Annotated in this window: 46 protein-coding genes and 3 pseudogenes; 27 read left to right on the forward strand and 22 right to left on the reverse strand. The window is 70.9% G+C overall.

The window, feature by feature from the left end; translation table 11 throughout:
* Positions 1-196 (reverse strand): DUF6643 family protein (locus L0P92_RS04750; RefSeq protein WP_372497198.1); only part of this gene is annotated, 196 nt, incomplete at its 3' end.
* Between the two features lie 296 nt (positions 197-492).
* Here L0P92_RS04750 and L0P92_RS04755 point away from each other — a divergent pair.
* The gene (locus L0P92_RS04755) at positions 493-1,791 is read left to right on the forward strand and encodes a TerD family protein (protein ID WP_234761223.1); all 1,299 of its coding nucleotides are present in this window, start codon (positions 493-495) and stop codon (positions 1,789-1,791) included.
* Here the strand turns inward: L0P92_RS04755 and L0P92_RS04760 are convergent, their stop codons facing one another.
* Entirely contained in the window at positions 1,792-2,985 is a 1,194-nt protein-coding gene (locus L0P92_RS04760) for a glycosyltransferase (protein ID WP_234761224.1), read from the reverse strand.
* Between the two features lie 39 nt (positions 2,986-3,024).
* Here L0P92_RS04760 and L0P92_RS04765 point away from each other — a divergent pair, with 39 nt between their 5' ends.
* Positions 3,025-3,810, forward strand: a complete 786-nt coding sequence (locus L0P92_RS04765) for a glutamate racemase (protein ID WP_234761225.1) — start codon at positions 3,025-3,027, stop codon at positions 3,808-3,810.
* A 105-nt stretch (positions 3,811-3,915) separates the two neighbouring features.
* Entirely contained in the window at positions 3,916-4,458 is a 543-nt protein-coding gene (locus L0P92_RS04770; RefSeq protein WP_234761226.1) for a hypothetical protein, read from the forward strand.
* Between the two features lie 76 nt (positions 4,459-4,534).
* Here L0P92_RS04770 and L0P92_RS04775 read toward each other — a convergent pair.
* Positions 4,535-5,609, reverse strand: a pseudogene (locus L0P92_RS04775) (O-antigen ligase family protein).
* Between the two features lie 253 nt (positions 5,610-5,862).
* Between L0P92_RS04775 and lnt the strand changes: the two are divergent.
* The 4 genes from lnt (at position 5,863) to L0P92_RS04795 (ending at position 10,921) form a co-directional block, all read left to right on the forward strand.
* Positions 5,863-7,485 carry an apolipoprotein N-acyltransferase gene (gene lnt, locus L0P92_RS04780; protein ID WP_234761227.1) on the forward strand — a complete coding sequence of 541 codons (1,623 nt, stop codon included), beginning with the start codon at positions 5,863-5,865 and terminating at the stop codon, positions 7,483-7,485.
* A gap of 68 nt (positions 7,486-7,553) precedes the next feature.
* Positions 7,554-8,033, forward strand: coding sequence for an NUDIX hydrolase (locus tag L0P92_RS04785; protein ID WP_234761228.1), 480 nt, complete (start codon positions 7,554-7,556; stop codon positions 8,031-8,033).
* Positions 8,034-8,087: 54 nt separating this feature from the next.
* The gene (locus L0P92_RS04790; RefSeq protein ID WP_234761229.1) at positions 8,088-8,897 is read left to right on the forward strand and encodes a 3-hydroxybutyrate dehydrogenase; all 810 of its coding nucleotides are present in this window, start codon (positions 8,088-8,090) and stop codon (positions 8,895-8,897) included.
* 77 nt (positions 8,898-8,974) lie between these two features.
* Complete coding sequence (locus tag L0P92_RS04795; RefSeq protein WP_234761230.1) at positions 8,975-10,921, forward strand: helix-turn-helix domain-containing protein; 1,947 nt, start codon at positions 8,975-8,977, stop codon at positions 10,919-10,921.
* Between the two features lie 69 nt (positions 10,922-10,990).
* Here the strand turns inward: L0P92_RS04795 and L0P92_RS04800 are convergent, their stop codons facing one another.
* Complete coding sequence (locus tag L0P92_RS04800; protein WP_234761231.1) at positions 10,991-12,337, reverse strand: MFS transporter; 1,347 nt, start codon at positions 12,335-12,337, stop codon at positions 10,991-10,993.
* Between the two features lie 399 nt (positions 12,338-12,736).
* Between L0P92_RS04800 and L0P92_RS04805 the strand changes: the two genes are divergently transcribed.
* A complete protein-coding gene (locus L0P92_RS04805) occupies positions 12,737-13,018 on the forward strand; it encodes an ABC transporter permease subunit (protein WP_234761232.1) in 282 nt (93 codons plus the stop codon).
* Positions 13,019-13,209: 191 nt separating this feature from the next.
* On the opposite strand, the pseudogene L0P92_RS04810 reads toward L0P92_RS04805, so the two are convergent.
* The 5 genes and pseudogenes from L0P92_RS04810 to L0P92_RS04830 all read right to left on the reverse strand — a co-directional run bounded on the left by L0P92_RS04810 (position 13,210) and on the right by L0P92_RS04830 (position 18,579).
* Positions 13,210-13,826, reverse strand: a pseudogene (locus L0P92_RS04810) (3'-5' exonuclease).
* A gap of 58 nt (positions 13,827-13,884) precedes the next feature.
* Positions 13,885-14,919: a Fic family protein gene (locus tag L0P92_RS04815; protein ID WP_234761233.1), complete on the reverse strand. Its 1,035-nt coding sequence runs from the start codon at positions 14,917-14,919 to the stop codon at positions 13,885-13,887.
* A 64-nt stretch (positions 14,920-14,983) separates the two neighbouring features.
* Positions 14,984-15,784: a DUF6426 family protein gene (locus L0P92_RS04820; RefSeq protein ID WP_234761234.1), complete on the reverse strand. Its 801-nt coding sequence runs from the start codon at positions 15,782-15,784 to the stop codon at positions 14,984-14,986.
* A 343-nt stretch (positions 15,785-16,127) separates the two neighbouring features.
* A complete protein-coding gene (locus L0P92_RS04825) occupies positions 16,128-17,102 on the reverse strand; it encodes a hypothetical protein (protein WP_234761235.1) in 975 nt (324 codons plus the stop codon).
* Positions 17,103-17,115: 13 nt separating this feature from the next.
* The gene (locus tag L0P92_RS04830; RefSeq protein WP_234761236.1) at positions 17,116-18,579 is read right to left on the reverse strand and encodes an APC family permease; all 1,464 of its coding nucleotides are present in this window, start codon (positions 18,577-18,579) and stop codon (positions 17,116-17,118) included.
* A 422-nt stretch (positions 18,580-19,001) separates the two neighbouring features.
* Between L0P92_RS04830 and L0P92_RS04835 the strand changes: the two genes are divergently transcribed.
* Both L0P92_RS04835 and L0P92_RS45630 read left to right on the forward strand, forming a co-directional pair.
* Positions 19,002-19,571 (forward strand): hypothetical protein, encoded by a 570-nt coding sequence (locus L0P92_RS04835; RefSeq protein ID WP_234761237.1) that lies wholly within the window; start codon positions 19,002-19,004, stop codon positions 19,569-19,571.
* Between the two features lie 114 nt (positions 19,572-19,685).
* Positions 19,686-19,817 (forward strand): annotated as a pseudogene (locus L0P92_RS45630) (WD40 repeat domain-containing protein); the annotation flags it as partial.
* A gap of 253 nt (positions 19,818-20,070) precedes the next feature.
* Here the strand turns inward: L0P92_RS45630 and L0P92_RS04840 are convergent.
* The 6 genes from L0P92_RS04840 to L0P92_RS04865 form a co-directional block, all read right to left on the reverse strand.
* The gene (locus L0P92_RS04840) at positions 20,071-20,481 is read right to left on the reverse strand and encodes a hypothetical protein (RefSeq protein WP_234761238.1); all 411 of its coding nucleotides are present in this window, start codon (positions 20,479-20,481) and stop codon (positions 20,071-20,073) included.
* 142 nt (positions 20,482-20,623) lie between these two features.
* Positions 20,624-21,106, reverse strand: a complete 483-nt coding sequence (ybiA, locus tag L0P92_RS04845) for a riboflavin biosynthesis intermediates N-glycosidase (RefSeq protein WP_234761239.1) — start codon at positions 21,104-21,106, stop codon at positions 20,624-20,626.
* A 109-nt stretch (positions 21,107-21,215) separates the two neighbouring features.
* On the reverse strand, positions 21,216-21,527 hold the full coding sequence (locus L0P92_RS04850) for a hypothetical protein (RefSeq protein WP_234761240.1): 312 nt from the start codon (positions 21,525-21,527) through the stop codon (positions 21,216-21,218).
* A gap of 195 nt (positions 21,528-21,722) precedes the next feature.
* Positions 21,723-22,580 (reverse strand): DUF1963 domain-containing protein, encoded by an 858-nt coding sequence (locus tag L0P92_RS04855; RefSeq protein WP_234761241.1) that lies wholly within the window; start codon positions 22,578-22,580, stop codon positions 21,723-21,725.
* Positions 22,581-22,941: 361 nt separating this feature from the next.
* Positions 22,942-23,601: an SMI1/KNR4 family protein gene (locus L0P92_RS04860; RefSeq protein WP_234761242.1), complete on the reverse strand. Its 660-nt coding sequence runs from the start codon at positions 23,599-23,601 to the stop codon at positions 22,942-22,944.
* 765 nt (positions 23,602-24,366) lie between these two features.
* Positions 24,367-24,825 (reverse strand): hypothetical protein, encoded by a 459-nt coding sequence (locus tag L0P92_RS04865; RefSeq protein ID WP_234761243.1) that lies wholly within the window; start codon positions 24,823-24,825, stop codon positions 24,367-24,369.
* A 296-nt stretch (positions 24,826-25,121) separates the two neighbouring features.
* On the opposite strand from L0P92_RS04865, the gene L0P92_RS04870 reads away from it, so the two are divergent.
* Positions 25,122-25,877 carry a hypothetical protein gene (locus tag L0P92_RS04870; RefSeq protein WP_234761244.1) on the forward strand — a complete coding sequence of 252 codons (756 nt, stop codon included), beginning with the start codon at positions 25,122-25,124 and terminating at the stop codon, positions 25,875-25,877.
* A gap of 151 nt (positions 25,878-26,028) precedes the next feature.
* The gene (locus tag L0P92_RS04875) at positions 26,029-26,847 is read left to right on the forward strand and encodes a hypothetical protein (RefSeq protein ID WP_234761245.1); all 819 of its coding nucleotides are present in this window, start codon (positions 26,029-26,031) and stop codon (positions 26,845-26,847) included.
* Here L0P92_RS04875 and L0P92_RS04880 read toward each other — a convergent pair.
* Positions 26,825-27,346 (reverse strand): hypothetical protein, encoded by a 522-nt coding sequence (locus L0P92_RS04880; RefSeq protein WP_234761246.1) that lies wholly within the window; start codon positions 27,344-27,346, stop codon positions 26,825-26,827. The two genes, L0P92_RS04875 and L0P92_RS04880, sit on opposite strands and share 23 nt — an antisense overlap.
* Here L0P92_RS04880 and L0P92_RS45635 point away from each other — a divergent pair.
* Complete coding sequence (locus tag L0P92_RS45635; protein ID WP_372497200.1) at positions 27,269-27,460, forward strand: hypothetical protein; 192 nt, start codon at positions 27,269-27,271, stop codon at positions 27,458-27,460. The genes L0P92_RS04880 and L0P92_RS45635 overlap by 78 nt on opposite strands.
* Before the next feature lie 242 nt (positions 27,461-27,702).
* Here the strand turns inward: L0P92_RS45635 and L0P92_RS04885 are convergent, their stop codons facing one another.
* Positions 27,703-28,248 carry an IS1096 element passenger TnpR family protein gene (locus L0P92_RS04885; RefSeq protein ID WP_234761247.1) on the reverse strand — a complete coding sequence of 182 codons (546 nt, stop codon included), beginning with the start codon at positions 28,246-28,248 and terminating at the stop codon, positions 27,703-27,705.
* A gap of 865 nt (positions 28,249-29,113) precedes the next feature.
* Between L0P92_RS04885 and L0P92_RS04890 the strand changes: the two genes are divergently transcribed.
* The 8 genes from L0P92_RS04890 to L0P92_RS04925 all read left to right on the forward strand — a co-directional run bounded on the left by L0P92_RS04890 (position 29,114) and on the right by L0P92_RS04925 (position 36,796).
* Positions 29,114-29,317, forward strand: coding sequence for a hypothetical protein (locus tag L0P92_RS04890; RefSeq protein ID WP_234761248.1), 204 nt, complete (start codon positions 29,114-29,116; stop codon positions 29,315-29,317).
* A 75-nt stretch (positions 29,318-29,392) separates the two neighbouring features.
* Positions 29,393-29,599 carry a hypothetical protein gene (locus tag L0P92_RS04895; RefSeq protein ID WP_234761249.1) on the forward strand — a complete coding sequence of 69 codons (207 nt, stop codon included), beginning with the start codon at positions 29,393-29,395 and terminating at the stop codon, positions 29,597-29,599.
* An 86-nt stretch (positions 29,600-29,685) separates the two neighbouring features.
* Positions 29,686-29,907 carry a hypothetical protein gene (locus L0P92_RS04900; RefSeq protein ID WP_234761250.1) on the forward strand — a complete coding sequence of 74 codons (222 nt, stop codon included), beginning with the start codon at positions 29,686-29,688 and terminating at the stop codon, positions 29,905-29,907.
* A 120-nt stretch (positions 29,908-30,027) separates the two neighbouring features.
* Positions 30,028-30,792, forward strand: a complete 765-nt coding sequence (locus L0P92_RS04905; protein ID WP_234761251.1) for a class I SAM-dependent methyltransferase — start codon at positions 30,028-30,030, stop codon at positions 30,790-30,792.
* A gap of 10 nt (positions 30,793-30,802) precedes the next feature.
* Complete coding sequence (locus L0P92_RS04910) at positions 30,803-32,659, forward strand: ABC transporter ATP-binding protein (RefSeq protein ID WP_234761252.1); 1,857 nt, start codon at positions 30,803-30,805, stop codon at positions 32,657-32,659.
* 120 nt (positions 32,660-32,779) lie between these two features.
* Positions 32,780-34,690 (forward strand): alpha/beta fold hydrolase, encoded by a 1,911-nt coding sequence (locus L0P92_RS04915; RefSeq protein ID WP_234761253.1) that lies wholly within the window; start codon positions 32,780-32,782, stop codon positions 34,688-34,690.
* Positions 34,671-35,276, forward strand: coding sequence for a hypothetical protein (locus L0P92_RS04920; protein ID WP_234761254.1), 606 nt, complete (start codon positions 34,671-34,673; stop codon positions 35,274-35,276). Before L0P92_RS04915 ends, L0P92_RS04920 begins: the two co-directional genes overlap by 20 nt.
* Positions 35,273-36,796, forward strand: a complete 1,524-nt coding sequence (locus tag L0P92_RS04925; protein ID WP_234761255.1) for a phytoene desaturase family protein — start codon at positions 35,273-35,275, stop codon at positions 36,794-36,796. Before L0P92_RS04920 ends, L0P92_RS04925 begins: the two co-directional genes overlap by 4 nt.
* 76 nt (positions 36,797-36,872) lie before the next feature.
* Here the strand turns inward: L0P92_RS04925 and L0P92_RS04930 are convergent, their stop codons facing one another.
* From L0P92_RS04930 to L0P92_RS04945, 4 genes are all read right to left on the reverse strand, one after another.
* On the reverse strand, positions 36,873-37,088 hold the full coding sequence (locus L0P92_RS04930) for a hypothetical protein (protein WP_234761256.1): 216 nt from the start codon (positions 37,086-37,088) through the stop codon (positions 36,873-36,875).
* 187 nt (positions 37,089-37,275) lie between these two features.
* The gene (locus L0P92_RS04935) at positions 37,276-37,500 is read right to left on the reverse strand and encodes a DUF7691 family protein (RefSeq protein WP_234761257.1); all 225 of its coding nucleotides are present in this window, start codon (positions 37,498-37,500) and stop codon (positions 37,276-37,278) included.
* Between the two features lie 67 nt (positions 37,501-37,567).
* A complete protein-coding gene (locus L0P92_RS04940; RefSeq protein WP_234761258.1) occupies positions 37,568-40,411 on the reverse strand; it encodes a helix-turn-helix transcriptional regulator in 2,844 nt (947 codons plus the stop codon).
* 177 nt (positions 40,412-40,588) lie between these two features.
* On the reverse strand, positions 40,589-41,047 hold the full coding sequence (locus L0P92_RS04945) for an Lrp/AsnC family transcriptional regulator (RefSeq protein WP_234761259.1): 459 nt from the start codon (positions 41,045-41,047) through the stop codon (positions 40,589-40,591).
* Between the two features lie 189 nt (positions 41,048-41,236).
* On the opposite strand from L0P92_RS04945, the gene L0P92_RS04950 reads away from it, so the two are divergent.
* From L0P92_RS04950 to L0P92_RS04975, 6 genes are all read left to right on the forward strand, one after another.
* A complete protein-coding gene (locus tag L0P92_RS04950; RefSeq protein WP_234761260.1) occupies positions 41,237-44,215 on the forward strand; it encodes an ATP-binding protein in 2,979 nt (992 codons plus the stop codon).
* Between the two features lie 224 nt (positions 44,216-44,439).
* Positions 44,440-45,303 carry a DUF4132 domain-containing protein gene (locus L0P92_RS04955; RefSeq protein ID WP_234761261.1) on the forward strand — a complete coding sequence of 288 codons (864 nt, stop codon included), beginning with the start codon at positions 44,440-44,442 and terminating at the stop codon, positions 45,301-45,303.
* Positions 45,300-50,249 carry a DNA-binding protein gene (locus tag L0P92_RS04960; RefSeq protein WP_234761262.1) on the forward strand — a complete coding sequence of 1,650 codons (4,950 nt, stop codon included), beginning with the start codon at positions 45,300-45,302 and terminating at the stop codon, positions 50,247-50,249. The genes L0P92_RS04955 and L0P92_RS04960 overlap by 4 nt, the downstream gene beginning before the upstream one ends.
* Before the next feature lie 60 nt (positions 50,250-50,309).
* Entirely contained in the window at positions 50,310-51,449 is a 1,140-nt protein-coding gene (locus L0P92_RS04965) for an ATP-binding protein (RefSeq protein ID WP_234761263.1), read from the forward strand.
* Positions 51,446-55,009: a vWA domain-containing protein gene (locus L0P92_RS04970; protein ID WP_234761264.1), complete on the forward strand. Its 3,564-nt coding sequence runs from the start codon at positions 51,446-51,448 to the stop codon at positions 55,007-55,009. Before L0P92_RS04965 ends, L0P92_RS04970 begins: the two co-directional genes overlap by 4 nt.
* 5 nt (positions 55,010-55,014) lie before the next feature.
* Positions 55,015-56,811, forward strand: coding sequence for an SWIM zinc finger family protein (locus tag L0P92_RS04975; protein WP_234761278.1), 1,797 nt, complete (start codon positions 55,015-55,017; stop codon positions 56,809-56,811).
* A 160-nt stretch (positions 56,812-56,971) separates the two neighbouring features.
* Here L0P92_RS04975 and L0P92_RS04980 read toward each other — a convergent pair whose 3' ends face one another.
* The gene (locus L0P92_RS04980; RefSeq protein ID WP_234761265.1) at positions 56,972-57,538 is read right to left on the reverse strand and encodes a DUF4291 domain-containing protein; all 567 of its coding nucleotides are present in this window, start codon (positions 57,536-57,538) and stop codon (positions 56,972-56,974) included.
* Between the last annotated feature and the right edge of the window lie 133 nt (positions 57,539-57,671).

The following is a 57,671-nucleotide window of genomic DNA, read 5'->3' on the forward strand; positions in this document are numbered from 1 at the left end:
GCGCTGCCGCCGGGAGGGCGGGCAGTGCCGACGGCAGCGCGGGCAGATTGCCACCCGGCGTGTCGTACGCGGCGGGGACCCGGATCGGGGCGATCTGCGGGGTGCCCCGCTCGGCCACGAGCGAGTCGTAGATCGGAGTGTCCGGGAAGGAGGCGGAGTAGTAGCCGCCGCCATAGGTGGAGCGGGGGGAGGTCATGGCGCATACGTTAAGCCCACGATGTGCTGGTTGGGGAGACCGATAAGAGGGTTGTTTTATGTGTCCGCAGTGACGCCGGATCCCCAATGCGAGCGAACTTGGCAAAAAGGGACGCCAATCCGCGCTCGGATCGTGTAAAAGCCGGGTTCCGGGCGGGTTACCGGGGGTTGGCCGTGGGTGTTCCCGTGCCTCTCATGGGAGTTCTCCGGCGCGGGGAATAGGTTGACCCTGTAGAAACCCGATGAGCTGCCGGGACATCCCTGGCGCGGTGACCCGTGATGGGGGCGGACATGTCAATGCCGAAAGGATCGAACGTTCCGGTGCCGACGACGGCGCTGCGGGTCGAACTGGGCTGGCGCTCCGGGCCGGGCGTGCCCGACGCGGACGCCTCGGCGCTGCTGCTGGTCGGCGGAAAGGTCCGTTCCGACGGGGACTTCGTCTTCTACAACCAGCCCGAGCACTCCTCCGGCGCCGTCCGTCACGAAGGCAAGCGGGACGCCGGCGGCCGGGTGACCGACAGTCTGCTCGTCGACCTCGCGCGCGTGGAGCCCGCGATCGAGACCGTCATCGTCGCCGCCTCGTCCGACGGCGGCTCGTTCGGCCAGGTCCCGGACCTCTACATCGAGGTGAAGGACGGCGCTCAGGGCACCGTCGTCGCCCGCTTCGACAGCACGGGCGCCACCGTGGAAACCGCTTTCGTGCTCGGTGAGTTCTATCGTCGCCAGGGCGCCTGGAAGTTCCGCGCGGTCGGCCAGGGTTACGGCAGCGGTCTCGAAGGCCTCGCCACCGACTACGGCATCACGGTCGACGAACCCCAGCAGGCGGCGCCCGCCCCGGCGCCCGTGGCCCCGCCGGCCGCGAACCCGATGACCAGCCCGCCGCCCGCGGCTCCTCCGGCCCCCGTGCAGCCGCCCGCCATGCCGTCGGCCCCGCCGTCCGCACCCCAGGCACCGCCGGTCAGCCTCAGCAAGGTGACGCTCACCAAGGCGGCCCCCTCGGTCTCCCTCACCAAGCAGGGCGGCACCTCCGGCGCCATGCGCGTGAACCTCAACTGGCAGGTCCGCAAGCAGTTCTCGGGCTGGGCCAGCAAGCTGGGCCGCCCGGTCGCCATGCACAACGACCTCGACCTCGACCTGTGCGCCCTGTTCGAGCTCACCGACGGCCGCAAGGGAGTCATCCAGTCCCTCGGCAACGCCTACGGCGCTCTGCACCAGCCGCCGTACATCCATCTCGACGGCGACGACCGCACCGGCGCCGTGACGAGCGGCGAGAACCTCACCATCAACCTCGACCACCAGCGGGACTTCCGGCGCATCCTGATCTTCGTGACCATCTACGAAGGAGCGCGTTCCTTCGCCGACCTGCACGCCACGGTCACCCTCACACCGCAGCACGGCGCGCCGATCGACTTCTCGCTCGACGAGTGCACGGTCCCCTCGACGGTGTGCGCCCTCGCCCTGATCACCAACACCGGCAGCGATCTCGTCGTCCAGCGCGAGGCCCGCTACCTGGTGCCCGAGCGGGGAGTGAGCCCGCAACGCACGGTCGACTACGCCTACGCCTGGGGCATGAACTGGACTCCGGGCCGCAAGTAGTCAGCCCTCGTCGGGCACCGCGTCCGGACGGGTGTAGGTGCGGCCCTTCCAGGCCGCGCCGCGTCCCCGGTAGTGCTGTACCGCCGAATCGACCGTCATCAGGAGATACAGGAACGCGGTGAACGGCAGCAGCGGAGCGAGCCACAGCGGCTGACGGTAGTAGCGGAGCATCGGGACGTACGTCCCTGTCATCACCAGCCACGCGAGCCCGCCGACGACCGCCGTCGCCGTGTCCCCGACGGCCGGACCGGCGATCACGGCCACGGGCGGCACCAGATAGACCAGAGCCAGCCCGGCGACCGTTCCGGCCAGCAGCAGCGGGTTGTGCCGCAACTGTGCGTACGCGCTGCGCGACACCATCCGCCACAGGTCGCGCAGCCGTGGATAGGGACGCACGCTGTCCACCCGCTCGGCCAGCCCCAGCCAGATGTGGCCGCCGCCGCGCTTGACGGCCCGCGCGAGTGCCACGTCGTCGATGACGGCCTGGCGGATGGCGTCCGGAATCCGGGCCCGCTCGGCCGCCTCGGCGCGCAGCAGGACGCAGCCGCCCGCCGCGGCCGCCGTACGCGCCCCCTTCCGGCCGATCCGGCGGAACGGGTACAGCTGCGCGAAGAAGTAGACGAAAGCCGGCACCACCAGCCGTTCCCAGACGCTCTCCACCCGCAGCCGGGCCATCTGCGAGACCGCGTCGAAGCTCCCCGTCCGCGCCGCCGCGACCAGGTCTCGGAGACTGTCGGGCGCGTGCGCGATGTCGGCGTCCGTCAGCAGCAGGTACTCGGGGCCACGCGCGCGTGCCAGCCCGATGCCGTGGCGCACCGCCCACAGCTTGCCGGTCCAGCCGGCCGGCGGTTCGCCGGGGGAGGCCACGGTCAACGGCAGTCCGCCGTGCCGGCACGCGAGCTCGCGCGCCAGGTCTCCGGTGCCGTCCGAGCTGCCGTCGTCGATCAGGAAGATCTCCGCGTGCCCCGGATAGTCCTGGGCGAGCAGCGACGGCAGGCTCGCCGGCAGCACGGCGGCCTCGTCGCGTGCCGGGACCACGACGCAGACCGACGGCCACTCGTCCGGTTCCGTCCGCCGCGGGAGTCTGACGTCCGTACGCCAGAAGAAGCCCTGGCAGAGCAGTAGCCACAGCCAGGCGGCGAGTGATGCGGCGGTGGTCCACGCGATGGCGCTCACGCGCGCAGTCTGCCCCACACCAAGGGCTCGCAAGGGCCCATCGTCTATCGTGGCCGGGTGAAGATCGCGCTGATGGACTCCGGAATCGGCCTGCTCGCGGCGACCGCCGCGGTACGGCGACTGCGACCCGACGCAGATCTCGTGCTCTCCCTCGACCCCGACGGCATGCCCTGGGGCCCCCGGACTCCCGAAGACCTCACACGGCGCGCCGTGGCCGTGGCGGACGCCGCCGCCGCGCACCGGCCCGACGCGCTGATCGTCGGCTGCAACACCGCGACCGTGCACGCCCTGCCCGCCCTGCGCGCCCGCCTCGAACCCGGCATACCGGTCATCGGCACGGTGCCGGCGATCAAGCCGGCCGCGGCCGGCGGCGGCCCTGTCGCCATCTGGGCCACCCCCGCCACCACCGGCAGCCCCTACCAGCGCGGTCTCATCGAGGACTTCGCCGACGGGGTGAGCGTCACCGAAGTGCCCTGCTTCGGGCTGGCCGAGGCGGTGGAACACGCGGACGAGACGGCGATCACGGCGGCCGTCGCCGCGGCCGCCGCGCTGACCCCCGACGACGTGACGACCGTCGTCCTGGGCTGTACCCACTACGAACTCGTGGCCGAACGCATCCGCGCCGCCGTCCAGCGCCCCGGCTTCCCCCCGCTCGTCCTGCACGGCTCGGCCGGAGCGGTCGCCGCGCAGGCCCTGCGCCGACTGGGCGAGCAGCCCGCTCCCGCGGCCGCGGCGGACGGCACCTTGACCGTGCTCCTGAGCGGCCGCGAGGGCACGCTTCCCGAGCCCGCCCTCGCCTACGAAGAGGGCCGTCTCCTCCAGGCGATCAGCCCCGCACGCTGACCTGCCGGCACAAAGCGGACGCCCTTGGTCCGCCATGGCCCGGTCGGCGCAGTCACCCTGTGCAGCGCGGTACCAGCGCAGCGAAACCTGAGTAACCTCATAGGCATGAGGGACCACCCCCACGGCAGGAAGCCGCACCCCGATGTCTGGACCGGGCGGGCGACCAACCGGGTCCAGTGGCTGCTGGCGCTCGTCGGCGCCGCCTGTATGGCGCTCGGGATCGAGCTGGCCGTCGACTCCCCGTGGACCGGCGGTGTCGCCCCGCTCGTCATGGCCGTCGTCGGCTGCATCGCGGCCGGGCTGCTGGTCGTCTTCGGCACGCTGGCGTTCGTCCATGTCGCGCTCAGGGTCGACCACGAGTGTCTCGAGGTGCGCTGCGGACATATCGGTGTGCCGCGCCGCCGTATCCCGCTGTCCGAGGTCGTGGGGGCCGACTTCGTCCCGCTCGTCACTCCGCGCCACTGGGGTGGCTGGGGCTACCGGTGGCGGCCCGAGAAGGGCACCGCGGTCGTCGTACGACGTGGTGAGGGCCTGGTCCTGCGGCTGTGGGACGGCCACACGTTCACGATCACCGTGGACGACGCCGAGGCGGCCGTGACGGTCATCAGGGACCGCTTGCGCACCCGGGCAGCCGGCACGGCGCTCTAGGCGCCACGCGTCAGGGGCCGATGGAGCGCTGCCCCTCGGGACCGATCGAGGGCTGCCTCTCGGAGCCGATCGAGTGCTACGCGTCGGGGGTCGAGCGGTCGCCACGCGCGCGTACGTCCCTCTCGTGCCGCGCCGACTCGTCGGCGATCGGGCGTGCCGTGGCCAGCCCCGCCAGCAGGCCCGCGCCCACCGACACCATGGTGAAGCTGAGCGCGTTGCCGACCGCGGCGATGGCGGCCAGCGCCGTCAGGGCCGCGCCCGCGGTGAGCGCGACCGGTGTGGGGCGAGCCGTGCGCCACAGCGCGAACAGCATCCAGCAGAAGGCTGCCGCCAGCAGCAGCAAGCCGACGACCCCCTGTTCCGCCGCCTGCTGCAAGGGCGCCGAGTGGGGTCTTACCGTCGGACGGCAGCGTCGCCCCGGCCGTCGTACTGAGTTCGCCGAAGCGCCCCGGGCCCACGCCCAGGGCGGGCTCCCGGCCCGCCATGCCCAGGGCGTCGTGCCAGAGCTCGACCCGGTGGCGCGTGAGCTGGGCCTCCAGCCACGCGGCGAGTCCGTCGGGCACCGCGCTCGCGGCGACCGTCCAGGTCAGCCCGGTCACCGAGGCGGCGGCCAGGGCCAGCCCCGCGATGCCGACGCCACGGCGGCGGAGGTGGCCCACGGCGAGCGAGCACAGCAGAACGGCGGAACAGGCCACGAAGCCGGTGGTCGAGCCCAGCACCGCAGCGGTCACCGCGATCCCGGCGGCCAGCGAGCGCAGGCCCAGGCGCAGGGCCGGTGCCGGCGTGGCCCAGGCCGCACAGCACGCGGCGCCCGCGGAGAGGGTGAGTACGGCGGCGGTGGCTCCCGCGTGCCCCAGCGGCGCGACGATCTGCGGGCCGGGAGAGAGATGCGGAACACCCAGCGTCAGGCCCACTCCGGCCAGTGCTCCGGCGCAGGGCGCGGCGACCGGCAGCAGCGCTCCGCTGATCCGGCCCGCGGCATAGCCGGCGGCCACCGCGAGGATCGCGAGCAGGACACCCTCCGGCCGGCCGTCGTGCACGGCGGCCGAGATCAGCGACCAGGCGGCGCAGGCCCCCAGCACCACTACGCCGGCCGCATCAGAAACGTTTCGTCTGTCGCTGTCCTCATCCGGACCTGCCGCAGACGTCATCCCCGTGACATCCACCCCGCCCCCCGAACCCGGTCCCCCGACCTGTGACGGACCTCGCTCGCCCGGACCTGACCCGCCGGTACGACCAAGGCTCCGGCTTACCGTAACGGCTGATGGTCGATTTGTGGACGTGTCGTGCAGGAACGACAGTCGATGCGGCCCACGGCACAGGACCGGCCACCGCACCGGGCCGGCCCCGTGCCGCCATGGACCGCGCTGTCGGCGCCGAGGTCAGCCGCCGTACACTCCCGGAGTGACCGTCACCGCAACTTCCGTGGGCGAGTCGGACCAGCTGCCGTCGCAGACAGCGCCCGCCTCGCGCGCGGCACGGCTCGTGCGCCTCGTTCCGGCCCTCGCCGCCGCGCTCTCCGGAGTGCTGCTCTACGTCAGCTTCCCGCCGCGCACCCTGTGGTGGCTGGCCGTGCCCGCCTTCGCTGTCTTCGGCTGGGTGCTGCGCGGCCGCAGCTGGAAGGCGGGCCTGGGCCTCGGCTATCTCTTCGGCCTCGGCTTCCTGCTGCCGCTGCTGGTGTGGACCGGAGTGGAGGTCGGACCCGGCCCCTGGCTGGCGCTGGCCGCGATCGAAGCGGTCTTCGTCGCGCTGGTGGGCGCGGGAGTCGCCGCGGTGTCGAAGCTGCCCGGCTCGCCCCTGTGGGCGGCGGCGCTGTGGATCGCCGGAGAAGCGGCACGCGCGCGTGCGCCTTTCAACGGCTTCCCCTGGGGCAAGATCGCCTTCGGCCAGGCCGACGGCGTCTTCCTGCCGCTCGCCGCGGTAGGCGGCACACCCGTGCTCGGCTTCGCGGTCGTCCTGTGCGGCTTCGGCCTGTACGAGGTAGTCCGCCTGGCCGTGGAGCGGCGGCGCACCCGGGCCGTCCAGCGCTCGGCGGCGGCCGTCGCCCTGCTGAGCGTGGCCGTACCGGTGGTGGGCGCGGTGGCGGCACGGCCGCTGGTCAGCGACAAGGCGGAGAACGGCACCGCGACCGTCGCCGTCATCCAGGGCAACGTCCCGCGCGCCGGACTGGACTTCAACTCCCAGCGGCGGGCCGTACTGGACTACCACGCGCGGGAGACGGAGCGCCTGGCCGCGCAGGTCAAGGCGGGCAAGGTCGAACAGCCCGACTTCGTGCTGTGGCCCGAGAACTCCTCCGACATCGACCCGTTCGCCAACGCCGACGCCCGAGCGGTCATCGACAGCGCCGCCAAGGCGATCGGGGTGCCCATCTCCGTAGGTGGCGTCGTGGAGCGCGACGGCAAGCTGCTCAACGAGCAGATCCTGTGGGACCCGGCCAAGGGGCCCGTCGACACCTACGACAAGCGGCAGATCCAGCCGTTCGGCGAGTACCTGCCGCTGCGCTCGATCGTCGGGGCGATCAACGAGAACTGGACCTCGATGGTCCGCCAGGACTTCAGCCGGGGCACCGAACCGGGCGTGTTCACCATGGACGGCGCCAAGGTCGGCCTCGTCACCTGCTACGAGGCGGCCTTCGACTGGGCCGTGCGCTCCGAGGTCGTCGACGGCGCGCAGATGATCTCCGTGCCGAGCAACAACGCGACCTTCGACCGCAGCGAGATGACCTATCAGCAGCTCGCCATGTCCCGGGTCCGTGCCGTCGAGCACAGCCGGACCGTCACCGTTCCCGTGACCAGCGGCGTCAGCGCGATCATCATGCCGGACGGGAGGATCACGCAGAAGACGGGCATGTTCGTCGCCGACTCACTGGTCCAGAAGGTTCCGCTGCGCTCCTCGGAGACGCCCGCCACGCGGCTCGGCATCCTGCCGGAGGTCGCCCTGCTGCTGGTCGCCGCGGGCGGTCTCGGCTGGGCGATCGGCGCCGGACTGCGGGCACGGCGCGCCGGTACCGGTGCCGGTGACGCGTAGCCGTACGCCGGGCGCACGCCGCCGGAAGTCACCGGCAGTGCCGCCATCGGCCCGTTAGGGTCGGGATCATGGCTACTCCTGACTTCATTCGTACGATCCGGGCCGCCGCCGGCCACCAACTCCTGTGGCTCCCCGGCGTCAGCGCCGTCGTCTTCGACGACGAAGGCCGGGTCCTGCTGGGGCAGCGCGCGGACAACGGAAAGTGGACGGTCGTCAACGGCATCCCGGACCCGGGCGAGCAGCCCGCTGTCGCCGCTGTGCGGGAGGTGTACGAGGAGACGGGCGTCCGCTGTGTCGCCGAGCGGGTCGTCCTGGTCAGGTCGGGCGGCGAGGTCACCTATCCCAACGGCGACATGTGCCAGTTCATGGACATCACCTTCCGCTGCCGGGCCGTCGGCGGCGAGGCACGCGTGAACGACGACGAGTCCCTTCAGGTGGGCTGGTTCGAGGTGGACGCGCTGCCCGCGATGGCCGAGAGCCAGCTGTTCCGGATCAAGCAGGCCCAGTGCGATGAACCCACGTGGTTCGAGCCCATGAGCTCGGACTGAAGTATGGGCTGTGACCATATGTGGCCTGGCGGGGGTGCTGCCTAGGGTCGAACCATGACCCCGCCCAGCATTCTCCCGGCCCAAGGCTCGTCCTTGCCCGTCCCGCTCGACCTCGGGGGCCGCACCGCCCTCGTCACCGGTGCCGCCGGCGGTATCGGCCGTGCCTGTGCGCTACGGCTGGCGGGGGCAGGGGCCAAGGTGAGAGCGGTCGACCGGGACGCCGCCGGCCTGGAGGAACTCGCCGAGGCGGCCCGGGGCCTCGCGGGTGCCGTCGAACTCCACGTCCTCGACCTCACCGACCTGGACGCCGCCGAACTCGCCGCCGCCGGCACCGATGTCCTCGTGAACAACGCCGGGCTGCAACTGGTGCGTCCCCTCGAGGAGTTCCCGCCCGACGTCTTCCACACGGTGCTCACCGTGATGCTGGAGGCGCCCTTCCGGCTCATCCGTGGGGCCCTGCCCCATATGTACGGGCAGGGCTGGGGCCGGATCGTCAATGTGTCCTCCGTACATGGGTTGCGAGCCTCGGCCTTCAAGTCGGCCTATGTGGCCGCCAAACACGGTCTGGAAGGACTCTCCAAGACCGCCGCCCTGGAGGGCGCACCCCATGGCGTCACCTCGAACTGTGTGAACCCCGCCTATGTGCGCACACCACTGGTCGAGAAGCAGCTCACCGACCAGGCGCGGGCCCACGGCATTCCCGAGGAACGCGTGCTGTCCGAGGTGCTGCTCCAGGACAGTGCGGTCAAGCGGCTCATCGAACCGGAGGAGGTCGCCGAGGCCGTGGCCTATCTGTGCGGCCCGCAGGCGTCCTTCGTCACCGGTACCTCGCTCGTGCTCGACGGTGGCTGGACCGCGCACTGACCGGCCGACGCGCGGTGGAGGTTCTGAGTTATCCACAGGGCTGACGGAGCGGCGGTGCGATGAGCAATCCTGTCGGCATGTCTCGCGATCACGTGCACCCCGCCGAGCGCTCCACGGCCCCTGCCGGAGCGCCCCTGAGCAGCGCGGAGACGCCGTTCCTCGAGCTGCTGGCCCGGGGCGCGTCCGCCGATGCCTATGAGCAGCCCGTGCTGCTCGCCCGCGCCGAGGGCAGATCCACCGAGCGGATCGTCGCCCTCGAACAGGCCAAGCTGCTCGCGCTGCGCGTGCGCTCCGAGCTGGAGGGGAGGCGCAGGCGCGAGGCCGAACTGTCGGCCCTGTTCGAGACGGCCCACGACCTGGCCGGCCTGCGGGACCTCGATGCCGTGCTCCAGGCGATCGTGCAGCGCGCCCGGTCGCTGCTCGGCACGGACGTCGCCTATCTCAGCCTGAACGACCCGGCCAGGGGCGACACCTATATGCGGGTGACCGAGGGATCCGTCGCGGCCCGCTTCCAGCAGCTGCGGCTCGGCATGGGGGAGGGCCTCGGCGGCCTCGTCGCGCAGACCGCCCGCCCCTATGTCACCGACGACTACTTCAAGGACGACCGCTTCCAGCACACCCTCACCATCGACTCCGGCGTGCGCGACGAGGGGCTGGTCGCCATCCTCGGGGTGCCGTTGATGCTGGGACACCATGTCATCGGGGTCCTGTTCGCCGCGGACCGACGAGCCCGGGTCTTCGAGCGGGAGCAGATCGCGCTGCTCGGCTCCTTCGCCGCCCTCGCCGCGGCCGCCATCGACACCGCGAACCTGCTCACCGAGACCCGCTCGGCCCTGGCCGACCTGGAACGGGCCAACGAGATCATCCAGGACCGCAGCGGAGTCATCGAACGGGCCTCCGACGTTCACGACCGGCTCGCCGAACTCGTACTGCGTGGGGGAGGGGTGCACGACGTGGCCGCCGCGGTCTCCGAAGTCCTCGACGGAACGGTCGAGTTCGCGGAGGCTCGCGACGCACCGGCGGACGCCCTGGAGATCTCCCGCGTCGAAGGCCACGCGGTACGCCACGACGACGACTGGATCGCCGCCGTGGCCGCGGGCGGAGAACTGCTCGGCGCGCTGGTCCTGCGCGGCCACCCCGGCCTCGACCCCGTCGACCAGCGCACCCTGGAGCGGGCAGCGATGGTCACCTCCCTCCTGCTGCTCGCCCGGCGCTCCGCCGCCGAGGCCGAACAGCGCGTCAGGGGCGAGCTGCTGGACGACCTGCTCGACGCCCGCGACCGCGACCCGCGCCTGCTGCGCGAACGCGCGGCGCGACTGGGCGCCGACCTCGACGCCACCCACGTCGTCCTCGCCGCCCGCCTCGACGCCACATCGGCCGACGCCGACCAGGAGGCCGCCGCCCGCAGACGCCTGTGGTCCGCCGCGTCCCACCTCGCCGCGACCCGACACGGCCTGGCGGCCGCCCGCGACGGCGGCACGGTCCTGCTCCTGCCCCTCACCGCGGGAGACACCGCCACCACCCTGGCCCGCAGCACCGCCCGGCACCTCGGCACGGCCGTCCACGAGGCGGTCACCGTCGGAGCCTCCGCCGCCGTCGAGGCCCTGGCCGCCCACCCGGACGCTGTGGCCGCCGCCTACGAGGAAGGCCGGCGCTGCCTGGACGCCTTGCGACTGCTCGGCCGTACCGGCGACGGCGCCGCCGCCGAGGACTTCGGATTCGTGGGGCTGCTGCTGGCCGGCGACCGGGACATCGCGGGCTTCGTCGACCGTACGATCGGCCAGGTCGTCGCCTACGACGAACGCCGCGGCACCGACCTGCTGCGCACCGTCGACGCGTACTTCGCCAGCGGGATGAGCCCGGCCCGCACCAAGGACGAACTGCACGTCCATGTGAACACGGTCGCCCAGCGACTGGAGCGCGTCGGCCGCCTCCTCGGCGACGACTGGCAGAGCCCCGCCCGCGCCCTGGAGATCCAACTGGCCCTGCGGCTGCACCGGTTGTCGGCACCGGCACAACGCTGACCCCCGCACGCACGGGCGTACGGGGGCCGCTGCGAGGGAGGGCGGTGTGCGCGGTGGACGCCGGGCGGATCAGCCGACGTGTGCGTCCGTCGCCCGGGCAGCCGTCGGCTCCGCGTCGCTCGGAGAGTCGATGTCGGCCAGGTCCCGATGACGGGTCTCCTTGGCCGCGCCGACCGCGATCAACGTCAGGACGGCAGCGGCGATGACGTACAGGGCGATCGGAGTGGAGCTGTCGTAGTCGGCCAGCAGCGCGGTCGCGATCAGCGGTGCCGGCGCGCCCGCCGCGACCGAGGCGAACTGGGCACCGATCGAGGCACCGGAGTAGCGCATCCGGGTCGCGAACATCTCGGAGAAGAAGGCCGCCTGGGGCGCGTACATGGCGCCGTGCAGGACCAGGCCCACGGTCACGGCGAGGATCAGGTTGCCGAAGCCGCCGGTGTCGATGAGTGAGAAGAACGGGAACATCCACAGCCCGACGCCGGCGGCGCCCAGCAGGTAGACCGGACGGCGGCCGATCCGGTCCGACAGCGCGCCCCAGGCCGGAATGACCGCGAAGTGCACGGCGGAGGCGATGAGCACGGCATTGAGAGCGGTCTGCTTGGAGACACCGGCCGAGGTGGTGGCGTAGACGAGGATGAACGCGGTGATGACGTAGTAGCTGATGTTCTCCGCCATCCGCGCGCCCATCGCCACCAGCACATCACGCCAGTGGTGCCGCAGTACGGAGACCAGCGGCAGCTTCTCGGCGTCGGTCGTCCGCGTGGCCTTGCGTGCCTCCGCCTGCTCCAACGCCTGCTTGAAGACAGGCGATTCATCGACAGACAGACGAATCCACAAACCGACGATCACCAGTACGCCGGACAGCAGGAAGGGGATGCGCCAGCCCCAGGTGCCGAAGGCACTGTCCGACAGCAGGGCCGTCAGCAGGGACAACACCCCGGTCGCCAGCAACTGCCCCGCCGGCGCGCCGGTCTGCGGCCACGAGGCCCAGAAACCACGCCGTCGCGCGTCGCCGTGCTCGGACACCAGCAGTACCGCCCCGCCCCACTCACCACCGAGCGCGAAGCCCTGCACCAGGCGCAGCACGGTCAGCAGCACGGGCGCCGCGGACCCGATGGTCGCGTGCGTCGGCAGCAGCCCGATCGCGAAGGTCGCCCCGCCCATCAGCAGCAGACTCAACACCAACAGCTTCTTGCGACCGAGCCGGTCACCGTAGTGCCCGAAGACCAACGCCCCCAACGGACGGGCGGCGAACCCGACGGCGTACGTCAGAAACGACAGGAGCGTGCCGACGAGCGGGTCGGAGTCCGGGAAGAAGAGTTCGTTGAAGACGAGTGCGGCTGCGGAGCCGTAGAGGAAGAAGTCGTACCAGTCGATAGTTGTTCCGATGAAGCTCGCTGCCACGACTTTCCGCATCTCGCGGAGTGTTGGGGCGGGGGCTGTGGGTGCGGTCATATCGGTCACTTCCGGGCGGGGACGAGGGTGTTTTGGGTGCTGCACAGGCTAGGAACTGCTGCAGCGTCGCCCCATGTGGTGTGAACCCATACTTTGATGCCGTCTGGTGGTGCGAAACGCTGTGGAGTTCGCCCGTTGGAACACCTGTCAGCACGCGTTGTCATCTGTGGTGACCTGTACCGTGCTGGTTGGGTGGTTCGTGTGCTGCTGAACTGTTCCGGGCAGGGTGCTGCTGTTTGACGAGCGGGAGCGCGTTCGCCGAGGCTGTCGGCCGGAGGAACCTGCCCGTCCGGATGCTGTGGCGAAATTTCCACTGTGCCCGCCGTCCAGCTCGTAACGTGTTCTGCCATCCTGCGTCGAATGCAGAACAAACCCGGCGTTCAGTACGCCGGACTCGCCCTCAGCGGAGCGCTCGCCGGACTCGCCGGGGTCTTCCTCAGCATGGGCTATGTGTCCTTCTTCGTACGGGACATGACGGCCGGCCGCGGCTTCATCGCCCTGGCGGCGGTCTTCCTCGGCGGCCTGCCCCCTGGGGCGTCTTCCTCGCCGCCCTCGGCTTCGGCGCGGCGGAAGCCCTGGCCGTACAGCTCGGCACGCTCGACGTGCCGCCCCAGCTGGTTTCGACGATCCCGTACGCCATGACACTCGTCGCCCTCGCGCTGTACGCGTGGTGCCGCAAACGCCGGGGCGTGGGGCAGGCGGCTCCGGCCTCGCTCTGACGCGGCTTCCGGCACGCGTCGTAGGAAACCGGCGATCCTGTGTGGTGGTGGGGCGGGCGACTCGGCGGTCGTTGCGGCGCCGGGCGACGGGGGAGCCCGTTTGTGCCCGGCGCCCTACGGGTGCGCGCGGGAGGCCGGGACCGGCCATGCCCCCCGGGCCAGCAGGTCGAGGACGAGCGCCGCGATGCTCCAGGCGTCGTCCTCGCCGCGGTGATGGCGTCCTTCGAGCGGCAGCCCGGCGATCTGAAGAGCCTGGGACATACCTGGCTTCCTCCGCAGCCCGTAGGCCGCCGCGAACACGGCCTTGGCGTTGGTGTGGCTGCGTTCCGTCGGATAGCCGAACGGATAGGCCACCCCGTCGGCCTGACTCTGCCGCGCAACTTGCCGACGGTCGTACTCGCCCCAGCTCGCCCAGGGCCGCTCCCCGGCCCCGTACTCCTCGACGAGGATCGGGCAGCCTCGGCCAACGTGCCCCCCCGTGCCACCTCGGCCTGCGTCAGCCCGGTCAGTTCGGTGCAGAAGTCGCTCACCGCAGACCGGACAGGGCGCACCAGGACACGGTGCCGGGACACACGGCGCCGCGCCGATACGTCCACCACGGTGAGACCGATCTCGATGATCTCGCTCACGGAGCCGGGCGGAGGCTGTCCGTCCCAGCAAGTGGCTTCCACATCGATGACGTTGAGCAGGGAGGATTCGTGGCGCACGGGGTTGAGAGTAGGGATGGGCATCCGGCTCCGGCACCTCGATTTCTGAATGGCACGATCAGTGATGACGCCGGACGTCCGTTCACAGCGCCCCAGGGAGGGCTCCGTAGGGCGTGTCCAGGATCGTCAGCGACTCGGGGTGCACCAGGGCTCCCGGGAGGCGTGGGTGGGGGGTCAGAACACCCGCCGCCAGCAGGTGCGCGAGGGGCGGGCCCGGGTCGTGGGGGATGCGGTCGCGCAGCCAGGCATCGGACACCGCCGGGCTGGAGCGCAGGCAGGTCAGGACGGTTGTCATGGCCGGCTCGCGGTCGACGCGCTCGATCGCCTCGTCGATCAGGGCGCCGTAGGCCGTGATAGTCGCGGTCCGGTGATGGGCTGTGTCGGTGACGGTCCGTGCGAACAGCTCACCCCATACCTCCCACCGTCCCTCCGCCGCGGAGACCACCGCCTCGTTGTGTTCGTCACGGTGGCGTTCGATCCAGCCCTCGATGTCGAGCAGAAGTCCCGGCATGAGGCCGGCGCCCACCAGGTCGCACTCCGCGAGCAGGCGCGCGGTCCGGCCGTTGGCGTCGGGGAACGGATGGATCGTCAGCAGCCGCACCATGCTGAGCGCCGCCGCGTCCAGGGGCGGCGAGAAGGTCCGGGTGCCCCACTCGTACCAGCGTCGGACGTGGTCGCGCAGTTCCTTGCCCGGCCTCACGGCCATGACGAAACACCGTCCGTCCGACCAGGTCACCCTGGAGGTGGAACGCCGAAAGCCCTCGGTGCCGGGGATGTTGGGGTCCGCGGCAACGAGCAGCCTGTGCAGTTCGGCGAGCGCGTCAGGGGTGAAGCAGGGGCGGCGGTCAGGCCGTTCGGCGCGTTCCGCGCGGACCGAGTGCACAGCCAGCAGGCCCGCCGCGGCGCGGCCCTCGGCGGCCTCGGCGATCAGCGCGGTCACCTGCCCCTCCTCCACCTGGGCGAGGTGGCGGTGGTGCATCTTCATGCGGAAACGGGGACGGTGGAACAGGTCGGGGTCGCCGAGGTGCCGCCGCGCGGTCTCTGCGAGGGTGGCCAGGGCGGCCAGCGCCGTAGCGCGGGCCGCCGCGGGGACCACCTCGGCGTCGAGCGGTGGCACGACGGGGGTGATCCGTCGTGCCGCCGGTCCAGAGGGGTGCAAGGGCATCAGAGGGCAGTCGGTCTCAGCAGGAGCGCACGGTGACATTGCCCGTCGGGACCGTGACGTTCACGTACTCGGTCCGGTAAGAGAGGGTGAGCCAGTCGAACGACGTGACCTTGTAGAGATTGGTCTGGTACTCGACGTAGATCGTCCAGCTCTGACCCGGCTGGAGGGTGACATCGATGCCGGTGCTCCGGCTGATGGTCGTGTTGAGCTGGGCTCCGAGCTGGACGCTGAGGACCTCGCCCGCCTTCGCCGAGATGTTTCCGCTGACCTGGTACGAGACGTCGTACTTGACGGTCTGGTTGTACTTCACCTCCGACGTGAGTTGGTTGCGGTAGCAGTTCTCGGGCTTTTCCCAGGGCGTCCCCGGGCTGTAGAGGATCGCGCCTGCCGCGCTGCCGCCCCCGGACGCCTCGGTCCAGTCGTAGCTGGGCATCCCCGGATCCGCCGGTGCGGGGACCGGCGTGGAGACCCCGTCGACCACGACCGTGGGCAGGGTGGCGTCCGCCGGCGCTGGTTCCGGTGCCTCGCTGACGTTGGTTCCATCGGTCACGACCGTGGGCAGAGTGGCGTCCACCGGCCCCTGGTCACCGTTGTCGCCGGGGTCCCCGGGATCACTGGGAACACCAGGGTCACTGGGGTCACTGGGGTCGTCGGGGAGCTCGATGGGGTCCTCGCCGGGCGGTTGATCGTCGTTGCCGCACGAGGAGTTGTTCTCTACACAGGAGGCGTAGGCCGTGTACGGGGCGATGAACGTCGGCACCGTGGTGAGCACAGTGGCACCGAGTGCCGCGGCCACCGTCATGCGTCTGAGCTTCACGTTTGCTCCGGGTCGGGAGGGGGTGGGAGTGTCGGAACGATCCGGACGGTTTGAACTGCCTGAACCAGCGGGACCGTGGGAGATTCGGTTCCGCACACTCGTTCCTGCGAACGGCGTCAAGTATTTGCACTGGCGAGCAACGCAGCATTGGGGAAACCCCCACAACCGCCCAACCCTCCGCCAGAACGGGCTGGTTGTCCGCCGTACGACGAGTCGTGCTCGTGGTCAGCAGCCGGGTTCGTGGTGGGAGAGTTTGTGGTTGACCCGCTCGCCGCTCATGGTGCCGGTGGGGCTCCCTGGATTGCTCACAGCTGCCACTCCAGGCGGCCCTCCCGCCTGATCTTCAGGCCTGAGCCTCTCTCCCCGCGCGGGTTCGACGTAGGACGGTGCGGTGCCACTTGGTGATGACGGCCGCGGGGTCGCCGAAGTAGGACCAAGGCACCGGCGTGGCCCGGCCGTCGACCAGCTCGAAGAGGTGCGCCGCTTCGGAGTGGAGACCGCCTTCGCATGCCGCGTGCAGCAGGTGGTTGAGGTCGGCGACGTCCTGCGCCCGGTCGACGCCGTCCCAGTTGACGATCCATGAATTCCAGGTGCGACGGGTCTCGGCGACCGCCAAGTCGCTTTTCCAGTGCTGGCGCAGGAAGAGCGCCATGTCTCCCTCGTGATCGAGGCGGTAGCGGTATTCCTCGGCCCGTGCGACCTGCAGGAGTACGGCGAGTGGCGAGCCGTCCGGAGTGTTGCTCGCCACATCCCGGGCGAAGTCGTACATGGTTCCGTGTGAGCCGTGCCAGCGCGCGGAGAGGTGGCGCAGCATCTGGTTGTGGGCTTCCCGGTTGTCCTGGTGGCGGAATTGCAGCTCCTGCCACCAGCGGTTGACCAGAGGGTGGCCGCCTGGGTAGAGCCGGGCGATGGTGAGGAGCGACACCCAGGGCACAGGGTCGTGCGGGTACGCGTCGGCCGCCCGGAGGCAGGACCGTACGGCCGTGTCCCGTCGGTCCTGTCCGACGTCGCCGGCGTTCCCGGCGGCCACCGCGAGGTTGAAGCAGCGCATGACCTCTGTGGCCGCGCGCAGCACCAGCGCGTCCGGGGTGTGCGGTTGGGCGGTGTGCCATTCCTCGGCGACGGTGGTGCCGGCCGCGGCGTGGGCGAGCAGGCGGATCCGGTGGGTGCGGCGGTCCCAGTCGTACCCGGTGGCCTGCAGTAGCCCGGGAAGCCCCTGCCAGCGACCGATGGTGATGTCCTCGCGCGCTCTTGCGAGGCCCTGGTCGCCGAGCGTCACATCGAATTCGGGAGTGAACGTCTTGCTTCCCGGAGTCATGGCCTGCGCCCCCTCAGAAGTCCGTGGCTACGGTGTCGTCGGCGGACGAGGCAGGCACAGGCTCCAACCTTTCGTACTCTCGCGCGACTTGTTCGGTCTTCGCGGCGTCGAGCCTGTGCGGTCGGTAGTAGGTGCTGCGCCGGTACCAGACCATCGGAATCAGGCCCAGGGCGAGAGCGCCGAGGCCGATCCCGATGGCGGTGGAGTCGAGTGCGCCCAACGACTCGAAGAGGATCCAGAACATGAAGAGCGCCCCGGTCAGCGGCCACAACCCGCCGAACAAGAAGTTCGCCCAGCTCTTCATCAGCACCTTGCGGTAGGCGACCACGACCGCGAGCCCGGCCAGTCCGTAGTAGACGGCGATCTGGAGTCCGATGGCGGCGACTGCGCTGTCCAGGATGTCGCCGACCGAACCGAGCGAGTTGGAGGCCACGAAGAGACTGAGGGCGACCGCACCGACGGCCACGAGCGCGACCCAGGGCGTGTGATAGCGGCGGTGGGAGGTGCCGAGAGCGGTCGGCATGGTGCGGTCGCGGCCCATCGCGAAAAGGGAACGGGTCACCTGGATCAGGGTGGTCTCCAGGGTGGCGATGGTGGACAGCATGACGGCGACGATCAACAGCTTGCCGCCAAAGCCGGGCCAGACGCGCTCGCCGAGGACGGCCAGGACGTTGGCGCTGTTGACCTCGATCTCGTCGGCGGTGAGCAGCATGTTCACCGAGATCGTGAAAACCTCGAACAGGACGAAGACGACGGCGAGGCCGATGAGGCCTGCCAGCCCCGACGTCTTGCGGCTGTTGCGCGTCTCCTCGCTGAGGTTGCTGGTGACGTCCCAGCCCCAGTAGTAGAACGCCGCGATCAACGCGCCTGCCGCGAAGCCCTGTACGCCGTCGAAGTGGCTGAAGCCCAGCCAGGACCAGGAGAAGTGCTCAACCGCGTAGTCGTGAGACAAGGCCGCCATGGCGAAGCCGAGCAGGATGAGCAGTTCGATGCCGGACATGATCATCTGGGCGTGGACCGTCAGTCGCGCCCCCATGAGCACGACGACGAGCATCACCAGGAACCAGGCCGCGCCGACCGCGGTCGCCAGTGCGGTGTTCTCGGCCAGGTCCGGGGCGAACAGGGACAGCGTCATGCTGCCCGCCGGCAGTGAGCCCGCGACCATGAAGATCGTGGCCGAGACCACCAGCGCCCAGCCGCTGAGGAACCCCAGGGAGGGGTGGAGGGCGCGGGCCACCCAGGAGTAGCTGGCGCCGGCGTTGATGTCCAGTCGCCCCAGGTAGTTGAACGCCCAGGCGATGCCGAACATGGGTATCGCGCAGTAGAGCAGCGCGGCAGGGGCGGCGAAGCCGACCGTGCCGACGAGCACGGCAGTGGTCGCCGCGAGCGAGTACGCGGGTGCACTGCCCGCCACGGCCATGACGATGCTGTCGAAAGTGCCCAGGACGTTCGCCTGGAGCCCTTTGGGTCTACTCATGAGGTTCAGCGGTGCCTTCCGATACAGCTGCTGTTTGTTGGTGCCCCGACAGGAGCGGGGGCCGACCCCGCACAGTCACTGGGACGGCTGGCCAGAGGGCCCCGCGTCCTACTGGAAGATGGCGGCCGAGTCGAGGAGTTGAGGGTGTTACTCAGCCGACAACTCATCCACCACGGCGGGTTCGGCTTCGGTCCGTCGATCACCGATCGTCAGACATGACCGGCACAGTAGAGCGCCCCACCGGCAAAAATGCCCGCGGCACCCTCCCGCTGCGAATTTGCGTAGTGGATTACGTAGTTGATCGAAGACGCCCGTGAAATCACGCGGACGCATCCCGGGAAGACGTCAGTGAAACCACGCAATCGCATACCTGACTGGTGAGCTGGACGCCGTGCTCATTCTCTCTGAGCTAGCCTCACCGCATGCCTCTCACCGTTGATCAATTGGCCGGGTACGTGAATCGGGATCTGGACGCCGATCTGGCGCGCTGGTTCCCCGACGAGCCGCGGGTCGACATCCCGGCGTCGACCCGTCCGGTCGAGCCGTTCCTCACCAGGCTTCCGCGCGACGCCGCGGCGGCGTTGGCGGGCTTCGACCGCAGGGTCCGGTCGGGAACCATGCCAGCAGGGTTTCTTGACATATACGACTGGTCGTACGGCTTCGACTTCGCGGCCAACGACTGCCAGATCCTCGACTCCGACTATGAGACGGAGCTTTCCGATGACGATGGGTGGTCCCTCGGCGCCGACGGAGGAGGCAACTACTACGTCGTGCTGGCCAACGGCCGGGTCGCGGTGTGGTTCCACGAGGAAGAGGTCATAGAGGCCGAGACGCAGTTCGACAACCTCGACGTCTTCCTGTGGTCGGTCGTCCGGTACCGCGCCGTGCGTGCCGGCGCCCTCGACCTGGCAGCGGTCGAGGCCGACTTCCGCGCCTTCGGGCAGCCTGGAGTGCTGGCGGAAGTGACCGGACTCCTCGCCTCACTCTCGTGACGCCAGGCCCGGCACAACGGCAGCGTGGGTTGGGCACCTCGGACACGGGGCGGGTACCCAAGGGCACGTGCTGATATGACGTCCCGACTCCGATCCACCTAGACCGGCCACGAACACGGCATCTGGTCGCTGGCGACGGCCGTGGTGGACGGCCGGCCCGTCGTCGTCACCGGCAGCAATGACAAGACAGTGCGGGTATGGGACCAGACCGGGCTTTGGGCGCCCGTCCGTGGAGAGACAGGTTGAACCCCCGGCTGTCGCCGGACCGGCCACAGCGGGGCGAACTACGCCCAAGAAGCCTTGCGTTCATCCACTCGGCGATGCGGGCGACGTAGTAGGCCAGCGCGGTGACCACGGGCTGGACGTGGGCTTCCGCCAAGCCGCGGTAGCTGGAGAGGCCCAGGCCGTGGGAGCGGACGTTCCGCGAGAGGGGGGCTTCGATATCGGCCACACACAAACCACCCGAGGTGGGGAAGTGTGGATCGCGGCCACCTGTGTCTCACTCGTAGTAGTCGGCGTACTGGGCCGAGTACTCCTCTACGCGGAAGCCCTCGAAATCGCCCGCCTCTTCGGACTGCAGCAGCCGCTGACGGGCCGCCTCTGCTTCCGGTGTACGAAGGCGTGAGAGGTATGCCTTTGTCTCGGTGAGCCCCTGTCCGCACAGCAGCTGGACATCGATCGAGCACGCGGCGTCCATACTCGCGGTCTTCGCGCTCCAGATGAGGAGTACGTCATCGATGACGCCGGCATTGAACAACTGGACGCAGCAGAGCTTCATCAGTTCGGTGTCGCCCGCGCCCTGAGAGCGTCGCTCACGCTCCGTCTGACCTCTCAGCAGTTCGCGCACTTCGTCCAGGTCGGTGCCGACGGGGTGGAGACCGTAAAGGCGTAGGCTCTCGTCCTCGTCCACAAGTATTACTTCCTCTCTCGGTCTTCGCCTCACACGCTGGTTGTGGGGGACTTATGGCAACGCCAGCTGTTCGCGGTCAGCGGCCCCGCACGACTGCTGTCCCACCTGGAGCGCATTTGGCCCGCCGCACGGGTTTCCCGGTTCACGGTCTTGGGCCGCGGCCATCGGCGTCGAGGGCTTCGGCGAGTTCGGCGCGCAATTGGTGGCGGGTGCGCACCAGGATTCGTCCGAGCATGTTCTTTCCGTTCCCGGTCCTGCCCCGACCCCAGTAGTGATCGGTGGTGGTGTCTTCGACGATCTCTTCGTCACCGGTGGACAGCAGAATGTCACGGATATCGGCATGTACGCGGAACTTGGTTGCCACCGCACGGCGCATCACGTCGTCCTTGACCCGCTCCCAGTCCCTCCGCAGAGGTTTGGACGAGTCACGACCCAGCTCCGCCGCTCGCAGCGGCGTGCGCGCACGCCGGATGAGATCCGCGTGGCGGGTGCCCTTGAATTTCTGCGCCTGGAAGTAGTGCTCCGAGGTCGGCCACCAGACCCCGTCGAATTCGAAGCCGTGTGTGGAGAAGTTCGAGAAGCATCCATAAGGGACTTCGTCGGCACCATAGAAATAGATCGTCATGAGAACCTCACGGTTGTAACGGAAACCTGCACGGTTTTCAGGATCGGCCCAGCCCCCGCAAGCTGCTTTTTACGGCGAGCCAACCCGGCTGGGTACCCCCCGCCCTTCGTCAGCAGGACAGGGCAGGACGGAGCGATTCGATCCAGGACGCGAAATCCGCGGACACGACGTCGAAGTCCGCAGGCTCCAGATCGCCCAGACCGGAGGAGAACACGGCGGAGTCCGGGTCATCGGCACGCAGGAGGAATCCTCGGCCACCACCGTCATCGCCGACGAGGAGGAAACCTGGCGCGTACTGCGCGACTTCGTAAGTGGTGTTGCGTTCACCGATGTCCCTCGCCGAGTACACCGCGACACCGGACTCTGTGAGAAGGCCGTCCCGCACACTCCACAGTGCCACCAACGGAGCTGGAAGACTCATCGCCGTCTCAGCCCGCGCTCGCCTCACGTCGGCCGGAGTTGCCGCCGCCCTCGAAACCGACCCCGACACCCTGCACCCCTCTCAACACCACTCCGGTCTCCCTGACCAGCAGCGGCACAGCCCCCAGGGCCGCTCCCGAGCAAACCACTGAAACCGAGCAGGTGGCGGCCCCAACATGATCACGACTTACGGGTGCTAGCCCTGCACGATGAGCCTTGCCTCGTCGAATCGGTGGGCGGCGAGATCCTCGAAGCGGATGAGCCAGTAGAGGGCGCCCTCCTCGCCCCAGGTCATCTTCGCCTCGCTGTCGCTGCCGAACTGGGCAAGCAGAACCCAGCGTTTGGCTTCCTGCTCCAGCAGTCGGTCGCCCCAGGTGTGCATGCCGCCGAGTGCCGCGTTCGCGAGCTCGTACTCCACCGGGCCCTGGACGGGCACGGCGTGGCCGCCGATCTGGTGGTCGATCCGGGTGCGCAGCTGCCTGAACGCGCGGACGAACGGTTTGAGTTCGGCCGGGGTGTCGCGGGGGTGGGGCCAGCGCCGAGTGTCGCCGAGCAGAGCGCGCCTGGCCTGGGGCAGCCACAAGTCCGGGGCGCTTTGCCCGGTGTCCGCACTGAGTTCCACGCGCGGGAATGCGTCGAGGACAGGGGGCGTGTCTGTCGGCAGGACGGGGGTGTTCTCCGGGACGTACAGCACCTGGGCGCCGGCCCAGGTCTCGGGGTCGTCGACGGACATGAAGGCGTCTTCGTCCACTTGGCCGTCGAAGTAGAAGAAGAGCAGGGTTCCGTCCTGGGGGAACTCCTCGGCAAGGCCGTCTCGGGGCAGTGCGGCACACCGCACTGAAGCGACGAAGGACAAGGGGCCGTGTCCGGGCCATTCGGGCCAGGTGGCACCGGCCGGAAGCTCCGGGGCCCCGCCGAGGACAGCCACGATCTGCTCGCCGGCTTCGGCCTGGCGCAGGCGTGCGCAGGCGTGCGCAGGGGCGCAGGAGCGCTGTCCAGCGCTGAACAAGGTCGCCTGAAAGACGCTCGGCAGCAAGTCGGGAGTATGGCTCATCAGTCATGGCATCCATCATTTCCGACCCCACCGACACACCCCCCGAACCCGGGACCCTCACCACAGGATTACGTAGCCAGATACGTGGTTCCACCGAGCCCTCAGTGGGCATGGCGACCCACGGTCCGCCCTCTACCACCCCCGACCAATCCACGCGGCTTCCCATTTCGGCGAGTGCGTCGCCGGGCGGAGCCAGATCAATACGTTGAAGGCCAGGACGTATATCTCAGGCTTCAGTTGCTCGGGGACGCGCTCCAGGATGCCGGTGGCGGCCTGCCGTAGATGCGTCTGGAAAGTCTTCCGTTGCGTCGTAGCAGCAGCGTCTCACTCACGTGGAGCCACCGCGTCGGCTGCGTCGGCTTCACACCGGTTTGAGTGGAAGTCCTGAACGCTCGCGCAGCGATTCGAGTGCGCTGGGGGAAACTGCCCCGATGCGCAGTGTCGAGGTGTTGTAGGAATAGTGGGCCACTATGCGGCTCGATCGGTCGACAAAGCTCAACCAGTGACCGCCCCGGTGCAGTTCGCGAGAGCCGACGTAGTCCAGCAGTGGCTCGACAGCCTGCAATTGACCCTCACGTAGCTGGCACGTGGCCTGGCACGGGAGCGCCCCGACCGCCTGCCTGCCGGCGACATTGATCAGGAAGGCCGACAGCCTCCGGGCTTCGCTGTACCACTTCTTGCCCGGCGCGGCCCGCCCGTGGACCCTGGGATCGGGCCAGCCGACATCGTCCGGGCGCACGCTCCACTGCGCGGGCCACTGGTTCTCCACGCAGAAGACCAGGTGTCCGTCCTCAAGGCTCAGGTCCCTGAGAGCGCTCAGCCGGAAAGTGTGCTCGTGACCGCCCGTACCCATCAGCTCCGGGTGCCTGCCCGCCGCTGCGTAGTAGTCACGCAAGGCGTCCGGCAGGCTGATCCCCAAGCGGTCCTCGGCAGCCGTGATCTCGTCGCCAGCGCATCCGTCCTGTGGAGTCCAGGCACCGAACGCGGTCGCCATGAGGTCCTGGAGCAACTCCTTGATCACTGCAAGCCTCCATCCGCATGCAGTCTCTCTCATCGTCGATTCCCAGGGCGGGCGGTGGGGTGTGGTGGGTGTCGAGCGACCGTTGCGTGTCCTCGCGGGAGGCGTGCCCATCGGCCCCTCGTCCGCCAGGCACCGCGGTCAGCGAGTCGAAGACTTCGCCGACCTGGCCGATCGCGGCAACCGGGGCGCGTACTCGGTCGACCAGTTCCGAGGTCGAGTTACCGTCGGCGGCGATCGCGTACCGGGGCCACACCGGGGTGCCTCTGGCCGCGTCGCACTCCAGGCTGGACATGTCGGTGTTGGGCAGCCCGCCAAGTACCTCCGTCGTGACGGTCAGCGCAGCAGTCCCCCGCACTGGAAACGTTCCGACAGGCCAATCGGTGACTTCGCCCGCCATTACCATTTCCCCCTTCCGGCCAGCCATGACCGTCCAATTGGACATGATCGAAATGCTAGATGCTCCACGAACCTCAGCCCGCCTTTCGCAGGCATGCTGCCGCAGATGTCCGTGGAGAGTTGCGTAGTTCTACCGACGCTGTGCCGGCTTGCAGCGTCTGCACCCCAACCGGAGTGGGATGGTGTACGTCGTCTGTGTCGGGCTGGACCAACATCGTTGCCGCAGCCGGTCGCTACCGGTCATGCCCCCAACACGCGACAGTCGTGCTCAGTCCCGGTCGGGTGATCGCTGCCGATACCCGTGCCGGAGATCCTCCCGCCTCACCGCACCGACCCTGCGGTATCAGACCCGCTGCCGATTTGGAGGTGCTACTCCCTGTCGTCGTCGAAGAGCGCCGCCGTTGCCCCTGGCAAGTCGATGATGTCAGTCAAGCTCCACAGGCCGCCGCCTGCCTGGGGATCGCCTCCGTGCGGCCTTGGAGTGCTGCGAGACCAGTGCCACCACCTGCTGGGCAGGGGGTCGGACAGGTAGGTCAGGACCGCAACCCCGAAGCGGGCGCGAGCGCCTGCTCGGGCCGTCGGTCGGCCTGCCAGCTGTGCCATGGTGGGGGGCTGGGTGAAGGAGCCGGCGTAGAACTCGATGACCGGGAATTCGTTCGCGCCGTGCAGCTCGTGGACGAAGGCGGCATGGCAGCTGTCGGCGAGTTGGATGGAGACGACGTCGCCGGGGCGTAGGAATGTGACCGTTCTGGGCCTGCTTGAAGATGCCGACAGGGCATGAGTGTTCTTGCGGGGCCGAGCCGCCCACGGGTGTTCGTGCAGCAGCATCTCGAGATGCTCGGTGGTCCCCTGCGGACATCGAGGATGGCGGTGCACGTGATAACGGACGGCACGTGACGCCCTCTCTGCCGGGACAGGACCTGCGCGTACCTCGTTCCCACCAGGGCCTCCATGCATGTCTGTCGTCGGGGGCAGCAGCCCGGCCACCCGCACACGGGCACGCACCGCGACCATCACGCCGCCGAGAAAGACCTCAGTGGAATTACGTAACGGGTCACGTAATTCCACTGTGAAGGTTTTCCGGAGTGAGTGGGATGTCAGTGCAGGCGCCTACTGTTTCGACCATGCAGACGATCTACCAGACTTGGGCAGAGACGGTCGCCCTGTTCGAGCGACGCGGCTTCCCGCAGGAGACCTACGGCAACCTGGACGAGGAGGAGTACATCCTGCACCCGGGGCCCTCGGCGTTGCCGGGCTCGCTCTGGCTCGACGACCACCAGTACCGGCATCAGAATCCCTGGATCAAGGCGGGCGGCCGACCCGAGTACGAGGGAATCGACGGTGCGGTCACCGGATACGTCATCGACGGCGACCTCCACGTCGACGGCAATGTTCTCAACCTGGACTACGGCAGCCCTTCACTGATCGTGCTCGGCGATCTGAAGGTCGCCAACCTCGTCCTCACCGGCAGCTCCTCCCTCCTGGTCCAGGGCGACATCGAGGTCGAGACCTTTCTCGGCAACTCCACCGACCAACACGTAGAGGTACTCGGTGACTTGAGTGCCACGCTGGCGATCATGTGGGACGAGTTCCTTCCCGAGGTCGGCGGACGTCTGCGCGGGCGGGCCCTGGTACCCGACTATGTCGACCTCGACGGCTACGGGCTGGCCGTCGAGGATCCGGCGCCGCACGCCGACCTGTCCGACCTGCTGGTGCCGGAAGTCCTCCTCGCCCACGGCGACGGCCCCGGTGAGGACCTCTACCTCGCCGACGCGGGCCTGCGCTGCGAGCACATGATCGACCGGCTGGTGCGGGGACTGCCCGTCATACGCCGCGGGCGCACCGTCACCCCGCTGGAAGAGCTGCCGCAGAAGCGGTAAGAGTCGTTCGGACCCTGCGGCGCGTAGACAGAAGAGAGTCCATGTCTGACGAGAATGACGTGCGGGAAGAAATCCTGTACGTCCACGAGGAAACGAGGCCCCTGCCGCCGGCTACGTGTTCCGGCGCCCGGCGGGCAGCGACGACCTCGCCGTGAACATCCTGGCCACGAACGACGCACTGCGCGAGCTGTGGTGTTCGCCGCAGGGGAATCCCTGGCTGACGAGCACCACCGGTCTGGTCTGGACCACGGCGCCGGTGGCCTGGCCGGACGAGGAGGAGATTGCCGACCTCGAGTTCGAAGTGCCTGAGGGTGATCTCACCTGGCGTCATATGGAGCTGCCGGCGCAGAAATCCAACGGCTTGCGTCCCCGCCCGTGGGCGATCTGGGGGACTTCGGATCAGGACTTACATGTCGGCACCTTCGGCGGAGTGCTCTACCACTGGGACGGTGAGGTCTGGGCCCAGCACGATCCCGGCCCAGCGACCCATCGGCTGTATCCGCGGACGGGCCGCCGACGACGTGTAGCGGTGGGGCACGGCAGCACCATCCTGCATTTCGACGGAGAGCGGTGGCACGCGATCGAGGACCCGCACGGAGCGGCCACCGACGACACCCTCACCGGTAGCGCCTTCACCCTGGACTGCGACGTGCTGATCAGCAGCAATAGGGACGGCCGGCTGCTGCGTGGATCGGCGAAGCAGGGCTCCACCGTCATGGGCCGATATGGACTGTCTCTGATCGACGTGGCGCTGGTGGACGGCCGGCTGTTTCTCGCCGCAGCCAAGAGCGGCGTGGCGGAGTTGATCGCGGAGGGCCTGCGGATCCTGCGCGACGACCTGCTGCCCTGGTCGGTCGCCGAGGGCCACGAGCGGGTTTACTTCACCATCACTCCCGGCGACACCGCCTATGCCGAATGCGACCTCGCCACCGGCCAGTGGCGGCAACTCAGCTACTGCCGACTCGGCTGACTTCCTCGGCTCGAAATGGCACGGCAGGGAACTCATCGGCGGTGACCTCGTCCAGCATGATCTGCATGAGGGGTTCCTGGCGGTCGTATCTGATGCGGAGCGGTGGAGGCCATGCGCGTCCGATACTTCGATCGGGAATCTTGACATGAACGACTCGACAAAATGGGGCGCCGTACACGTCATGGAGGAAAGAACCGCACAGCGTCAGAAGCTCCACCAGCGTGTCGACGAGCCGGCCCGGCCCATCATCTGCCTGGAGCGACAGCGCATCGCCCCAACAGGCCCTGCCCGCCTTGCTGACATCGAACTGGACGCGTTGCGCGAGCAAGTCGTGGCCCTCCTGGCCGAGGTCGAGGGCTCCGGCGTCACCATCAGGCTCAGGGCTCTCGGGCATCCGGTCCGGCTCCGCGTCCTTGGTGCGCTGACGGACAGACCGCACAGCACGCGGAAACTGTTGCAGCTCTGCGGCGCCGCCACCAGTGGGCAGCTGTACCACCATCTGCGCCTGCTCATAGACGCTGGATGGGTCACCCCCTCCAGCCGCGGGCAATATGCCCTCGCTGATCCCGAGCGCACCGCCATGGCCTTGGCTGCTGTGCAGGCCTGTCGCTGACGGCCCGCCGTCCGACCTGTTGGCGGCCCACTCGGCTCGCCGGGGATCACCAGTCCGGTGGCCCTCCCTGCCGCGGGAGCGTTGGAGCAGTCACGAGCAGACGATCATGACGGCACGGCCGTACGGTCCCCATGATCCTCTGTCAGCGGCCAGTTAGATTTCCCCACTCGCGGCCACTTCGGCTCCCCACCACGGCCACTTCAATTCCCCACTGGTGGCCACTTCGTGTACGCAGCGTGAGGTCATCCTCGGCGGTGCTCGCCCCACCACGGCAGGATCGGAGGCAGATCGCCGAGGCCGCGGGCCGGCCGCTTGGGCATCGGCGTCTCCCCGTCGTCCCCGTCCCAGCGGCGCGCGTACTGGTCCGGGAGGCTGCCCCAGCCCCAGTAGGGCACCGGACGGCCGGGCATCTCGCCGAGTTCCTCGAGGGGATCAATACGCTTCTCCGCCACCGTGCAGAGGTGCGCCCAGTCGTCGCCGATGTCGAAGACGTAGGCGAACTGCTCACCGGCCTGCAGTCTGCTCAGCTTGGTCGCATGCCCGTCCACGGTGCCGTCCGGGGCCTCGCCGTCCCACCAGTCCAGCGGGCTGACGTGGGTGGCGTCGGACAACGTGAACAGGTGCAGGTGAGCCAAGTCCCAGCGCGCGAAGGCGAGATCGATGGCCGAGGCGAGCTCCGCGAAGGAGTGCGACCGAGCAGCGGCGAACACCCGGCCGGGACGCGGCCACAGGTCCGCACCGTGACCGGAGACCAACTCCACCCGGATCGACAGCCAAGTACGAGCCACGTCAACAACCCCCTATGCGCCGGATCCGCGAACCAGCACCGAGGCTACTGAGTGTGACTGCCGACTGGGGAATCGAGCTGGCCGTACGTGGGGAATTTCTACTGGCCGCCGTCAATCCTCCCGGGATGAGAGCCGTTCCGGTTCGATGATCTTGGCCACGTGAGGCCGGCTACCCGGCAGGCCGGCAATCCGTTCTTCGACAGCGCCGGAATCGGCGTCGGTGGGTCGGCGAACCGAACCGGAAGCCGTTCGCTGCGCGTCTTCGCGGCGTAATGCCTCGCCGCCTTCCGCCGGATCTCGGATCCTCCTCCAACGCATCGACTTCCTTGCGCAGGGCTGTGTTCTCCGCCTCCAGCGGCGTCAGTGGCTGCACCGGCATCTCCGCCTGGCGTGCCCTGGGCCGACTCGCGCGGACCGTCCTCCCCCAGTTCCGCTGCCCTGGGATGCCCTTTTCGGACCCTGAAAGATCAGTGTCTGGTGTGTCCAAGATGAAGGACCAGGGGCCCGGGATTCCTGGCAGATCAGAGTTCCACTAGGCCTCTTCGCCACTGCCGGGGGAGAGCCGACTGTCAACGGCCATCTCGTTCTTCCCGTCCACATGGGCCGGGCCGCGGGGCGTCTCTTTCTCGGCACGTATGTGGGGATCTCCCCAATGCTGTGAGGTCGCGCCGGTTCGCAGACTGGTCTCGTTCGCAGGGGCGATCCCGCACTCCGCCTCGCGCCACAACTCGCCACGGCGGCCAACGTCTTGGCGTTCCGGTGCGCGAGCGTTCCCACGCCCTCGGCGGACCCGTTCCCACGTCAGCGACCCACCTGTCACGCGCACGGGCCCGCCTTCCTACCGCACACAGAAATGGAAACCTCGATGACCAGCATCTCCGAACACGTCAACGGCGCAGCGCCCGAGTTCTTCGGCGAGTTGACGACGGCGCGCCGAGCCCGGCACCTGTCGGATCTGACCCCCGTCCTGGCCACGCCCGCGGCCTTCGCCGCCGGAGTGGCGGTCAGCCTCGGCGCCTACGCGGTCGGCTACGCCATGGGCGCCGGCGGCAACAACAAGGAGCGGTGACGCCGGGCTGAGGCCGTGCCTGCCGGTGGCGCGTTTTGGTCCCTGACGTCAACACGACACAGCTCGGAGGCCTTCATGTCCGTTTCCGTGCTGACCGAGCACGCGAATCGCAGCAGTGCGCCGACCGGTCTGCCGCTGCGGGCCGACCGGGCCCGGCAGATGAGCGAACTCGCGCCGGTGCTGGCCACGCCCGCGATCACTGCCGCCCCCAGCGCTGATCTGGGGATCACCCTCGCCGCCGGCGTCATCGGCACCCGCGGCGGCAACACCAAGGAGCGATGACGCGGGGATGGGCCGAGCGATCCCGCGCTCGGCCTGATCCCTCACGTCGGCGCGACATCACTTCACGACACGACTTGGGAGTTTTCATGTCCGTTTCCGTACTGACCGAGCACGCGAACCGCAGCCGTACGCTGGCCGGTCTGCCGCTGCGGGCCGACCGGGCCCAGCAGATGAGTCAGCTCGCGCCGGTCCTCGCGACCCCCGCCACGGCCGTGGCCTTCGCCGCCGGAGTGGGCGTCGGACTCGCGCTCGGCCAGGCCCACGCCGCCGGAATGGCCGCATGCGGCACCGGCAACAAGGAGCGCTAGGCAGGACCCGAGGGAGGGCGCACCACCGGTGTGCCCTCCCTGTTCCCCCCCGTTCCCCAGCAAGAGGAGTTCGCCTCAAGAAGGCGGTCTCCGAGAACCCTCGTCCATCGGGCAGGCGGTATGAGCGACATTCAAGACCTCGGATACGGACGCCAGTTCGCCGACTTCTACCACCGGATCTTCCCGCCGGGTGACGACACGGCGAAGTGGCTCGCCGGTCTCCATCCCGGCGACGGTATGCCGGCCCTCGAACTCGGCGTCGGCACCGGACGTGTCGCCCTTCCGCTGGCGGCGCACGTCGGTGACCTGGTCGGCGTCGACTCCTCCCCGGAGATGCTGGACGTCCTGCGCGGCGCCCTCGCGGCCGAGCCGCGGCCGGTCACCCCGGTGCACGGCGACATCCGGACCTACCGGAGTGAGCGCCGGTACGGGCTGGTCCTCTGTGTCTGCGGCACCCTCTCCATGCTGCTCGACCCCGCCGAACAGCAGCAGGTACTGGAGACGTGCGCGCTCGCACTCGGACCTGGCGGCGCGGTCGTCATCGAGACCCACAACCCGGCGTTCGTCGAGGCGATGCACGAGGGGCGCGCGAAGGACACGTTCTTCATCCCCTGTGGAGAGAACGCCGGCCTGCAGTCGTACTCCCTCGTCAACTACGAACGGCAGATCTGGCACCTCTCGCACATCTGGCACGAGGGCGGCGGCACCCGGCTCGCGTCGGAGACCAGCCGGCTGACCACACCGGACGAGATCGACACGTACGCCGAACGCGCCGGGCTGCTCCTGGAAGCGCGCTACGGCAGCTGGCAGGGATCCCCCTTCACGGGTACCGAGCCGATGACGATCTGCGTGTACCGGAGCGCCGACGACCTTCGAGAGCAGTGAGGACGAACCGATGGCCAGTACTTCATTGAGCGCCGGTGCACCGCCCACCGAGACCGAGGAGGGTACCGCGGCGGTGACGGTTCCGGACGCAGAGGGAGCCGTCGCCGACGGAGCCGCAGCCGATGGACTCTCGCTTCGCGAGACGTTCACGGCCTTCCGCGGCCATGTGCGCCCGCACTGGCGGGAGATAGCGGTGGCCGCTGTGCTGCTGGTGGGGTCGGGGGTGCTCGGGTTGCTCCAGCCGCTGGCCGTGGAGGACGTGCTCACCGCGTACGGCCAGGGCCGCGACGTGGCTCCAGACCTGCTGAGACTCGTCGCACTGGTGCTGGTGGCCGCCGGCGCCCTGGCCGTCGGTGACTTCCTGCTGCTGCGCGCAGCGGAGCGCGTGGTGCTGGCCGGGCGGCAGGGACTGGTTCGCCACATATTGCGGCTGCCCATGGGAGCGATGCGCCGGCAGGCGCCCGGTGACCTGCTCGCCCGGGCCGCGGGTGACACCTCGCTGCTGCGGCAGATCGTCACCCAGACCCTGGTGCAGGCGCTCACCGGCCTGGTGATGATCATCGGAACGCTGGTGATGATGGCGATCGTCGACGTGGAACTGCTGCTCGTCACCGTCGGCGTGGTCCTGCTTCTCGGATTCGTGGTCGGCGTCATCATGCCGCGCATCCGGCGCGCCGCGCTGAGCGCCCAGCAGTCGGTGGGCGAGATGGGCGCGACCCTGGAGCGGGCGCTCAGCGCCTTCACCACCGTCAAGGCCTCCGGCGCGGAGGACGTCGAGGCCCGGCGCGTCGACGCGGCGGCACGGGACGCGTACGACGAGGGCGTCGTCCTCGCCCGCTGGGGCTCGGTGGCGGGCACCACGGCCGGGCTCGCGATCCAGATCGCCTTCCTCGTGGTACTCGGCGTGGGCGGAGCCCGGGTCAGCAGCGGCGCCATCTCGGTCGCCACGCTCACCGCGTTCCTGCTGTACGTCCTCTACCTTGCTCAGCCGGTCATGTCGCTGACCAACGTCGGCACGTATTTCCAGGCGGCGCGGGCAGCCGTACAGCGCCTGTCCGAGGTCACCCGGCTGCCCACCGAGCCGGTGGACTCCACCGACTCCTTCACGTACGGCGGAAAGGCGAGTCCCCCCGGTGCGGCCTCACTGGCCTTCGAGAACATCACGTTCACCCACTCCGGCCGGACCACCCCCGCCCTGAACGGCTTCTCCCTCGACATTCCCGCCGGCGGGCTCACCGCCTTCGTGGGCCCCTCCGGCGCCGGCAAGACCACAGCCCTGAGCCTCATCGAACGCTTCTACGACCCGGACCTGGGCCGGATTCTGTTCGACGGAGGGGACCTGCGCGACTGGAACCTCAGGGAACTTCGGGCCGGTATCGGTTACGTCGAGCAGGACGCGCCAGTGATGGCGGGCAGCCTGCGTGACAACCTCGCCTACGCGGCCCCCGCCGCGACCGACGAGGATCTGTGCCACGTCCTGGCGGTGACCCGTCTCCTGCCGCTGCTCGAACGCCTCGGCGGTGACCTCGACGCCGCGATCGACCACCACGGCACCTCCCTGTCCGGCGGCGAACGCCAGCGCGTCGCCATCGCGCGGGCCCTGCTGCGCCGTCCGCGTCTGCTCCTCCTCGACGAGGCGACCTCACAGCTCGACGCCGTCAACGAAGCGGCGCTGCGCGAGGTCATCGAGGAACTGTCCAGGCGCACGACCGTGCTGGTGGTCGCCCACCGGCTGTCGACCGTGCGGTCGGCCGACCGTATCGCCGTCCTCCAGGACGGCGCTCTGCGGGCCGTCGGCACGCACACCGAGCTGCTGCGCGACGACATCCTGTACGCCGAACTCGCCTCGCACCAACTGCTCGGCTGAGCACCACCACACCACGCCCAAGGGAGAGGGAGGGGACTTCGCCCCATGCCACGACTGCCGCGACTGCCGCGACTGCCGGGATCGCCGGGATCGCCGGGGTCGCCGGGATTGCCGAAACTGATGCGTACCCTCGTGTCGCAGCCGTCCGTGAGCCGGGCCACGGCTCTGTCGCTCGGCGAGCGGCTCAGCGCGGCCACGCATCTCGCGTCCAGCCTGGAGTACCTGACGACGGAACGCGACCGTGAGCAGGGAGGGTTCAACAACTGGGAGGTCGTGCGGGAGTCGCACCTGACACGGCCGCCCCTGGTCCTCAAGGCGCTCGACATCGTCGCCCGCCCCCGCGTCACCCGCGCACTGCACATGGCCCGAGTGGGCGCGGCGGCCGCCTTGCTGGCGCCGTCTCCCCGCGGGGTACGCGTCGCCGCGAACGCCGTGCTGTCGGGCACCTCGCTGCTGATGTACCCGGTCAACCACTACGGCACCGACGGCTCCGACCAGGTGTCCTTCCTGGTCCAGTCCGTGACCACGGTCGCGCGGGCGGGCGAGCGGAACCGGCGGCTCGTAGACGCCTGCCTGTGGTTCATCGCGCTGCAGTCGACGCTGTCGTACGCGGTGTCCGGCTGGGTGAAGCTGTCCAGCCCGACCTGGCGCAGCGGGCGGGCGCTGCCCGGAGTGATGCGGACCCTGACCTACGGGGACCGCCCCACCTGGGAACTGGCGCGCCGTCACCCGCGTGCCGCGCACGCGTTGTGCGCCGGGGTGCTGGCCCTGGAGTGCGCCTTCCCTCTCGCCTTCGTCGCCAAGGGGCGGCCGGCCCTGCTGATGGTCGGCTCCGCCGCCGCGTTCCACCTTGCCAACGCCCGTCTGATGGGGCTCGGCCGGTTCCTGTCGTCGTTCGTCTCCATGCACCCCGCCGTGCTGTACGCCGCCGGTCCGCGCGAGCGCGTCGGGGCGGAGGGCGGGATGGAGCGGCGCGACGACGCGCTGCCCGCGCTGTCCCTGGTACTGCTTGCCGCCACGCTGGGCGCCCTGCAGGTGGACAAGGGCCGCCGACGCCGGAAGGTGTCGCGGGGCCGGGGTGACGAGCGGGAGTTCACCGCTTCCTCGGGGAACACGCTCTCGTACCGTCGTACCGGCCCCGAGGGTACGGCGGACGACGGTAATCAGCCGCTCGTCGTCCTGGAGAGCGGGCTGGTCGCGACCGCAGAACACTGGGAGTGGATCGCACGTGGGATCTCGGAGCAATTCCCCGTCGTGATCTACAACCGGGCGGGCTACGGGCCCAGTACGTATGCGGGGGACGGCGCCGAGGGATATCTGCTCGACGCGGCGGTGGATGATCTCGTCGACCTGATCGCGCACACGGCGGGGGACCGCCCCGTCGTCGTGGCCGGTCATTCCCTGGGAGGCTACCTGGCGTTGAAGGCGGCCGACAGGATCCCGGGCCGGATCGTCGGGGCGGTACTGCTCGACTCCAGCCATCCCGCCGAGCTCCAGCGCTCGTCGCGGCAGGCACAGGGCCAGAAGGCGCTGAGTGACTCGCTCGCGCTCCTCACGGCTTCACTGAAGCTGGGCCTGGGAGCGCTGCTCACTCACCCCACCTGGGTCGACCGGCTGCCCGAGGAGGTACGGGAACTGTCGGAGGCGCAGTACCGCGACCCGGGCCTGTGGGCGGCTGGACGCCGTGAGTGGCGTGCCGTGCAGGCGGAGTTCGACGCCTTCGACGGGAAGATCCCGGACGCGGATGTCCCGCTGCTCGTCATGACGGCCGGGCACACCGCGTCCCAGGACCCGATCCAGCAGGAGTTGCACACCGAGTTGGCCGAAGGGGCACCCGGCTCCGCGCATCACGTCATCGAGGGCGCCGACCATGACTCCATCCTGACGGACCGGGACGCGGCCGGGCACGTTGTGATGCTGGTGACGAACTTCGTCGCGGGCCTCGGCAGCGGCAACCCCAAGCCCCCGAACGAGCCCCTGAACAAGCCCTTGGACGAGAAGGAGGACACCCGTGGCGACCGCACGGCATGAAGTGGGCGCGGTACCGGCGGCGTCGCGCGGCGTACTCCCCCTGCTGCTCCTCGGCGGGCTCGCCGTCTGGTTCGGCGCGACTGCCGCGAGCCAGCACCCGAACCGCAGTTTCGACCGGGTCCGCGACCAGGACAAGGTCGGATTGTTGTTGCCGAACTGGAGGTTCTTCGCTCCGGAACCGGCCCAGCACGACTACCACATACTGCATCGCGTGCTGACCGCCGACGGGGGGCACACGGGCTGGGATGAGACCACGCGGATCACTCCCCGGAACTGGACACAGATGGTGTGGTTCCCGAACCGACGCCGGGAGAAGGGCCTCTTCGACGTGTGCTCCGAGTTGATCGCGCTCATGAACCGACCGGGCCTGGACGTGACTCTGTTCCCCGCCTACCGGGTGCTGCGGGACTCCGTGGACCTGACCGTGCGCGAGGCGTACGCCGACCAGGAGCCTCCGCAGGGATTCCAGTTCCTGGTCGCACGGCACACCGGACACGATCAGGGTCACGAGCCCGACTATGTCTTCCTGTCCCCGTTCGTGCCCTTGGGAGAAGCGGCACAGGATCCCGCGGCGGAGGCGGCGTGAGTTCTCCGCCCGACGAGTGGGCGGGGGACAGGTCCAACGGTGCGGTCGACGCCGTCGTCGTCGGCGCCGGACCGAACGGCCTGGCCGCGGCGATCGTCCTCGCCGGGGCCGGGCTGGAGGTCGAGGTGTACGAGGCCGCGCCCACGGTCGGCGGTGGAACCCGCACAACCGAAGCGACCCTCCCCGGTTTCCACCACGACGTGTGCTCCGCAGCCCACCCCATGGGCCTGGCCTCACCCTTCTTCCGTGCCTTCGACCTCGCGGCACACGGGGTGGAGATGCTGTCGCCCGCGGTGTCGTACGCCCATCCGCTCGACGAGGGCCGCGCCGGGCTCGCCTGGCGGGACCTGGACCGCACGGTCGACGGGCTCGGCCAGGACGGACCGGCCTGGCGTTCGCTGCTCGGCACCTTGGTGGAGCGGTGGCAGGGGCTGGTCGGGGCGGCCATGTCGGACCTGCGGAGTCTCCCGGCCGACCTCGTCACGGCGGCGCGCCTCGCACTGCGCGTCGCGGAGCAGGGCTCACCGCTGTGGGGAGCGCGCTTCCGCGGCCCCGTCGCACCGGCGTTGCTCACCGGTGTGAGCGCGCACGCCATCGCCCCACCGTGTGCCCCTGTCCCGGCCGGCGTGGGGCTGGTGCTGGCGGCTCTGGGCCACTCGGTGGGCTGGCCGATCCCGTCGGGCGGAAGCCAGCGCATCGCGGACACGATGGCCGCCGAAATACGCCGCCGCGGCGGGCGGATCCTCACTGGCCGACGCGTCGACAGTATTGCCGAACTGCCGCGCGCCCGTGCCGTTCTGCTGGACCTCACCCCCGCCGGACTGCTGCGTATCGCCGAGGACACGCTCCCCGGTCGCTACGCTCGCCGCCTGCGGTCGTACCGATACGGTGGCGGCGCCGCGTGCAAGGTCGACTTCGCCCTGTCCGGCCCGGTGCCGTGGAAGGCCTCCGGTTGCGAACTCGCCGGCACACTGCACCTGGTGGGTTCCCGGGAGGAGACGCTGGCCGTCGAACGCGAGGTCGCCGCCGGGCGGCACCCCGAACGGCCGTACGTGCTCGCCGTCCAGCCCGGCGTCGTGGACCCGACCCGCGCACCCGCCGGTCTGCACACTCTGTCCACCTACGCGCACGTGCCGCACGGCTCCCCGGTGGATCTGGGCGACACGGTGACCGCGCAGGTGGAGCGCTTCGCGCCGGGCTTCCGTGACCTGGTGCTCGCCCGTCACGTCGTCCCCGCCGCCAACCTGCACGAGCACAGCCTCAACCTGGTCGGCGGCGACATCGCCGGCGGTGCGCTGTCTCCGTGGCAGATGGTGATGCGTCCGGTCGCCGCCAGGGACCCGTACGCCACCCCGCTTCCCGGGGTGTACCTGTGCTCGGCATCGACTCCGCCCGGACCGGCCGTCCACGGGATGTGCGGGCTTTACGCCGCGCGGCAGGCTCTGCGGCAGTGCTTCGGAATCGCCGCCGATCCACTGGAATTGGTGCGGTCACCGTCCGGGCGCCCCGGGCAAGGCTGAGTGATCGCGTGATGGATCGCGTGGAGGTGCGGGCTGCCGGAATCCGACCGCCCTCCTCGCGGGCGGGCCGGAGGAATCACTTGCCTCCGTCGCGCATGAGAAGCATTTCGCCGCCCACGTCGAGGGCAGCGTCCACGAAGGTCGGCAGCTTCTCACCGATCAGCCACTCGACCTCCTCGGCGTCATCGTCGTCACCGCTCGGGAGCAGCTCGTAGTCGTCGTGGATCCGGTCGGTGTCGAAACCGGCGAGTTCGGCGCGGACGCGGTCGAGGTCGGTCTTCGAGGCGAGCATGGGAAAGGCCAGGGGTCCGCGTCGGGCGCCGCGTCACGCCGAGGAAACGCCCAGCGCCGCCCCCACAGGTCGGCGAGTGCCGTCAGGCCCCAGGCTCGGAACGCCTCGTCAAGCTGGTCCCAGCCGCGTCCCGGAAGGGTCAACGCGCCGAGCGGGTGCCGAGTGCGGTGCCGAGGAGTTCCAGCAGTCATGTGTACCCGCCGGGACGGCACGGGTCGAGTCGGCCGGCGACGATCTCCCGTAGCGCGGGCTCCACTTCAATCGCCTCGGTGGGCCGCAGCAGTTCGTGGGCGTTCGTGAGCTCCCGGATCCTGGCAAGGGCAGTCCGGACGAGTGTGTCGTCGCCGGAGCCGACCATTGCGAGGAAGGCATGCGCGTCGATGGCGTACGCCGACAGGTGCTGCTCTGCCATCTCGTCTTCTCTTCCTGAAGTTCTCGTCGAGGACCGGCCTGGACCGGACCGGCCCGGCATGTCGTGCTTACCCGTTCCGCCGCAGGAGATCGGAGAGCGCGATCCGTGACGAGACCCCGAGCTTCCGGTAGACGCGGGACAGGTGTGTCTCCACCGTGCGGGGGCTGAGGAAGAGCCGTCCGGCGATCTCTCGGGTGCGCAGACCAGTCGTCGCGAGTTCGGCGATCTCCCGTTCACGGTCGCTGAGTCGGCCGAGTGGGTGGGCGGTGCGGTTGTCCCCGGAGAGTTCGGCGCGCACCCGGGTCACCCGCTCCTGTACGAGCGCCGCACTGTAGGTGCGGGCGATCGCCTCGGCCGCGTCGAGATGGCCAAGGGCTGCTTCCCGGCCCTGGGCCTCTTCGAAGGAGCGGGTGCCGGTCGCCAGGGTCCAGGCGTGTTCGACGGGCATGTCGGCCATCCGGAAGGCGTCTGCCGCGAGGTCGAAGAGCTTGGCGGCCGCGTCGTGTTCACCGTCGGCCAGGTGGAGCTGGGCGCGGGCGCGGCGTGCGTACGCCTCCTGGACCGGCAGTCCGAGCCGCTCGGCTTCCGCCTCGGAGGCCCGGGCCAGGCGGTGTGCCTCCTCGTGGTCCCCGCACTCGAGTGTGGCCGTGGCGAGCAGAGCGAGCAGGAAGGGCCGGGAGAAGGGCCGGACCGGCGGCAGTCGATTGCCGCCCTCGCTGTCCAGCAAAGTCCGCCGACAGCCGGCGGCGTCACCGGAGAGCAGGCGGGCGTGCGCGAGCAGGCCCGTCGCCGAGGCGGTCCACCAGCTGTGACCGTTCGGGGTGGCGCGCGTCGCCTCCTCGACGAGTGCGACGGCCTCGTCGGCGTACTCACGGCCGCCGGTCCAGACGAGCGCTGTCGCGCGTATCGCCTGCGCCAGGTTGACGGCGGGTTGGACGCCGAGGGAGCGGGCCAGGGTTTCGACCTCCAGGGCATGCCGCTGGGAGGCTTCGAGGCGGCCGGTCCACTGCTCGGCCATGGCGAGTCCCAGCAGCCGGTGCAGCAGGATGGGTTGTCGGGAGCCCGTGCCGTCGGCCGCCAGCCCCCGGCCCAGGTGCCGGGCCGCATCCGGGAAGCGCTCCAGGTACAGCTCCGCGCTGCCGAGCAGGGCGAGGGTTTCCGGCGTACGGCCGGCGAGGGGGTCCGGCAAAGCGTCGACGAGCCGGGCGCAGCGGATGACCTCGTCCGTCGCCTCGTCGAGGTCACCCGCGTGGGTGGCGCACAGGGCGTTGAGGACCCGCAGCACGGTGCGGTCCGCTGTGTTCGTGCCACCCACTTCGACCGGTGTCCGCACGGCTTCCCGGAGCAGGGCACGCGCGTGGTCGTGCGTGCCGCCCAGGACATGGACCAGCCCGTACTCGATGATCAGTTCGGCAGCCTCGGCCGGCAACGGATCGGGCAGGGGCCTGGGCAGCAGCCGGAGAGCGGTACCGGCGAGGGCCGCCGCCTCCGCGTACCGCCCGAGCTGTCGCTCTACGGCGGCGCAGACGGCGTGGGCCTGAATCAACTGCCTCTCGCCGAGAGCCGCGTGCAGGTGCCCCAGCAGTTCGTGTGCGCGGGTACGGGCCTCGGCCAGCTGCCCGGAGGCGATCAGCGCGCGACAGCGGGCGAGTTCCATCTCGGTGCGGGCGGTGGAGTCCGTTCCCCCGTCGGGCAGGGATTCCAGTGCCAGCCGGAGCCAGCGCGCCGCGGTCGCCGGGTCTTGTGCGGCGATCTCCGTGGCGCCCTCGGTCAGGGTGCGCGCGGCGAGAGCGGCGTCCGTGCCCAGCAGGTGCTCGGCGTGACGGGCCCGTTCGCGGGCCCGGCCACCACGGGCGGTGATGAGGTCCAGGGCGCGGCGGTGGGCCCGCAGCCGGAAGGACACGCCGGCCCTCTCGTGCACGACATGGCCGACGACGGGATGACGGAAGGTCAGGTTGTCTTTCCAGTCGGCCGGGCGCACCAGGTCGGCCCGCTCCAGTTCGGCGAGTGCGTCGAGGGTGCGGTCCAGCCCCAGCCCGGAGACCCGGGCGAGATCCTCCGGTCGGAAGGGGCTGCCGACCACGGCCGCTGCCGAAGCGGTGATCGCCGCCTGCGCCGTCAGCGCGTCGAACTCGGCGATCAGCGGCTTCGCCTCGCGGAGCAACCCGGCGGTGTCGGTGCCCGGGCGGTCGGGCCAGTGCTCTGGGCGCCAGTCCGCCGCGACGAGAAGGCGCACGTATCGGGGATTGCCCTCAGCCGCGGCGCAGATCAGGCCCGCCGACTCCTCGGATGCGGCCGCAGCGCGGGACTCGGGTTCCCCCGAGGTGTGTCGGCCGGTGAGCATCGCGGCCACTGCTGCCGGGTCGAGGGGGCCCGGTTCGATACGCGTCACCGTGCTGGCCTGCACTCCGTCCTCCAGGGCTTCCAGCAGCTCGGGGGCCGTTTGCCTGGGGCGGTGGGCCAGGGCGAGCAGGAAGGGGCCGGGCGCCTGCGCACGGATCAGCCGTACGATGGCCGCCGTCGAGTCGCGGTCGCACCAGTGGACGTCGTCCAGGACCAGGACACAGCCCGCCGCCCATTCTTTGGGCCGGTCGCCGAACTCGTCGAAGTGCTTCGCACCCGAGGCCGCCCGTGGGTCGGTCTGCCGCGCCTCCCAGGCGTCCCGCAACACCTGCAACGAGGTGGTGTTTCCTCGTACGGCGCGGGCACGGACGACCGGCACTCCCCGCCGCGTGGCCAGTTCCATGAGTGCCGTGGCCAGGCGGGTCTTCCCGATGCCTGGTTCTCCGGTGATCTCCACGACAGAGCCCCGGCCGTCGCCCAGCGCGTTCAGGGACCGTGTGAGGAGGGTGAGTTCGGTCTCCCGCCCTACAGGGCGTTCTCCGGCAGCCGGTACGTCCACTGCGCTCATGAGCGCCGTTCTCCCTCGTAGGTGCGGTCGGGCGCGCATCAGGGGCGGCCTGGCCGCGGGGCGCCGTCGCAGTAACCATACAGAAGCAAACGATTTTGCTCGACTTCGTTTTTTGAAGTGAGATCTACTCCTCGGTGTCTTATCCAATGCCGCTGTGGCGCTCGACGGTCGTTTCGGTCAGGGAATGTCCCAGCTGAACCGATGCACGTGGATGCCGAAGTAGGGGAAGGACTCCACGGTGCGCACGCCTGGGACGGTGCGGATCCGGTCGTTGATGATCGTGGACAGCTCGTCCATGGTCCGGCAGACGACCTCCGCGAACAGGTCGTAGGCACCGGCCGTGGACACGAGGTAGATCACGCTGTCGATGCTCTCCAGCGCCTCGATGATCTCCTGGAGTTTGCCGTCGACATTGATGCCGAGCATGGCCATGACGGGCAGTCCCAGCTTCAACGGGTCCGTGACCGCGGCGAACTCCAGCACCCCGCGTTCCGTCAGCCGCTGCACCCGGGCCCGCACGGCCGGTGCGGACAGTCCCACCTCTTTGCCGAGGTCGGTGTACGACGCGCGGCCGTCCTGCTGGAGTCGCCGGATCAGGATCTTGTCGACTGCGTCCAGTTCGATACGAGCCGTCACGTGGTCCTCTTTCTTCCCCCGGTCGTCCGGACGCGACCGTAGCAACTCGGCAGGCGTCCGTCGCGGCCCGGGGGAAGGGCCCCGGTCGGCGGTTACGTACGGTGCTTACGTGTTTCCCCTGACGTAATCGCATCTGAGTTCGATAAGGCTTGGTCTCGCAGCTGACCACTGTTGTGAGGGGAGACATCGTTGGACACGCCCTTGGGCCAGGCGCGGTCGTCCGGCTCCGAAGAGCCCCTGATCGGCCGCGAGCAGGAGATCGGGCGGCTGCAGAGGGTCATCACCGGACGAACGCACGCGGGGCCCTGGTTGCTGGAGATCGCCGGGGAACCGGGAATCGGCAAGACACGTCTGCTGGCGGAATGGAGCGGGCTGGCCGAGCGGGCGGGGCTGACCGTGCTGTCGGGGAGAGTGCCCGGTGCGGATCGGCGGCGTCCCTTCGCGCTCTTCAGAAGGCCGGTCGTGCGGGCCCTCGAACTGCCCGGTGCGGCGGCATCACTCGCGCCGGAGGACCGGGCCTTTCTGCTCCGGCACTTCGCGGAAGAGGAAGCGGACGCGAGGCCGGAGGCCGACGGTGACGGAACGGCGGTGGGACCGCGGTCCACGGACGGGGAAAGGGCGCGATTGCGCCGATGCATCGCGGTTCTGCTGTGGACGGCGGCCGGCGACCGCCGACGCCTGACCCTCTGTCTCGACGACCTTCAGTGGGCCGACGACGCGTCCGTCGAACTGCTGGGCCACCTCCTGCGCCGTCCCCGTCCCCGGACCCCGCTGATCCTCGTGTGTTCCGTACGCCCCGGGCAGCGGCCGACGGCACTGACGGCGAGCCTCGCCGACCCGGACGACGCCTACCGAGTGGAGCGGTTCCGCCTCGGACCGCTGCCGCGCGGCGCGGCCGCCGAACTCCTCACCCGCGAACCGACGGTCGAACGGCAGCGGCTCCTCTACGAAGCCGGTGGCGGCAACCCCTTCTACCTGCAGGCGCTGGCACAGTCACCGGGGGCGTTCACGCCCCCCGACGGGACCAGCCCATGGGGTCTGTCGGACGAGGCGGTCATGGCGGCGGGCTCCGCACTGGCCCGTGAGCTCGATCCGCTGGACGCCGTGGAACTCGACGTCCTGAGGGCAGCCGCCGTACTGGGCGAGGATTTCGACCCCACACACCTCGCCGAACTCACCGGCCGGGACGCGCCGAGTATCACGCGTGCTCTCGACCGACTGATCGCCGCGGACCTGATCCGGACAGATCTCACCCAGGGGCGCAACTGCAGCCTGCGCCATCCGGTGCTGCGCGCGATCGTCTACCAGGCCGCCCCGCACGGCTGGCGCCGGGCCGCCCACGCGCGCGCCGACCGCGTCCTGCGGGAGTCGGGCGCCGGGCCCGCGCAACGGGCACCACATGTGGCCCGGAGCGCGGAGGCGGGCGACCGGGACGCGGTCCGACTGCTGACGGAGGCCGCCGAAGATATGCGGGAGGCGAACCCGGCGGCTGCCGCGTCCTGGCTGAGCACGGCACTGAGCCTGATCCGCGAGGACGGGGACGGGCTGCGGGCAAGGCTGATGCCACCCTTGGCTCGCTCGCTCGGGGCCATCGGGCACCTGCGTGAATCCCGGGAACTGCTCAGACGGATCCCCAGACCGGCCGACGCGCCCACCACCAGGTCGGACACCGAACTCGTGGCGTTCCATGCCATGCTCGAACGTCATCTCGGCAACTACGGCCGGGCCGAATCCATGCTGACGGCCGAACTCGCCCTGCTTTCGGAGGACTCCGTCGACTCCGTCGACGCCGACGAACTGAGCGCCCCGCTGCGGCTGGAGCTCGCCACGGTCAGTCTCCTGCGCCGGACGTTCCCCCGCTCACAGGAACTGGCGGCGGACGTGCTGCGCCATGCGACGGCCAGCGAGAGCAGGCACCTCCGCATGGCCGCCACCGTCCGTCTCGCGCACAGCAGCGCGTTCGCGGGAGATGTCCCCGCTCTGCTGCACCGGGGCCGGGAAGCCAGTGCGCTGGTGGACTCGACGTCGGACGCCGAACTCACCCCGCACCTGGACACCGTCTCCCAACTCGGCTGGGCCGAGGCCCTCGCCGAGCGGCATCACGACGCGCTGCGCCACACGGCCCGCGGCATCAGGCTTGCCCAGGACTCGGGGCAGCTGTTCGTCCTGCCGTACCTGCGGCTGGCCCATGCCTACGCCAGCGTCAGCGTCGGCCGGCTCGCGGACGCCCTGCGCTCGGCCGCGGGCGCCGAGGAGGACGCCCACTGGATGAAGCGGCCGGCGCTGCACGGATTCGCCCTGGCCCTGCACGCCTGGGCGACCTCGCTGCGGGACGGCCCCGACGTCGCCGCGCCGACCGCGGAACGAGCGGTGCAGGAGGTCGGCGCGGGCGGCAGGCTCTGGGCGGTCACGGCCGGGGTGCTGGCCGGTGTCCGGCTCGATCAGGAGCGGCCCGCCGAATGCCTGGAGCTGGTGCGATCCGCCATGGACCATGACCGGCACCCGGGTACCGCCCAGTCCATCAAGCCGATCTGGTACGCCCTGGGGGCCCGGGCCGCGGCGGCGCTGGGTGACCGAGAGGAGGCCGCCGAGTGGGCGCGGCGGGCGTCGCTCGACGCGGATCTACTTGGTCTGCCGGGCCAGCGTGGACACGCCGCCCTCGCGCGGGTTCACAGTGCCCCGGATCCTGTCGGCACCCTGGAGGAGGCGGTGTCCGGTTTCAGGGCCGGGGGACTGGTTCTGATGGAGTGTCAGGCAAGGCTGCTGCTGGCCCGGGAGCTCGCGTCACGCGGTCCGCGCGACGCGACGCGGCCCCACGTGCTGGAGCAGGCGGAGGAGCACGCCAATCGCGCGAAGTCGCTCGCGGAGGCCTCGGGTGCGCGTCATCTCTATCGGCAGGCGGTTGACCTGCAGCGCCGCCTGGGAGCTCGCCGGTCCCGCCCGGCGCGGGAAGCGTCAGAACCGCTGCCGGACATGTCGGCGCGCGAGCGGGAGATCGCCCGCATGGTGTCCCTCGGCATGTCCAACAACGACATAGCCCGCGCCCTCGTCGTCTCACCGAAGACCGTCGAAGCCCACCTCACCCGCATCTTCCGCAAGGCTGGTGTGCGCTCCCGGGTCGCACTGGTCGCCGCGCTGTCCCACGCCGGGCCGGAACACGTCGCCTGATGTTACGGACGGTGGTGACCGATCGGTAGTACGTACCGTGATTACGTGGTTCTCCGGATGTGTCGTACCAGGTCAGAGGGGTTGACTCCCGAGTGCGCCGGAGAGATTCGCCCGGACGATTGTCAGTGGCTGCTCGTAACGTTCCGCTCATCGTCACGCTGAGTGCCGGATCCCGGCCGAGCTGTGTCGATCTTGAGTTTCCTTGAAGCGGAAGGCGGGGGCCGGTGGGCTGGCTTGCGGTGGGCGACGGATATGAAGTCGCCCTGGTGGAGGGCCGGGTGGCGGCCAGGGCCACCTCCGGCCGGGCGGCCGGGCGGCAGTTGAAGTCGCTGCCGAAGGTGCTCAAGGACCACCCGGAGGTCGAGCGGCTGCGCCGGTTCGCCGAGTGGCTGGACCGGCACGCGGCGGCCTGCGTGGCCCAGGTGGACACCTGGATGGTGTCGGCGCTGCCGGTGCCCACGGAACTGGTGGTCCGCGTCTGGCCGGACGAGGCCTGGCAGTCGGCGCTGCGTGACCTCGTGGTGGTCGGCGACGACCCGGACGAGGTGGGGTTCCTGCGCGGGGTCACTGACTCGGGCGAGCTGCGCGTGGTCGACCTCGACGGCGAGACGGTACGGCTGTCCCCACGCACGGTGACGCTGCCGCACCCGGTGCTGCTGACGGACCTGGACGATCTGCGGGAGTTCGCGGCGGAGCTGGGGATCGTGCAGCGCGTCGAGCAGATCCACCGGGCGACCTGGCGCAGGCCCGCCGATCTGGACGGCAAGGCGACGCAAGTCTCGGAGTTCGCCGGAGGCTCGTTCCCCACGCGTTCCGCGCTGGTCGCCCGAGCCACCTCCCTGGGCTACCGGGTGTCGGGCGCCCGGGCCACCTGCCGGGTGCGCGACGGGGCGCACACCGTCGAAGCGGCCGTGTGGATCGGGGAGCCCTGGGACTACCAGGCGTCGACCGGCCCGCTGTCCTGGCACGGCCCGGACGGCCGGACACTGCGGCTCGCGGACGTCGGCCCGGTGGCCTGGTCGGAGGGAATGCGGATGGCGGCGGCACTGTACGCCGGGCGCGAGATCGAAGAGGAGACGGGCGCGTGAGCGGGGGAGCGCAGGTGTCGTACGAGGAACTGCTGGCGGCCGGTGCGGTGCTGCCGCGCGGCACGGAAGGCGCCGGGGAGCGGGCGGTGCCGCTGACGGCACGGTCGTACACGCACCCGGGCCTCGACGACCGGGTGGTCGTGCGGCTGGTCGCCGCGGAGCTGGGCGCGGCGGAGGACCTGGCCGCCGGTTTCGTGGGCCTGGAACCGGACGCGGACCCGGTCGAGGTGGGGCTGGGGGCACGCCAGGCGCTGGGCTTCCCGGAGTGGGTGCTGGCGCACCACCCGGAGGACGGCCATCACGCCCTGGCGGTCGTCCAGGACCTGGAGCGGATCGCCCGCCGGGCGAAGTCCCGGCCGAAGGCCGCCCTGGACGACTACCGTGAACTGGCCCGGCGACTCGCCGTCGCCGTACCGCACTTCCTGCCGACGTTCTACGAACAGGCCGGGCGGGTCTTCCTGTCGGTGGAGAACCCGACGTACGCGGCGCAGATGTTCGGCCGGGCCCGCGAGGCCGAGGCCGAGTACGGGCTCGCGCTGGACGAGGAGCGCCTGGACGCCGTGTTCCTGGAGTTCGCCCTCGCCGGGGCGCTCACGGCGACAGCGCTGTCCGGGTACGCGAAGGAACTGGCCGTCCGGGTTCCCGCGGCCGAGGCATTGGCGCGGTTCACCCGGTTGTGCGTACGGCGCACCATGGGCGGACTCGTGCCCTCCGCCCAGCTGGCGACCGACGTGCGCAGGCTGGCCCGTGCCGCGGGGCGGGGCGGGGGCGAGGCCGAGCAGGCGTACCTGGCCGATCTGCTCGCGCTGTCCGCCACCGCGAAGGCGGCTCCCGGCTGGTGGAAGTCCCACCGCGCGGCCGTCGTCGCGCTCGCCCGGCGTGAGCCCGCGGTGCGGGGCGCGCTGCTGAGCCTCATGCCCGACTCCGGCGACCATGCCGTGCTGCTGATGTGGCTGGACATCCTGGAGGAGTCCGGGGCCCTCGTGGGGCTCTGGGACGACACGCTGCCCGACCAGGAGCGGCCGCAGGACGGCACCGCGGGCTGGTTCGTCCGCTTCCTGGCGTTCCAGGAGCGGGCGCAGACATGGCACGAGCCCTCGCAGTTGCCCGCCCTGTACCGGATCGTGGAGCGCGCCGCAGGCCTTCTGCGCACCGAACTCACTGATTCGAGGCGGGAGTTGCGGGCGGAACATGATCTGGACCTGCTGGACCTGCTGCTCACCTTGGGCGTGCCCGTCGCCGCATGCCACCGACTGTTCCCGCACGGGTGGGCGAAGGGCGAGGACCGCCGTGACCTGCTCGCCCTCGCCGCCGACGGACGGTTCCGGGACGCCTTCCGCGAAGGCGCCGACACCTCCTTCACCGGCGACGAGGACGACCTGGACACGATCCGGGTCCTCGCCCAGTCGCCCGGCGGCCGGCTGATGCTGGCCGACTGGGTGCGCGAGGTCGCGCGGCGCTCCACCGCCGCCGGGCTGCCCGGTCTCCCCGACGCGCTGAAGCGGCTGAAGTGGCTGCCCGCGGAGGCGCTCATGCTCGCCGAGGACGAGATGCGGAAGGTGGCCGCCACCGACCTCGCCCCGCTGCTCGCCCGCACGATGAGGGCCGGGCTCATCGACGAACTCGGCTGGCCCGCCTGGGAGGAGGCGGCCAGGGACCTCGTCCGCAAGGAGAACGTCGAGGACTTGTACGTCGCCGACGCCTGGCCGTATCTGATCACCGCCGGTGCCACGCAGGTCCGGGTGATCGGCATCGAGGGCACCGTGCTCACCCATGATCTGCGGCTGCCGGACCAGGGCACGTTCGGCTACGCCGGGTTCCACTTCGTGGACGGTGAACTGCTCGTCCACTGGCGGACCTACGACTACGGCATGCGCGGGTACTGGCACCACAGCCCCGACCGGGTCCTGTCCCTGGCGGGTGCCATCACCCCCCGGGGTGTTCAGATGAACTGGTACCGGGAGAAGGTCGGCGTCCCGACCCTGCCCCTGCCCGGCGGCGGACGGGCAACCGGCGCCGGTGTCCTGCACCGTGGTGACACCACCGTGCCCGCGGAGGCGAACCTGCTCGGTGACGGCACCTCGTACTGGGTCTGGGGCGGGGGCGCGGACGGCTGGTTCGAGTACGACCCGGCCACCGGGCGGATGGGCCGCAAGAGCGCGCCCGCTTTCCTCGCCGACGCCTACGGCGAGGGCACCTGGGCGCCGGGCTGGCTGGCGCCCTACCCCGTCGACGAGGTCACTCCCGCCGGGGTGCCGGTGGACGGGCTTCTGGGCTGGCGCGCGGTGTTCCAGTCCGACGGCACCTGGCACGGCGAGGACCTGGCCGGACGCCAGGTCACCGTGCCGGAGGGGCGGGGGGAGCCGTACGCCGCGGTGCTCTTCCCCGGCGCCGACCAGCTCCTGGCGGTCGTCCGGGACGGTTGGCGTATTGAGCTCCTCGACGCGGACGGAGTCGTGACCGCCTCCGCGCGGGAGGACGGTGCTCCCGGCGAATTCGCGGAGGGTACCCCCCTCCTTCCGCCGCTGCGGTACTGGCACTGCCTGCGACCCCGCGACCCACAGGGCTCCGCCGCACTGCGCCGGATCGACGACGATACGGCGCGTGCCCTGCTCAGGGCACCTGAACTCAAGGAAGCCGTAGGGGAGTTGCTGCCTGAGGCCACCGACAAGGCGCTGCGGGCGGGCATCATCGGAGTGCTGCGGTACGCCGTCGAGCAGCAGAAGGTCCTCGACGCGGCGGCGGCCCGCCTGACCGCGGAACTCGCCGGCAGCCACGAGGACGAGGGTCCCGCCGGGCCCTCAGACCAGCTGCTGCGCGCCGCGCTCAGCGGCCTCGACGGCTCCCGCGGCAACTGGTACCACTACACGGCCGACCGGGACAACGTGTTCCGGAGACTGCGGGTCCTGAAGCGGGCGGTGCGCGCGGGTGACGACTCGCGCGGGTCCCACGACTCCGCGGCGGCTCCGCATGCGACCGCCACATCAGCGGCGGCCCCGCACGCGACAGCCACCTCCGCAGCACCCTCGCGCGCCGCTCACGCCCCCGCACCGACCCCGCGCCTGCACCTCGACGGCCCCGAACTACCCGACGGCTACCTGTACATGGAGCCCGCTGCCGACTTCTTCACGGCGGCGGCGTTCCGGGTTGCGTCGCCGACCACACCGCCGGAGCACCGGGAGGCCCTGGTGGCGCTGTTGCGGGAGTTCGAGGCGCTCGGGCTGGCCTCGACCGCAGAGCCCGCGCGGTGGCGTCGGGTCTCCCTCCACATCGACGCCCGTCAGCTGCGTACCCCGAGCGGCGAGTGGCGCGAGGGAAGCTGGCGGGGAGTGCTGCCGCTGGACGGCGGTGCCTTCCTCGCGGTCACCGCGTGCACCTCGCGCAGTGAAAGCGGCGGCTGCGACTTCGAAGCGCTCTTCCACGACCCCTCCGGCCGCTTCGAGGCTCCCGCCCCCTACACGGTCGAATCCGTTTACCGCGTCGGCGAGGACCGTGCGGCCGACTGGCTCGCGGCGTTCCTCGCCGAGCTCGACGAGCGGGGACCGGCCCCGTGGATCCCGGCCGCGGCCGAGGAGTTCGCCCGGCTGACCGGCGTCACCCTGACCATGGCCCGGCTCCTGGTGGCGGGGCTGCCGCAGGTCGACAGCGACGAACGGTCGTTCCTGAGCGCCGAGGCGCGGGCCGTGCTCCGCGTGAAGGTCACGGACGCCGCCCTGGCCAAGGACGAACTGCGCAAGACCTCCATCTCGGTCCTCAGGGCCGTCGTCGCCGCGCTGCTGCCCCGGGACCCGGCCCGGCTGTGGACGGACGGCCCCGACGTGGCGGCCGCCGCGGAGGCCTGGAACAGCAAGGTCGGCAAGCGCATGGTCCTGCCCGAGGCGCTCCTCGGCGAGATGCAGCGCACGCTGAAGGCCGAGCCCTGGACGCTGGCCGCCCTGCTCGACCCCGCCTCCGAGCCCCGCCTGAGCCGAGACCTGGAGTGGGCGGTGACGGGGGACCGGATCGGTCCGGTCGGCGAGGACACCGTCGGTTTCACCGCGGCCGCACTGATCGACTCGGTCGTCCTGGCCGCCTGGCTGGCACACAGGCTGCCTGTCGGCGACCCGGTCCGCGCCGCGCTTTCCGCCGCCCTGGGCGCGATACGTGACCGGCTGGCCCACCCCGGGCTGATGCTCGACCTCGTCATGTACGCCGACCTGTCCGACTTCCGCAAGGCGGCCGGCCAACCTACCGAAACCGGGAGGGGATTCGAGCGATACGGCGCGATCGTCATGGCCACTCAGGACTACCGGCCCGCCCCCGCCCTGCGCGTCGCGCTCCTCGACGCGGACGGCCAGGACCCGTATCTGCCCGCGCTGCGCCTCGCACAGGACGGGGCTCCGTTCCTGGCGGAGGTGACGCTGCGGCTGGCCCGCGCCCCGCACTTCGCGGCACTCGTCGCCGACCCGGGCGACCCCGTCGCGGGCGAGCGCGGCAAGGACGGCACCTGGTACCCGCAGGACCCCGCCCGCTCCGTGCCGGAACTGGTGGCCGAAGCGGCGAAGGAGTACGGCATCGGCGAGGACGCCGCAGCCCTCTACCTGATGCTCCTCGCGATGCCCGACCCCACCGACCGCAACACGGCCCGCTGGACCGGCTGGAAGCCCGCCCGCCTCAAGGCGGCCCGCGCCGAACTGGCCGCCACCGACCTGGTCGTCGGCGGCAGCCGCTCCCGCGCCGGACGCTCCCTCTTCCTGCCGGGCGGCTGGGAGGCCCTGCCCTCCCCACGCCTCCCGCTGGAGCAGTGGAAGCTGCCGCTGTACGGCGAACTCGCCCAGGCCCGTGTGGGCCTGCTCGTGCCGACCGAACCGGCACCCGATCTGTACCGCCGGGCCTGGCAGCGGATCCGGGAGGGCGATGTGCCGCGCTTCGAGGAACTGAAGGTCAAGAGCGGACGCCGCCGCTGACGCCGCATCGGCAGCAAGGACGGGCCTCTTCCCGCTCGCACCGGACCAACAAGGACATTCATGAGCACCACGACTGCGTCGGCCCCTCCGGCCCGCCAGATTCTGCCCGCCGAGGAGCGCCACGCCGCTGAACTCGCCTTTCTCGCCGCCCACGACGAGGGCCCGCGCCCGCCGGGCTGGGCGCTGACCCCCCGTGCCGTCGTCACCTTCATCTGCGGCAGCGACGGCAAGGCACTGGAACTGCCGGGACAACGGCTCGTCATCGCCCCCAAGTTCGTCGGGGAACGCGCCCTCGTCGAGCGCTGTGTGGTCACCCTCGCCGGTGAGCGCGGCCTGCTGCTCGTCGGCGAGCCCGGCACCGCCAAGTCCATGCTGTCCGAGCTGCTGTCCGCCGCCGTGTGCGGCACCAGCGCGCTCACCGTGCAGGGCACCGCCGGCACCACCGAGGACGCCTTCCGCTACGGCTGGAACTACGCCCTGCTGCTCGCCCAGGGCCCGACCCGGCAGGCGCTCGTCGACTCCCCGGTCCTCAGCGCCATGCGCACCGGCCGGGTCGCTCGCGTGGAGGAGATCACCCGCTGTCTGCCCGAGGTGCAGGACGCCCTGGTGTCGATCCTGTCCGACCGGCGCGTCAGCGTCCCCGAACTGTCCGGCACGGACGACGCCCAGGTAGCGGCCGCCCCCGGCTTCACGGTCATCGCCACCGCCAACCTCCGCGACCGGGGCGTCTCCGAGATGTCCGCCGCTCTGAAGCGGCGCTTCAACTTCGAGACCGTGCAGCCCATCGCCGACGCAGAGGCCGAGGCTGCGCTGGTTCGGGGCCAGGCGGTCGCCGCCGTGCAGCGGGCGGGCGCGGCTTTCGGGGTGGACGACGCCGTCCTCGACGTCCTCGTCACGGTCTTCCGCGACCTGCGCACCGGCCGCTCCGCCGAGGGCTGGGACGTCGAGCGACCCGGCACAGTGATGTCCACCGCCGAGGCCGTCCAGGTCGCCACGTCCCTCGGGGTCGCCACGGCCTACCTCCCGGCCGGGGACACCCTCGACCTCGTCCCCGGCCACCTCCTCGGCGTGGTCCGCAAGGACGACCCCGCCGACCACGCCCGCCTCCTCGGCTACTGGGACGGACCCGTGCGCCGCCGCGCCGAGGACGGCTCGGCCCTGTGGCGCCGCCTGTGGGACCTGCGGGAGACCCTCCGGTGACGGTCTCCTACGGCACTCAGCGGGAACCCCGGGCCGCCGTCGCCGCCCTCGCGGACTCCGTACGGCCGTACCTCCTCGGCGTACGCCACCACAGCCCCGCGCTCGCCGCCGTCGTGCCCGCCCTGCTGGACGCGTCCGGCGCCGAGGTCGTCTGTGTGGAACTGCCCGCCGACTTCCAGCCCTGGCTCGTCCATCTCGCCGACCCCGGTACGGTCGCGCCCGTCGCCCTCGCCGGAGCACGGGAGGACGGACGCATCGGCTTCTACCCCTTCGCGGACTTCTCCCCGGAGCTGGCCGCCGTCCGCTGGGCGCGTGCGCGCGGCGCCGAAGTCCTGTGCTGCGACCTGCCGTTGACCGACCCCGGCTGGGGTGCCTTCGGGCCCGCCGGGTCCAGGGCCGGGGCCGGGGCCACCCGGACCGTCTTCGCCGACGCCCTCACCGCCGCCGGCACCGGACGCGACGGCGACGACCTGTGGGACCGCGCGGTGGAGGTACTCGCCCCCGGAAGCACCCCGGAGGCGGTACGCCGTGCGGCCCTCGGCGTCGGGTGGGCGTTGCGCCGGGACGCGGAGGCCGCCGGGGGAGTGGCGGCCGTGGATCTGGCACGGGAGGCGTACATGCGGTCCGTGCTGGCGGAGGCCGGCGCGGACGGGCGACGGGTGGCGGCGGTGGTCGGGGCGTTCCATGCCCCGGTGCTGATGGCCGGGGAGGGAACGGTGCCGGTCGGCACCGGTGGGGTTCCGTGCCTCGTCACCGAGAGCGCCTCGCCCGTCGTCACCTCCTTCGTCCCATACGCCTTCGATCTGCTGGACTCGCGTTCCGGCTACCCCGCGGGCATCCGAGATCCCCGCTGGCAGCAGGCGGTGTTCGCCGCCGCCGGGGAACCGGGCCGGGTGCGCGACGCCGCCGCCTACGCGATCACCGACGTGTGCCGTGCGCTGCGGACAGCCGGACACACGGCGGGCACGGGCGAGGCCACCGAAACGCTACGGCTGGCCTGTGACCTGGCCCGACTGCGAGGGCTTCCCGCGCCTGGGCGCGGGGAGTTGCTGGAGGCGCTGACGACCGTACTGGGCCAGGGCGAGCCACTGGGCCGAGGCCGAGCCCTCGCCCGGGCCGTGGAAGGGATCCTCGTCGGCAGCGGCAGCGGCAGCGGCAGCGGCAGCGGCAGCGGCAGCGGCAGCGGCAGCGGCTGGGGCAGGGCTGCCCCCGGCACCCCGCGCTCCGGGCTCGGACCGGCCGTAGAGGCCGAACTCGCCGCACTGCGGCTGCCCGGCCCGGACGACCCCGGACCGCGTGAGATCCGGCTCGACCCGCTCCGCTCCGACCTCGACCGCCGCCGCGAAGTGCTGTTGCAGCGCCTCGCGGTGTGCCACACGCTCTACGGCGAACCCGTCGAGGTGGCCGGCACGGGCGACGGCACCGCGCTCACCACCCGGTGGAAGCTGGCGTGGACCCCGTCGGTTCCCGTACGACTGGACCTGGCCGGCATCCGCGGCGTCACCGCCGCCCAGGCCGCCGAGGGGACCCTGCGCGATGCGTACAGGCACGAGACCGCCGCCACCTGCGCCCATGTCATCGGTGGGCTCTTGGCCTCCGCCCGCTGCGACCTGCCCGGCCTGGTCGCCGACCGACTGGCCGACGCCGCCGAGATGCTGCCCTCGGCCGCCACCCTCCCCGAACTCCTCGAAGCGCTGGACCTGTTGGAGGCGCTGCGACGGGGACACCTGCCCGGCAGCACGCCCGACCGCGACCGGGAAGTGGCCGAACTGGCCGACACCCTGCTGGAAGCAGCGGGCCGTGCCCTGCCCGGACTGGTCGGCAGCGACCGGCCCGAGGACGCCGCCGCCCTGATCGCCCTGTCGGCCCGCGCGGGCGAGCAGCGCCTCGGCCTGCGCTTGGGCAACGCCCTCGACTCCCTGGCACGCACTGGCTCCCCACTGATCCAGGGCGCCGCGCTGGCCGCCCGGGTCCTGCTCGACCTTGACGCCTCCGACTCCCTCGGCACCCGTGTAGCCGGCTGGATCGACACAGCCACAGACCCGGACGGGCGGCGCCGACTGACCCGGCTGCTCACCGGCCTGCTCGGCGCCACCGCGCCCCTCCTGGAATCGGCCCCCGCCGCCCTGGACCCGCTGCTCGACCGCGTCGACGCCCTCGCCGACCAGGACTTCCTGGACCGGCTGCCCGCCCTGCGGGGCGGCTTCGACACCCTCACTCCGGCCGGACGCGACAGGCTCCTCGCCACCGTCACCGAACGCCTCGGCGACCGGATCGACCTGACCCTGATCGCCCCGCCCGAACTCATGGCGATGTGGACGGCGGCGGACGCGGCCGGACTGGCCGAACTAACGGCACTGGGACTCCCCGTGCCGGCCTCCGGCGGGGCGGCACCGGAAGCCCCCGCACCGGTAGCGCGGCCTATGCCCACGTCCCGTCTCACCCCCGCCGACCGCTGGCGCCTGCTTCTCGGCCGGGAGACCGACCGTCTCCCCGACTCCGCCCGCCGTTACGCGCACGCCCTCGACGAGCTGTACGGCTCCGGCCGCGGCGAGGGAGCCGTCGACCTCGGCCAGAGCGGAGGAAGAGGCGGAGGGGGCGGTCAGGAGGCGTCCTTCCCCTCGGCCCGGGAGTGGGCTGAGGAACTCACCGCCCTGTTCGGCGAGGAGATCCGCGAGGAGGTCCTCGCGCAGGCCGCCGAGCACGGCCGTAGAGACGTACTCGCCGAACTGGACCCCGCCGCCGTACGCCCGTCGGTCGAGTTGCTCACCTCTGTCCTCTCCCTCGCCGGCGGCATGCCCGAGCAGCAACTGGCCCGGCTACGGCCGCTCGTCCGCCGCTTGGTCGACGAACTGGCCCGGGAGCTCGCCACCCGCCTGCGTCCGGCCCTGACCGGCCTCGCCACCCCGCGCCCCACCCGCCGCCCCGGCGGACGGCTCGACCTGCCCCGCACCCTGCGCGCCAACCTCGCACACATCCGCCGCTTGGCCGACGGCCGGACGGTCGTCGTCCCCGAGCGGCCTGTGTTCGGCACCCGCTCGCGCCGAGAGGCGGACTGGCGGCTGATCCTCGTGGTCGACGTGTCCGGCTCCATGGAGGCGTCCGTCGTCTGGTCCGCGCTCACCGCGGCCGTCCTCGGCGGAGTCCCCACCCTCTCCACCCACTTCCTCGCCTTCTCCACCGAAGTGATCGACCTGACGGACCGGGTCGACGACCCGCTGTCGCTGCTCCTGGAAGTCCAGGTCGGCGGCGGCACCCACATCGCGGCCGGACTCGCCCACGCCCGCTCCCTGGTGACCGTCCCCAGCCGCACCCTCGTGGCGGTGGTCAGCGACTTCGAGGAGGGCTACCCGCTGGCCGGACTCCTCGGCGAGGTACGCGCCATCGCCGACTCCGGCGTGCACCTGATGGGCTGCGCCGCCCTGGACGACACCGGCACCCCCCGCTACTCCGTGCCGATCGCCCGGCAACTCGTCGCCGCCGGCATGCCCGTCGCCGCCCTCAGCCCCCTCGCCCTCGCCCGCTGGGTGGGCGACCGCCTGCGCGGAGAACCCCGATGATCCCGATGACGCCCCAACTGCCCCCGGCGGCACCCGACGTGGTCGCCGCCGCCGTCGGGGGCCTGACGTCCCGGCTGCGCAAGAAGCTGGACGCCGCGATCGAGTCGTACGCCGCGCTCCCGGTCGGTGACTTCGACGGCGTCCTCCGCATCAGGTGCGGGGAGGACACGGAGGTCAGCCTCACGCCGGGCCCGTCCGGTGTGCTTACCGATGCCGAACAGGCGGTGTGCAGCTGCCTGTTGGCCCCCCGGTGCCTGCACCGCGCAGCAATCCTGAGCGCATGCCCGGTGCCGGGGCCGTCCACCGCCGTCACGGCCCCGGAGAGCACGGAGGACGAGAGCGAGCCGCCCCGCGCGGAGGCCGCCGTGGCCGTCACTCCCGCCCAGATAAGGGCCGCAGCCGGGCTCAGGACAGCCGCAGCCGCCGTACTCGCGGAGGGAGTTCCCGCCGCCGGAGCCGTGTCACAGGCGGAACTGCTGCGAGCCGCGCACGCCGCCCGGCTGGCCGGACTGCACCGCGCGGAGGCGGCGGCGCTGCGTGTCGTACGGGGCCTGCGCGCCGCCCGCGCCCGCGAGGACGGTCACCGCCTCGCAGACCTGGTCACGGCCCTGCGCGAACTCCTCCTGACCACACACCGGTTGACCGCGGCCGACCCCGACCCGGCGCTCGTCGGCACGGCTCGCCGCAGCTACCGCCCCGGCGGTGCGCTGAAGGTCTTCGGTGTCTGCCGGGAGCCGGTGATCAGCGCCACCGGCTACGGCGGTGTCGTCACCCACCTGGTCGCCGAGGACGGCCGCTGGTTCTCAGTCGCCGACGTCAAGCCCGGCGGACCCGCCCGCGCCAGGGCCGCCGCCAAGGCACCGGTCGCGCTCGGCTCCGGCGCCCTCGACCACGCCCGGCTCGCCCGCGGCGGCCTGCTGATCTCCGGCGCCACGATCTCCCCGGAGGGCCGGCTCGGCTCCGGCAAAGGCGTCCGGGCCACACCCGTCGCCGGACTGCCCTGGACGTCCGGTCCGCCGGGCGCCCTCTTCGGCCGTCCACTGCGTGAGGTCGTAGCGGCCCGCCTCGCCACGGTGGCCGAGGCGTCGGACGACGCGGCCCGCGCGCCGATCGGCTGCGACCTCGTCATAGTGGGCGCCGCAGGAGACCGCCTGCTGGCCCGCGAACTGCTGCCGGGTGCACCGGAAGACGGCCCGCTGATCCACCTCCTGCCCGCCAACAGCCACCCCGACCTCGCCCACACCGCCAACTTCGCCCAACTCGCCGCCCGCCCGGGCATCCGCATCCGGGTCATCGGCCGCCTGGACCCCGACCGCGCGGCCACCCTCCGCCCCCTGGCCGTCGGCCCGGTACCGGACACCGAGGCCACACTGCGCCTGCCGACGGACTGGCTGGACCGTGCCGACCTGGGCTACGACCGCCTCCGGGGCGTGCACTTCCCGCCACCCGACGCGCTCCCACCCGTACCGGAGCCGGCTCACGACCAGGCGGACCCTCTTGCCGACTCCCTCCTGTGGCGGATGCGCCGCCTGGTCGAACTCGCCGTCGCCGGAGGCCGCCGCGCGGTGGCCGAACCGGCCCGGGACGGCGACCGGCAGGGCAGCGCGGCCGCACTGCGCCGCGGTGGACTGGCCACCATGGCCGACCTGGCCACCGCCCTTACCACCGAGGCCGACCGCCGCACCCGTGACACCTTCGGCCGCCTGAGCGCCCCCGACGCCGACCGCTACGCCCTGGCCTGGCTGAGCGCGGCGATCCATCTCGCGGGTGCCGAGCGGGCGTTGGTGCGGGCGACATGGTGAAGCCCGCGACCTCGTGCACGGTCGGCCGTGGCATGTCGAGGTGTGGTCGGTTGAGGTGGCGGGTGAGGGCCCGGCAGTTCCTGAGGTGCGCGATGCCGTGCCCGACGCGGATGCGGCGTGAGGAGCGCGCCTTGCCTCGCATCCTCTCGCCAGTTGGCCGTCATCTGCCCGGGGAGAGGAGGCTCTCCAGCGTCCGTGGCAGGGGGTACACGCGCTCTGCGGGGAGTAGCCGCTGCGCTTTGGCGGCGTGCCCGGTCTGTGTCAGTGTCGCGGCCTTGCGCACCTGGGGGGTGAGGTCGGTGAGGCTGACAATCCAGTCATCGGTGAACGTGCGGATCAGATTGCGGCCGATGCCGACCTGGATGCTGTAGTGGTTCAGTGCCGCTCCGCGCAGCGAGCGTTCCGGGTCCCACTGGACATGTACGGCTGCCTGGGCCACAGCTGCCGGATCCGCGGTCGTGAGCACGGCCTGGGACAGTGCTTCCTCCCAGCCTTCCCGGGTTATCCGCACTGAGAGAACGCGCTCTTGACCGGGTTTGCGGGCCCAGTTGCTGCGATGCATGAGCCATAGGAATGAGGGCTTGATCCACGTCATCCTGTGAAAGGAGAACGGTGCAACGAAGCGGCCCGCGCGCAATGCTGCGTCAGCTATGGCAGGCGCGTATGCTTGATATATCACGATCGTGTCCGCGTCGTAGTCCGCGCGAATCTGGTACTGGGGTGCCATGCGTCGCATCCTGCCATCCGTGCCACTCGCATTGCGAACCATTTTCCTCAGCCCCGGGCCGTTTCGTACGTGCCGATTCAGTAGTCAGGCGAATCGCTGAGAAGTCGGTGGACTGTGGATTTGCAGCGTGTCG

The organism is Streptomyces muensis (assembly GCF_021474425.1).
In the GTDB taxonomy this organism is placed as follows: domain Bacteria; phylum Actinomycetota; class Actinomycetes; order Streptomycetales; family Streptomycetaceae; genus Streptomyces; species Streptomyces muensis.

Coding starts and splice junctions, on each gene's coding strand:
- L0P92_RS04755 (WP_234761223.1), top strand. CDS start 493: ATGCCGAAAGGATCGAACGTTCCGGTGCCGACGACGGCGCTGCGGGTC.
- L0P92_RS04770 (WP_234761226.1), top strand. CDS start 3,916: ATGAGGGACCACCCCCACGGCAGGAAGCCGCACCCCGATGTCTGGACC.
- L0P92_RS04785 (WP_234761228.1), top strand. CDS start 7,554: ATGGCTACTCCTGACTTCATTCGTACGATCCGGGCCGCCGCCGGCCAC.
- L0P92_RS04790 (WP_234761229.1), top strand. CDS start 8,088: ATGACCCCGCCCAGCATTCTCCCGGCCCAAGGCTCGTCCTTGCCCGTC.
- L0P92_RS04795 (WP_234761230.1), top strand. CDS start 8,975: ATGTCTCGCGATCACGTGCACCCCGCCGAGCGCTCCACGGCCCCTGCC.
- L0P92_RS04800 (WP_234761231.1), bottom strand. CDS start 12,337: ATGCGGAAAGTCGTGGCAGCGAGCTTCATCGGAACAACTATCGACTGG.
- L0P92_RS04805 (WP_234761232.1), top strand. CDS start 12,737: ATGCAGAACAAACCCGGCGTTCAGTACGCCGGACTCGCCCTCAGCGGA.
- L0P92_RS04825 (WP_234761235.1), bottom strand. CDS start 17,102: ATGACTCCGGGAAGCAAGACGTTCACTCCCGAATTCGATGTGACGCTC.
- L0P92_RS04830 (WP_234761236.1), bottom strand. CDS start 18,579: ATGAGTAGACCCAAAGGGCTCCAGGCGAACGTCCTGGGCACTTTCGAC.
- L0P92_RS04835 (WP_234761237.1), top strand. CDS start 19,002: ATGCCTCTCACCGTTGATCAATTGGCCGGGTACGTGAATCGGGATCTG.
- ybiA (WP_234761239.1), bottom strand. CDS start 21,106: ATGACGATCTATTTCTATGGTGCCGACGAAGTCCCTTATGGATGCTTC.
- L0P92_RS04850 (WP_234761240.1), bottom strand. CDS start 21,527: ATGAGTCTTCCAGCTCCGTTGGTGGCACTGTGGAGTGTGCGGGACGGC.
- L0P92_RS04855 (WP_234761241.1), bottom strand. CDS start 22,580: ATGAGCCATACTCCCGACTTGCTGCCGAGCGTCTTTCAGGCGACCTTG.
- L0P92_RS04865 (WP_234761243.1), bottom strand. CDS start 24,825: ATGCTGCTGCACGAACACCCGTGGGCGGCTCGGCCCCGCAAGAACACT.
- L0P92_RS04870 (WP_234761244.1), top strand. CDS start 25,122: ATGCAGACGATCTACCAGACTTGGGCAGAGACGGTCGCCCTGTTCGAG.
- L0P92_RS04880 (WP_234761246.1), bottom strand. CDS start 27,346: ATGGTGGTACAGCTGCCCACTGGTGGCGGCGCCGCAGAGCTGCAACAG.
- L0P92_RS04890 (WP_234761248.1), top strand. CDS start 29,114: ATGACCAGCATCTCCGAACACGTCAACGGCGCAGCGCCCGAGTTCTTC.
- L0P92_RS04895 (WP_234761249.1), top strand. CDS start 29,393: ATGTCCGTTTCCGTGCTGACCGAGCACGCGAATCGCAGCAGTGCGCCG.
- L0P92_RS04900 (WP_234761250.1), top strand. CDS start 29,686: ATGTCCGTTTCCGTACTGACCGAGCACGCGAACCGCAGCCGTACGCTG.
- L0P92_RS04905 (WP_234761251.1), top strand. CDS start 30,028: ATGAGCGACATTCAAGACCTCGGATACGGACGCCAGTTCGCCGACTTC.
- L0P92_RS04910 (WP_234761252.1), top strand. CDS start 30,803: ATGGCCAGTACTTCATTGAGCGCCGGTGCACCGCCCACCGAGACCGAG.
- L0P92_RS04915 (WP_234761253.1), top strand. CDS start 32,780: ATGCGTACCCTCGTGTCGCAGCCGTCCGTGAGCCGGGCCACGGCTCTG.
- L0P92_RS04930 (WP_234761256.1), bottom strand. CDS start 37,088: ATGCTCGCCTCGAAGACCGACCTCGACCGCGTCCGCGCCGAACTCGCC.
- L0P92_RS04935 (WP_234761257.1), bottom strand. CDS start 37,500: ATGGCAGAGCAGCACCTGTCGGCGTACGCCATCGACGCGCATGCCTTC.
- L0P92_RS04940 (WP_234761258.1), bottom strand. CDS start 40,411: ATGAGCGCAGTGGACGTACCGGCTGCCGGAGAACGCCCTGTAGGGCGG.
- L0P92_RS04965 (WP_234761263.1), top strand. CDS start 50,310: ATGAGCACCACGACTGCGTCGGCCCCTCCGGCCCGCCAGATTCTGCCC.
- L0P92_RS04975 (WP_234761278.1), top strand. CDS start 55,015: ATGACGCCCCAACTGCCCCCGGCGGCACCCGACGTGGTCGCCGCCGCC.
- L0P92_RS04980 (WP_234761265.1), bottom strand. CDS start 57,538: ATGGCACCCCAGTACCAGATTCGCGCGGACTACGACGCGGACACGATC.